At 75.0% G+C, this 56,696-nt stretch carries 58 protein-coding genes and 4 tRNA genes (1 of these 62 only partly in view); 51 read left to right on the plus strand and 11 right to left on the minus strand.

Features of this window, described 5'->3' with window-relative positions:
• Positions 1–221 precede the first annotated feature (221 nt).
• Complete coding sequence (locus ACI78V_RS11810) at positions 222–380, minus strand: hypothetical protein (protein ID WP_456851095.1); 159 nt, start codon at positions 378–380, stop codon at positions 222–224.
• A gap of 267 nt (positions 381–647) precedes the next feature.
• Between ACI78V_RS11810 and coaE the strand changes: the two genes are divergently transcribed.
• Positions 648–1,235, plus strand: coding sequence for a dephospho-CoA kinase (gene coaE / locus ACI78V_RS11815; protein WP_456851158.1), 588 nt, complete (start codon positions 648–650; stop codon positions 1,233–1,235).
• A 170-nt stretch (positions 1,236–1,405) separates the two neighbouring features.
• On the opposite strand, the gene ACI78V_RS11820 is transcribed toward coaE, so the two are convergent.
• From ACI78V_RS11820 to ACI78V_RS11835, 4 genes are all read right to left on the minus strand, one after another.
• A tRNA-Val gene (locus tag ACI78V_RS11820) sits at positions 1,406–1,477 on the minus strand.
• A gap of 48 nt (positions 1,478–1,525) precedes the next feature.
• Positions 1,526–1,596: transfer RNA gene (locus tag ACI78V_RS11825), tRNA-Cys, on the minus strand.
• 41 nt (positions 1,597–1,637) lie between these two features.
• Positions 1,638–1,710 (minus strand) — tRNA-Gly (locus tag ACI78V_RS11830).
• Between the two features lie 66 nt (positions 1,711–1,776).
• Complete coding sequence (locus ACI78V_RS11835; protein WP_456851096.1) at positions 1,777–2,223, minus strand: SsgA family sporulation/cell division regulator; 447 nt, start codon at positions 2,221–2,223, stop codon at positions 1,777–1,779.
• 138 nt (positions 2,224–2,361) lie between these two features.
• On the opposite strand from ACI78V_RS11835, the gene ACI78V_RS11840 reads away from it, so the two are divergent.
• The 25 genes from ACI78V_RS11840 (at position 2,362) to ACI78V_RS11960 (ending at position 25,744) form a co-directional block, all read left to right on the plus strand.
• A complete protein-coding gene (locus ACI78V_RS11840; protein ID WP_456851097.1) occupies positions 2,362–2,976 on the plus strand; it encodes a sigma factor-like helix-turn-helix DNA-binding protein in 615 nt (204 codons plus the stop codon).
• Positions 2,973–3,860: an anti-sigma factor gene (locus tag ACI78V_RS11845; protein WP_456851098.1), complete on the plus strand. Its 888-nt coding sequence runs from the start codon at positions 2,973–2,975 to the stop codon at positions 3,858–3,860. Before ACI78V_RS11840 ends, ACI78V_RS11845 begins: the two co-directional genes overlap by 4 nt.
• A gap of 110 nt (positions 3,861–3,970) precedes the next feature.
• Entirely contained in the window at positions 3,971–4,348 is a 378-nt protein-coding gene (locus ACI78V_RS11850; RefSeq protein WP_456851099.1) for a TIGR02611 family protein, read from the plus strand.
• Positions 4,349–4,371: 23 nt separating this feature from the next.
• Positions 4,372–4,443: transfer RNA gene (locus ACI78V_RS11855), tRNA-Val, on the plus strand.
• 78 nt (positions 4,444–4,521) lie between these two features.
• Entirely contained in the window at positions 4,522–4,983 is a 462-nt protein-coding gene (locus ACI78V_RS11860) for an HNH endonuclease (protein ID WP_456851100.1), read from the plus strand.
• Entirely contained in the window at positions 4,980–5,546 is a 567-nt protein-coding gene (locus ACI78V_RS11865) for an MOSC N-terminal beta barrel domain-containing protein (RefSeq protein WP_456851101.1), read from the plus strand. Before ACI78V_RS11860 ends, ACI78V_RS11865 begins: the two co-directional genes overlap by 4 nt.
• Positions 5,543–6,673 (plus strand): CapA family protein, encoded by a 1,131-nt coding sequence (locus tag ACI78V_RS11870; RefSeq protein ID WP_456851102.1) that lies wholly within the window; start codon positions 5,543–5,545, stop codon positions 6,671–6,673. The genes ACI78V_RS11865 and ACI78V_RS11870 overlap by 4 nt, the downstream gene beginning before the upstream one ends.
• Before the next feature lie 102 nt (positions 6,674–6,775).
• Positions 6,776–8,800 (plus strand): threonine--tRNA ligase, encoded by a 2,025-nt coding sequence (thrS, locus tag ACI78V_RS11875; RefSeq protein WP_456851103.1) that lies wholly within the window; start codon positions 6,776–6,778, stop codon positions 8,798–8,800.
• Positions 8,797–9,399 (plus strand): HIT family protein, encoded by a 603-nt coding sequence (locus ACI78V_RS11880; RefSeq protein ID WP_456851104.1) that lies wholly within the window; start codon positions 8,797–8,799, stop codon positions 9,397–9,399. Before thrS ends, ACI78V_RS11880 begins: the two co-directional genes overlap by 4 nt.
• The gene (pgsA, locus tag ACI78V_RS11885) at positions 9,400–10,044 is read left to right on the plus strand and encodes a phosphatidylinositol phosphate synthase (protein WP_456851105.1); all 645 of its coding nucleotides are present in this window, start codon (positions 9,400–9,402) and stop codon (positions 10,042–10,044) included.
• Positions 10,041–11,090 carry a phosphatidylinositol mannoside acyltransferase gene (locus ACI78V_RS11890; protein ID WP_456851106.1) on the plus strand — a complete coding sequence of 350 codons (1,050 nt, stop codon included), beginning with the start codon at positions 10,041–10,043 and terminating at the stop codon, positions 11,088–11,090. Before pgsA ends, ACI78V_RS11890 begins: the two co-directional genes overlap by 4 nt.
• Positions 11,090–12,328, plus strand: coding sequence for a glycosyltransferase family 4 protein (locus ACI78V_RS11895; protein ID WP_456851107.1), 1,239 nt, complete (start codon positions 11,090–11,092; stop codon positions 12,326–12,328). The genes ACI78V_RS11890 and ACI78V_RS11895 overlap by 1 nt, the downstream gene beginning before the upstream one ends.
• An 11-nt stretch (positions 12,329–12,339) precedes the next feature.
• The gene (locus tag ACI78V_RS11900) at positions 12,340–12,891 is read left to right on the plus strand and encodes a hypothetical protein (RefSeq protein WP_456851108.1); all 552 of its coding nucleotides are present in this window, start codon (positions 12,340–12,342) and stop codon (positions 12,889–12,891) included.
• Between the two features lie 51 nt (positions 12,892–12,942).
• A complete protein-coding gene (pdxS, locus tag ACI78V_RS11905; protein ID WP_456851109.1) occupies positions 12,943–13,875 on the plus strand; it encodes a pyridoxal 5'-phosphate synthase lyase subunit PdxS in 933 nt (310 codons plus the stop codon).
• Positions 13,876–13,909: 34 nt separating this feature from the next.
• On the plus strand, positions 13,910–15,016 hold the full coding sequence (locus tag ACI78V_RS11910; protein WP_456851110.1) for a heparan-alpha-glucosaminide N-acetyltransferase domain-containing protein: 1,107 nt from the start codon (positions 13,910–13,912) through the stop codon (positions 15,014–15,016).
• An 11-nt stretch (positions 15,017–15,027) separates the two neighbouring features.
• Positions 15,028–15,687, plus strand: coding sequence for a pyridoxal 5'-phosphate synthase glutaminase subunit PdxT (pdxT, locus tag ACI78V_RS11915; protein WP_456851111.1), 660 nt, complete (start codon positions 15,028–15,030; stop codon positions 15,685–15,687).
• Positions 15,684–16,436 (plus strand): YebC/PmpR family DNA-binding transcriptional regulator, encoded by a 753-nt coding sequence (locus ACI78V_RS11920; RefSeq protein ID WP_456851112.1) that lies wholly within the window; start codon positions 15,684–15,686, stop codon positions 16,434–16,436. The genes pdxT and ACI78V_RS11920 overlap by 4 nt, the downstream gene beginning before the upstream one ends.
• Before the next feature lie 206 nt (positions 16,437–16,642).
• Complete coding sequence (ruvC, locus tag ACI78V_RS11925; protein WP_456851113.1) at positions 16,643–17,209, plus strand: crossover junction endodeoxyribonuclease RuvC; 567 nt, start codon at positions 16,643–16,645, stop codon at positions 17,207–17,209.
• Between the two features lie 58 nt (positions 17,210–17,267).
• A complete protein-coding gene (gene ruvA, locus ACI78V_RS11930; protein ID WP_456851114.1) occupies positions 17,268–17,906 on the plus strand; it encodes a Holliday junction branch migration protein RuvA in 639 nt (212 codons plus the stop codon).
• A complete protein-coding gene (ruvB, locus tag ACI78V_RS11935; RefSeq protein WP_456851115.1) occupies positions 17,903–19,024 on the plus strand; it encodes a Holliday junction branch migration DNA helicase RuvB in 1,122 nt (373 codons plus the stop codon). Before ruvA ends, ruvB begins: the two co-directional genes overlap by 4 nt.
• Positions 19,025–19,187: 163 nt before the next feature.
• Positions 19,188–19,541: a preprotein translocase subunit YajC gene (yajC, locus tag ACI78V_RS11940; RefSeq protein ID WP_456851116.1), complete on the plus strand. Its 354-nt coding sequence runs from the start codon at positions 19,188–19,190 to the stop codon at positions 19,539–19,541.
• 13 nt (positions 19,542–19,554) lie between these two features.
• Positions 19,555–21,216, plus strand: coding sequence for a protein translocase subunit SecD (gene secD / locus ACI78V_RS11945; RefSeq protein WP_456851117.1), 1,662 nt, complete (start codon positions 19,555–19,557; stop codon positions 21,214–21,216).
• Complete coding sequence (gene secF / locus ACI78V_RS11950) at positions 21,213–22,604, plus strand: protein translocase subunit SecF (RefSeq protein ID WP_456851118.1); 1,392 nt, start codon at positions 21,213–21,215, stop codon at positions 22,602–22,604. Before secD ends, secF begins: the two co-directional genes overlap by 4 nt.
• Entirely contained in the window at positions 22,601–23,197 is a 597-nt protein-coding gene (locus tag ACI78V_RS11955) for an adenine phosphoribosyltransferase (RefSeq protein WP_456851119.1), read from the plus strand. The genes secF and ACI78V_RS11955 overlap by 4 nt, the downstream gene beginning before the upstream one ends.
• Before the next feature lie 90 nt (positions 23,198–23,287).
• Positions 23,288–25,744 (plus strand): RelA/SpoT family protein, encoded by a 2,457-nt coding sequence (locus ACI78V_RS11960; RefSeq protein ID WP_456851120.1) that lies wholly within the window; start codon positions 23,288–23,290, stop codon positions 25,742–25,744.
• A 66-nt stretch (positions 25,745–25,810) separates the two neighbouring features.
• Here ACI78V_RS11960 and ACI78V_RS11965 read toward each other — a convergent pair whose 3' ends face one another.
• Genes ACI78V_RS11965 through ACI78V_RS11975 form a run of 3 tightly spaced genes read right to left on the minus strand, consistent with a single transcriptional unit; the run spans position 25,811 to position 27,932 of the window.
• The gene (locus tag ACI78V_RS11965; RefSeq protein WP_456851121.1) at positions 25,811–26,377 is read right to left on the minus strand and encodes a DUF3105 domain-containing protein; all 567 of its coding nucleotides are present in this window, start codon (positions 26,375–26,377) and stop codon (positions 25,811–25,813) included.
• Positions 26,374–27,093, minus strand: a complete 720-nt coding sequence (locus tag ACI78V_RS11970) for a peptidylprolyl isomerase (RefSeq protein ID WP_456851122.1) — start codon at positions 27,091–27,093, stop codon at positions 26,374–26,376. Before ACI78V_RS11970 ends, ACI78V_RS11965 begins: the two co-directional genes overlap by 4 nt.
• Positions 27,090–27,932, minus strand: coding sequence for a peptidylprolyl isomerase (locus ACI78V_RS11975; RefSeq protein WP_456851123.1), 843 nt, complete (start codon positions 27,930–27,932; stop codon positions 27,090–27,092). Before ACI78V_RS11975 ends, ACI78V_RS11970 begins: the two co-directional genes overlap by 4 nt.
• A 165-nt stretch (positions 27,933–28,097) precedes the next feature.
• On the opposite strand from ACI78V_RS11975, the gene ACI78V_RS11980 reads away from it, so the two are divergent.
• From ACI78V_RS11980 to ACI78V_RS12000, 5 genes are read left to right on the plus strand one after another with little or no spacing between them, the layout of a single operon-like run.
• A complete protein-coding gene (locus ACI78V_RS11980) occupies positions 28,098–28,793 on the plus strand; it encodes an MBL fold metallo-hydrolase (protein WP_456851124.1) in 696 nt (231 codons plus the stop codon).
• Positions 28,790–30,055 carry a histidine--tRNA ligase gene (gene hisS, locus ACI78V_RS11985; protein ID WP_456851125.1) on the plus strand — a complete coding sequence of 422 codons (1,266 nt, stop codon included), beginning with the start codon at positions 28,790–28,792 and terminating at the stop codon, positions 30,053–30,055. Before ACI78V_RS11980 ends, hisS begins: the two co-directional genes overlap by 4 nt.
• Positions 30,056–30,057: 2 nt before the next feature.
• On the plus strand, positions 30,058–31,038 hold the full coding sequence (locus ACI78V_RS11990) for an aldo/keto reductase (RefSeq protein ID WP_456851159.1): 981 nt from the start codon (positions 30,058–30,060) through the stop codon (positions 31,036–31,038).
• A 50-nt stretch (positions 31,039–31,088) separates the two neighbouring features.
• Complete coding sequence (aspS, locus tag ACI78V_RS11995) at positions 31,089–32,876, plus strand: aspartate--tRNA ligase (RefSeq protein ID WP_456851126.1); 1,788 nt, start codon at positions 31,089–31,091, stop codon at positions 32,874–32,876.
• A gap of 32 nt (positions 32,877–32,908) precedes the next feature.
• Positions 32,909–34,000 (plus strand): pyridoxal-phosphate-dependent aminotransferase family protein, encoded by a 1,092-nt coding sequence (locus tag ACI78V_RS12000; protein ID WP_456851127.1) that lies wholly within the window; start codon positions 32,909–32,911, stop codon positions 33,998–34,000.
• Between the two features lie 85 nt (positions 34,001–34,085).
• Here the strand turns inward: ACI78V_RS12000 and ACI78V_RS12005 are convergent, their stop codons facing one another.
• Entirely contained in the window at positions 34,086–34,943 is an 858-nt protein-coding gene (locus ACI78V_RS12005; protein ID WP_456851128.1) for an aldo/keto reductase, read from the minus strand.
• Between the two features lie 118 nt (positions 34,944–35,061).
• Between ACI78V_RS12005 and ACI78V_RS12010 the strand changes: the two genes are divergently transcribed.
• From ACI78V_RS12010 to nusB, 15 genes are all read left to right on the plus strand, one after another.
• Positions 35,062–36,393: a replication-associated recombination protein A gene (locus tag ACI78V_RS12010; RefSeq protein WP_456851129.1), complete on the plus strand. Its 1,332-nt coding sequence runs from the start codon at positions 35,062–35,064 to the stop codon at positions 36,391–36,393.
• A gap of 136 nt (positions 36,394–36,529) precedes the next feature.
• Positions 36,530–36,955: a DUF948 domain-containing protein gene (locus ACI78V_RS12015; RefSeq protein ID WP_456851130.1), complete on the plus strand. Its 426-nt coding sequence runs from the start codon at positions 36,530–36,532 to the stop codon at positions 36,953–36,955.
• Entirely contained in the window at positions 36,955–37,254 is a 300-nt protein-coding gene (locus ACI78V_RS12020) for a hypothetical protein (RefSeq protein WP_456851131.1), read from the plus strand. The genes ACI78V_RS12015 and ACI78V_RS12020 overlap by 1 nt, the downstream gene beginning before the upstream one ends.
• Positions 37,255–37,314: 60 nt before the next feature.
• Positions 37,315–40,002, plus strand: a complete 2,688-nt coding sequence (gene alaS / locus ACI78V_RS12025) for an alanine--tRNA ligase (RefSeq protein WP_456851132.1) — start codon at positions 37,315–37,317, stop codon at positions 40,000–40,002.
• A 5-nt stretch (positions 40,003–40,007) separates the two neighbouring features.
• Positions 40,008–40,667 carry a Holliday junction resolvase RuvX gene (ruvX, locus tag ACI78V_RS12030; protein WP_456851133.1) on the plus strand — a complete coding sequence of 220 codons (660 nt, stop codon included), beginning with the start codon at positions 40,008–40,010 and terminating at the stop codon, positions 40,665–40,667.
• 73 nt (positions 40,668–40,740) lie between these two features.
• A complete protein-coding gene (mltG, locus tag ACI78V_RS12035) occupies positions 40,741–42,393 on the plus strand; it encodes an endolytic transglycosylase MltG (protein ID WP_456851134.1) in 1,653 nt (550 codons plus the stop codon).
• Entirely contained in the window at positions 42,386–43,213 is an 828-nt protein-coding gene (locus ACI78V_RS12040; protein WP_456851135.1) for a shikimate dehydrogenase, read from the plus strand. The genes mltG and ACI78V_RS12040 overlap by 8 nt, the downstream gene beginning before the upstream one ends.
• 5 nt (positions 43,214–43,218) lie before the next feature.
• Positions 43,219–43,881: a prepilin peptidase gene (locus ACI78V_RS12045; RefSeq protein ID WP_456851136.1), complete on the plus strand. Its 663-nt coding sequence runs from the start codon at positions 43,219–43,221 to the stop codon at positions 43,879–43,881.
• A gap of 82 nt (positions 43,882–43,963) precedes the next feature.
• Positions 43,964–45,142 (plus strand): chorismate synthase, encoded by a 1,179-nt coding sequence (gene aroC / locus ACI78V_RS12050; protein ID WP_456851137.1) that lies wholly within the window; start codon positions 43,964–43,966, stop codon positions 45,140–45,142.
• Complete coding sequence (locus ACI78V_RS12055; RefSeq protein ID WP_456851138.1) at positions 45,139–45,690, plus strand: shikimate kinase; 552 nt, start codon at positions 45,139–45,141, stop codon at positions 45,688–45,690. Before aroC ends, ACI78V_RS12055 begins: the two co-directional genes overlap by 4 nt.
• A 5-nt stretch (positions 45,691–45,695) precedes the next feature.
• A complete protein-coding gene (gene aroB, locus ACI78V_RS12060) occupies positions 45,696–46,742 on the plus strand; it encodes a 3-dehydroquinate synthase (RefSeq protein ID WP_456851139.1) in 1,047 nt (348 codons plus the stop codon).
• Positions 46,739–47,173 carry a type II 3-dehydroquinate dehydratase gene (gene aroQ, locus ACI78V_RS12065; RefSeq protein WP_456851140.1) on the plus strand — a complete coding sequence of 145 codons (435 nt, stop codon included), beginning with the start codon at positions 46,739–46,741 and terminating at the stop codon, positions 47,171–47,173. Before aroB ends, aroQ begins: the two co-directional genes overlap by 4 nt.
• The gene (locus tag ACI78V_RS12070; RefSeq protein ID WP_456851141.1) at positions 47,170–48,303 is read left to right on the plus strand and encodes a M24 family metallopeptidase; all 1,134 of its coding nucleotides are present in this window, start codon (positions 47,170–47,172) and stop codon (positions 48,301–48,303) included. The genes aroQ and ACI78V_RS12070 overlap by 4 nt, the downstream gene beginning before the upstream one ends.
• On the plus strand, positions 48,304–48,864 hold the full coding sequence (gene efp / locus ACI78V_RS12075) for an elongation factor P (RefSeq protein ID WP_456851142.1): 561 nt from the start codon (positions 48,304–48,306) through the stop codon (positions 48,862–48,864).
• 14 nt (positions 48,865–48,878) lie between these two features.
• Positions 48,879–49,286, plus strand: a complete 408-nt coding sequence (nusB, locus tag ACI78V_RS12080) for a transcription antitermination factor NusB (RefSeq protein ID WP_456851143.1) — start codon at positions 48,879–48,881, stop codon at positions 49,284–49,286.
• A 79-nt stretch (positions 49,287–49,365) separates the two neighbouring features.
• On the opposite strand, the gene ACI78V_RS12085 is transcribed toward nusB, so the two are convergent.
• Positions 49,366–49,524: a hypothetical protein gene (locus ACI78V_RS12085; RefSeq protein ID WP_456851144.1), complete on the minus strand. Its 159-nt coding sequence runs from the start codon at positions 49,522–49,524 to the stop codon at positions 49,366–49,368.
• Positions 49,525–49,751: 227 nt separating this feature from the next.
• Positions 49,752–50,303 carry a transcriptional regulator BldD gene (gene bldD, locus ACI78V_RS12090; protein ID WP_091217936.1) on the minus strand — a complete coding sequence of 184 codons (552 nt, stop codon included), beginning with the start codon at positions 50,301–50,303 and terminating at the stop codon, positions 49,752–49,754.
• A 220-nt stretch (positions 50,304–50,523) separates the two neighbouring features.
• Between bldD and pyrR the strand changes: the two genes are divergently transcribed.
• The 5 genes in view from pyrR to carB are tightly spaced (each overlapping or abutting the next) and all read left to right on the plus strand, a layout consistent with a single transcriptional unit that may run on beyond the window.
• On the plus strand, positions 50,524–51,129 hold the full coding sequence (gene pyrR / locus ACI78V_RS12095) for a bifunctional pyr operon transcriptional regulator/uracil phosphoribosyltransferase PyrR (protein WP_456851145.1): 606 nt from the start codon (positions 50,524–50,526) through the stop codon (positions 51,127–51,129).
• On the plus strand, positions 51,126–52,049 hold the full coding sequence (locus ACI78V_RS12100) for an aspartate carbamoyltransferase catalytic subunit (protein ID WP_456851146.1): 924 nt from the start codon (positions 51,126–51,128) through the stop codon (positions 52,047–52,049). Before pyrR ends, ACI78V_RS12100 begins: the two co-directional genes overlap by 4 nt.
• Positions 52,046–53,335 carry a dihydroorotase gene (locus ACI78V_RS12105; protein ID WP_456851147.1) on the plus strand — a complete coding sequence of 430 codons (1,290 nt, stop codon included), beginning with the start codon at positions 52,046–52,048 and terminating at the stop codon, positions 53,333–53,335. Before ACI78V_RS12100 ends, ACI78V_RS12105 begins: the two co-directional genes overlap by 4 nt.
• Positions 53,332–54,501, plus strand: a complete 1,170-nt coding sequence (gene carA, locus ACI78V_RS12110; protein WP_456851148.1) for a glutamine-hydrolyzing carbamoyl-phosphate synthase small subunit — start codon at positions 53,332–53,334, stop codon at positions 54,499–54,501. The genes ACI78V_RS12105 and carA overlap by 4 nt, the downstream gene beginning before the upstream one ends.
• Positions 54,501–56,696, plus strand: partial view of a carbamoyl-phosphate synthase large subunit gene (gene carB, locus ACI78V_RS12115; RefSeq protein WP_456851149.1) — the 5' portion only. It continues 1,134 nt past the right edge of the window; only the first 2,196 of its 3,330 coding nucleotides appear in the window; its start codon is at positions 54,501–54,503; its stop codon lies beyond the right edge, outside the window. The genes carA and carB overlap by 1 nt, the downstream gene beginning before the upstream one ends.

A 56,696-nucleotide genomic window follows, 5' to 3' on the forward strand; every position in this document is an offset into this window, starting at 1 on the left:
GAGCTGAACCGCTGAACGGCTGAGGCCCGGGACCCGTGGGGGTCCCGGGCCTCGGTCGTCCCTCCCATCCCCGTGGAGGGACGAGACCAGCCCGTGGACGACGTCCCCGGGCCTGATCGGTCCGGACGGCCACCCTCCGGGGGCCCTGCCCGGGCGTGCGAGAGGGAGGATCCGCTCCTCCCCGACCCTCGTACGCCCGGGCAGGGGCCCGGGGGCGGGCCTCAGAGGCTGAGGATGATCGCGAACGCCGTCCGCGGGCGGCCGCCGGCGGCGGCGAGGAACTGCCAGGTGTGCCGACCGGTCGGTGCCGTCGCCGAGAGCCAGCGCATGAACGCGTTCCGGGGGCGGAGCTCGGCGGAACGCTCGAGCCGCTCGCGCACGGCCGGCAGGTCGGTGCACCGCACCCCGGTGGGGCGGTCCAGCCGGTGACGACCGGCGCCCCGACGGGGGGCTGCAGGGGTCGACGCGGGAGCGGCGTGGGCGGGACGGGACATGATCGGTCTGCCTTCCTCGGCGGGGGGAGATCGCCGAGGTCACTGTTGTCCACGGGGCGCGTGTGACTGGAGCGACGCGCCGGGCTGGACGGAGGGGTGTTACCCGTCCGTGACCGTGGCCGGAGTGCTGGCTACTGTCCGCACGTGCTGCGCATGGGGCTGACGGGCGGGATCGGGTCGGGGAAGAGCACCGTGGCCGGCCTGCTGGCGGCCCGGGGAGCCCGCATCGTCGACGCCGACCGGATCGCCCGCGAGGTCGTCGAACCCGGGACGCCGGGGCTGGCCGCCGTCGTCGAGGCGTTCGGTCCGCAGGTGCTCACCGCCGACGGCGCCCTGGACCGGCCGGCCCTCGCCTCGATCGTCTTCGCCGACCCGGCCGCACGCGCCACCCTCGACGGCATCGTGCACCCGCTGGTGCGCGCGCGGGCTGCCGAACTGGTCGCCGCGGCCCCGCCGGACGCCGTCGTGGTGCAGGACGTCCCGCTGCTGGTCGAGACCGGCCAGGCGGCGTCCTACGACCTCGTGGTCGTCGTGGAGGCCCACCCGGAGACCCGGGTCCGGCGGCTGGTCCAGCGGGGTCTGGCCCCCGAGGACGCCCGCGCCCGGATCGCCGCGCAGGCCACCGACGAGCAGCGCCGCGCGGTGGCCGACGTCGTCCTCGACAACAGCGGCACCGTCGAGGACCTGGAGGCGCAGGTCGAGCGCTTCTGGGCCGAGCGCGTGGTGCCCGCCCTCCGCTGACGGCGCACCCCCGCCGTGCCCGCCGCGCGCTTCGGCCGTCGAGCCCCGGAGCTCGCCACGACCCGGCCGGCCGGGGCCGACCCGTGGCGAGGACCACGGCCACCTCGCGGTCGAGGCCCCGGCAACGCAGCAGGCCCCCCGATCGCTCGATCGGGGGGCCTGTCCTGCTGTGGGCGATACTGGGTTCGAACCAGTGACCTCTACCGTGTCAAGGTAGCGCTCTACCACTGAGCCAATCGCCCGTTCCGACCTGTCGGCCGGCCCGCTCCACCGCTCCCGGCGAGGAGCAGAGGTGGAGACGGGATTTGAACCCGTGTAGACGGCTTTGCAGGCCGTTGCCTCGCCTCTCGGCCACTCCACCGCACACGGGCGCCGGTCTCGCGACCAGCGCCCGAGGTTCCGAGCGGACGACGGGATTCGAACCCGCGACCCTCACCTTGGCAAGGTGATGCTCTACCAGCTGAGCCACGTCCGCGTTGCCTTACGAGAGAGAACTGTAGCCGACGCCGGAACGGGGTCGACAAGGGGGGTCCCCCGGGGGTCAGCGCCCCGAGGGATCGGTGCCGCCGTTGGACAGCAGCGCCGCCAGTTCGTCGTCCACCTCCAGGACGGAGGACTCCTCGCCGAAGGGCACCACGCCCTCTGTCAGCCGCAGGAAGCCGGCCAGCGTGCCGCGGGAGGCCTCGAAGAGCGCCTCGCCGGAGGGGGCGCGCAGGTGCAGGTACAGGACGTCGCCGGAGGTGCGGGACGGCCACAGGCGCACGTCCCCCTCGCCGGCGGGACGGTCCAGTCCCGTCCGCAGCAGCTCGCGGCCCACCAGCCAGGAGATGCCCTCCTCGCCGGCGCCGCTGTCGCCGAAGGTGATCCGGACGGCGAACGGGTCACTGACCTCGTAGCTGAGCTGCGCGGGCACCTCAGTCCAGGACTGCGGCCCCACGAGGTGCAGGGTGGTGGGGCAGGTGTACCCGGGTGTCGAGCGACTGGTCATGTCCCCAATAACGACCTTCCCTGAGCGCGGTCACGCCGGAGTCCTCCCGAGCGCGTCGTCCCCTCCCTGTGCCCGTTCCCGCCCGAGCTGAACCCCGGGGCTCTCCCCGAGGCGCCCGGTGCGTGTGACCATGGGCGCGTGAGCCGTCCGGCACGGCGGGCCGGGGGCGGTCCCGGCGACGCCGACCTGCTGTTCCGCGTGCGCGCGGGGGACCGGGATGCCTTCGGCGAGCTCTACGACCGCTTCAGCCGCCCGGCCCTCGCGCTGGCCCGCCGGGTCCTGACCGAGGACGCCGCGGCCGAGGACGTGCTCCGGCAGGTCTTCCTCGGCGTCTGGAGGGACCCCGGCGCGTACGACCGTGGCTCCGGCAGCGTCGCCTCCTGGCTGATGGAGCTGGTGCACCTCCGGGTGGTCGAGGCGGTCCGGCACGGGCAGGCGCACCGGCGCCGGCCCGACGGGGAGCCGTCGCCCGCGCGGCGACCGGGGACCGGGAGCGGTGACGGGGGAGGCGGCGAGCCCGATCCGGTGCGCGACGCGCTGGCGGCCCTGCCCGACGCCGAGCGCGAGGCGCTGACCCTGGCCTACTACGGCGGGTACACCCAGCGGGAGGTCGCCGCGCTCACCGGCATGCCCCTGGCCGAGGTCAAGGCCGCGGTGCTCGCGGCGGTGCGGCAGCTGGGAGGAGTGCTCGGCGCGGCTCCCCGGGGCGGTGCGCTGGGCAGCCCGGCGGTGGCTCCGAGGCCGGGCCGGTGAGCGGTCCGGCCTCGCCGTCGGGTGCGGACCACCGGGTCTTCGACGAGCTGGCCGTCGGGTGGGCACTGCACGCGCTCGAACCCGAGGAGGAGGCGGCCCTCGCCGCGCACCTGCCCGGGTGCCGGCGCTGCGGGGGCACGGTCGCCGAGACCGGCGAGGTCCTGGCCGTCCTGGCCGGCGGCCTGCCCGCCGCCGACCCGCCCGGCCGCCTGGGGGAGGAGCTCCGGGCCGCGGTGCGGGAGTCGGTGCAGGTCGGTCGGCAGCCGGGAGCCGGACCGCCCGCACCGGCCGGTGGGCCGCCGGTCGTGGACGCCACCCGGGGCGGCGCCGACCGGGTCGTGACGGGTCCCGCCGACGAGCCGGCGCCCGACCCCTCCGGCGCCGCGCCGGCCCCGACCGCCTGGCGCCGGGTGCTGCCCAGCGCGCTGGTCGCCGCCGCGGTCGCGACCGTCCTCGCGCTCGGCACCTGGAACGTGGTCCTGAGCGACGCCCGCGACCAGGCCCGGGAGACCGTCGCGCGGCAGGCCGACGTGGTCAACGCACTGCTCGTCCCCGGCCGGGCGACCGTGGTCCCGCTGTCCGGGGACGACGGCGCGCCGGTGGCCACCGTGGTCGCCCGCAACGGGGTGGTCCAGGTGGTCAACCACGGGCTGCCCGTCAACGACGCGCAGGAGCAGACCTACGTCCTCTGGGGCACCCGGGACGGCGGGGCCGTGGCGCTGGGCACCTTCGACGTGACCTCCCCGCAGACCGACCTGTGGGCCGTAGGCTCCGGCTCGACCGGACTCGACGCCCCCGACGGCTACGACATCAGTCTCGAGCCCGGCCGCCAGGCTCCGTCGGCCCCGACGGACATCGTCGCGCGTGGTGAGGTGACCAACTGACCGGCCCGGAGACGGCGGCGCTCCCCAAGCGGGGGCGGCGGCACCACCAGACGACCGAGCAACTGCGCACGCGCTTCGACGAGGACGGCGTCCGCAGCCTGCGGGAGCGGGTGGCCGAGACGCGCTGGCGCCGGCGGCTGGCCGCCCGCCGGAGCGTCGACTCCACCTACCGGGCGGGCGTGGGCGTGGTCGGCAGCCTCATCGTCGCCCTCGGGCTGGCCACCATCCCGCTGCCCGGGCCCGGTTGGCTGACGGTCATCGCCGGCCTGTTCGTTCTGGCCACCGAGTTCTTCTGGGCCGAGCGGCTGCTGGAGTTCACCAAGAGGCACGTCAAGCGCTGGACCGACTGGCTCGGCCGGCAGCCGCTGTGGGTGCGCACGGCGGTCGCGCTCGCGACCGCGGCGTTCGTCTACGGCGTCCTGGTCGTCACCCTGCACGTCATGGGCGTTCCGGACTGGGTGCCGGGGTGGGTGCCACTGTGGCGGTGAGCGTCTGGCAGAATAAGGCGCACGGGCGATTGGCTCAGTGGTAGAGCGCTTCGTTCACACCGAAGAGGTCACTGGTTCGAACCCAGTATCGCCCACACCCGGCAGAGGCCCGGTCCGCGCACAGCGGGCCGGGCCTCCGGCGTTCCGCCCCCGGACGCCCGCGGAGGGGGACCATGGGCGAGATGTCCCCGCGCCGGCCCCCGCCCGATCCCGAACCGGCCCCGTCGCGGGCGCCCGGGCGCAGCGAGCGGCTGGAGGCGGTCCTCGAGCGGGACGGCGGCACCTGCACCTGGTGCGGCCGTCGCTTCGGCGGTCTGGTCACGCCCACCACCGACCACGTCGTCCCCCGGGTCAAGGGCGGGCCGTCGTGGCTGGAGAACGAGGTGGCCGCCTGCCGCCGGTGCAACGCCGAGCGCGGCCACCGCACGCCGGTCGACTGGCTGGAGGAGTGCCGACGCCGCGGCTGGCCGGCCGACGCCCCGCGGCTGGCACGCGTCCTCGCCGCGTTGCAGGCCGCCATCGCCCGCGAGGGCGGCCAGCGGCGGGCGCGGCCCTACCTCGACGCCCAGCTGCGCCGGCTGCGCCGCCGCGACCCCGACGGCGCCGTTCCCGGAGGCCGTACGGTCGCGTCGTGACCGAGACGGGCAGGGTCCGGCAGCTCACGGTGTACCCGGTCAAGAGCCTGGGCGGGCGGGACGTCGCAGCGGCGGAGGTCGGTCCGGGCGGGCTGGCCGGCGACCGCGCGTGGGTGGTCGTCGACACGGCCACGGGGGAGCGGGTGACGGTCAAGGGCACCCCCGCCATGGCCGGCGTCGTCGCCACCGGGGACGCCGAGGCCGACACGACCACGCTGACCGAGGTGCTCGGGCGGCCGGTGCGGCTGGAGCGGGCCGGGGTGGCGCAGGTCGACGCGGCGGCGGTGCACCTGGTCAGCCGGGCGGCGATCGCCCGGGCCGCGGACGGCGAGGTCCCCGAGGGCTGCTCGGCCGACGACCCCCGCGCCAACGTCCTGCTCGACCTGCCCGAGGGTGAGGACGAGCGCCGCTGGGTCGGCCGCACGCTCCGGATCGGCGGGGTGCAGCTCGTCGTCACCCGCACGCCGAAGCACTGCCTGGGCGTCTACGCCGACGTGCGCACCCCCGGACGGGTGCGCGTCGGGGACGCGGTCGAGGTGTGCGCTCCCCAGCCGGGCGCGTGACCGCCGGCCGCGGCGCGCCGGCCGCGCTGGGCCTGGCGCTCCTGCTGGCCGGCTGCGGCGCGGAGGACCGGGCGCACGACGTGGCGGGGGACCACCCCCCGGCGGCCTCCTCGTCGACGGCCCCCACGCCGGTGGCGGCCGACAGCGTCACCCTCCTCGCGACCGGCGACGTGCTGGTCCACCAGGACGGCGCGCTGGTCGCCGGCGCGGCCACCGGGGACGGCGGCCACGACTTCACCGACGTGTTCGCGCCGGTGGCCCCGCTGATCGGCGCGGCGGACCTCGCGATCTGCCACCTGGAGACGCCGGTCGCCCCGGAGGGTGGGCCCTACCGCGGGTACCCGGGCTTCGCCGTCCAGCCGCAGGTCGTCGAGGCGCTCGCCGGCGCCGGGTACGACCTGTGCACGACGGCGTCGAACCACTCGCTCGACGACGGCATGGACGGCCTGGTCCGCACCTCGGACGTGCTCGACGCGGCCGGGATCGCCTCCGCCGGCACGCACCGCACCGAGGCCGAGAGCACCGCGCCGGTGGTCGTCGACGCCGGCGGGGTGCAGGTGGCGTCGGTCGCGGCGACCTCGGGCCTCAACGGGGTGCCGCTGCCGCCCGGGCGGCCGTGGGCGGTGGACGTCGCCGACGTGCCCGACGTCTCGGGTGTCCTGGCCGCCGCCGCCCGGGCCCGCGCCGCCGGCGCCGAGATCGTCGTGGCCAGCCTGCACTGCTGCCGCGAGTACCAGCACGACCCCACCGCGGCCCAGGAACAGGCGGTGCGCACCCTGCTCGCCTCCCCGGACGTCGACCTGGTGCTGGGCCACCACGCCCACGTCGTCCAGCCGTTCGAGCGGATCGACGGCGAGTGGGTCGCCTACGGTCTGGGCAACCACCTGGCCGAGCACGCCACCCGCGGGTTCCCGACCGAGGACTCGGTCGCGGCGCGGTTCACCTTCACCCGCGGCGCCGACGGCCGGTTCGCCGTCAGCCGGGCCGAGGCGGTGCCGCTGCGGATCGACCGCCGTCGTGACGCGGTGCAGGTCGTGCCGGCCGACCCGGCCACCGCGGCCCGCGTCGCCGAGGTCCTCGACCGCCGCGGCGCGGTCGCCGCCGGCCTGGCAATCGTCTCGGGGTGACCTGCGCCGCGCACTAGGCTCGGAGTGGCCGGCGCATACGTTGTGTCGAGCAGCGCCCGGGCCGCCGGGCGTGACCGCCGTCGAAGACCCTGGAGCGCACTCGTGTCGACCCCGCCCTCGCCCACCGCCGTCGGTCCCGTCCGGGTGCCGGCAGGGACGACGGCCCAGGACGCGCTCAAGCAGGCCGGGGTGCCGCTGAAGGGCCCCGGCGGGGCGGTCGTCGTCCGCGACGTGGCCACCGGTGACCTCAAGGACCTGGCCTGGGTGCCCGACGCCGACGCGGAGGTCGAGCCGGTGCCCGCGGCCAGTCCCGAGGGCCGCGCGGTGATCCGGCACTCGACCGCGCACGTGCTCGCCCAGGCGGTGCAGGACCTGTTCCCGGGCACCCGGCTGGGCATCGGCCCCCCGGTGGAGAACGGCTTCTACTACGACTTCGACCCGGAGCGGCCCTTCACCCCCGAGGACCTCGAGGCCCTCGAGAAGCGGATGCAGGAGATCGTCCGGGCCGGGCAGCGGTTCGCCCGCCGCGAGATCAGCGACGCCGACGCGGAGGCCGAGCTGGCGCACGAGCCGTACAAGCTCGAGCTGATCGGGCTCAAGGGCGGAGCGGGGGAGTCGGCCGAGGGCGCCGACGTCGAGGTCGGCGGCGCCCAGCTGACCATGTACGACAACCTCGACGCCCGCACCGGCGAGCGGGTCTGGACCGACCTGTGCCGCGGCCCCCACGTGCCGCGCACCAGCGCCATCCCGGCGTTCTCCCTGACCCGCTCGGCCGCCGCCTACTGGCGGGGCAGCGAGAAGAACCCGCAGCTGCAGCGGGTCTACGGCACCGCCTGGGAGAGCAAGGAGGCGCACAAGGCGTACCTGGAGCACCTGGCCGAGGCCGAGCGCCGCGACCACCGGCGCCTCGGCGTCGAGCTGGACCTGTTCAGCTTCCCCGACGAGATCGGCTCGGGCCTGCCCGTCTTCCACCCGAGGGGCGGGGTGGTCAAGCGGGAGATGGAGGACTACGTCCGCCGCAGGCACATCGAGGAGGGCTTCGAGTACGTCGGCACCCCGCACATCTCCAAGGGCGGGTTGTTCGAGACCTCCGGGCACCTGCCGTACTACGAGGACACCATGTTCCCGGCCCTGGAGCTGGACAACTCGAAGTACTACCTCAAGGCCATGAACTGCCCGATGCACAACCTGATCTACCAGTCGCGCGGGCGGTCCTACCGCGAGCTGCCGCTGCGCCTGTTCGAGTTCGGGTCGGTGTACCGGTACGAGAAGTCCGGCGTGGTGCACGGCCTGACCCGGGTGCGCGGCTTCGCCCAGGACGACTCGCACAGCTACGTCACCCCGGAGCAGGCGCCGGGCGAGATCCGGCACCTGCTGGCGTTCGTGCTCGGGCTGCTGCGCGACTTCGGCCTCGACGACTACTACCTGGAGCTGTCCACCCGCGACGACTCGCCCAAGTTCATCGGCTCGGACGAGGAGTGGGCGGTCGCCACCCAGGTGCTCGAGGACGCCGCGAGGGAGACCGGGCTGGAGCTCGTCCCCGACCCGGGCGGCGCTGCGTACTACGGCCCCAAGATCTCGGTGCAGGCCCGCGACGCCATCGGTCGCACCTGGCAGATGTCGACCATCCAGTACGACTTCAACCAGCCGGCCCGGTTCGGCCTGGAGTTCAGCGCCGCCGACGGGACCCGGCAGCAGCCGGTGATGATCCACTCGGCGAAGTTCGGCTCGATCGAGCGGTTCTTCGGCGTCCTCACCGAGCACTACGCCGGTGCGTTCCCCGCCTGGCTCGCGCCGGTGCAGGTGGTCGGCATCCCGGTGACCGACGAGCAGGTGCCCTACCTGACCGACGTCGCGCTGCAGCTGCGCGCGCGGGGCATCCGGGTGGAGGTGGACGACTCCGACGACCGCATGCAGAAGAAGATCCGCACCGCGAGCAAGCAGAAGGTGCCCTTCGTGCTCATCGCCGGGGCCACCGACGCCGAGGCCGGCGCGGTCTCCTTCCGCTTCCGCGACGGCAGCCAGCACAACGGCGTCCCCGTCGACCAGGCGGTCGCCGCGATCACGCAGTGGGTGGCGGGCCGGGCCAACACCGACCCGACCGCCGAGGCGCTGGTGGCCGGATGAGCACCACGGCGGGTGGGGCCGGGAACACCGAGGCCTTCCGGGTCGCCGTCCCCAGTGACGACGGCGGCCCGGCCACGGTCTTCGAGCACCTGTGGACGCCGTACCGGATGGCCTACATCCGCGGCGAGGGCAAGCCCACGGGCGCGCACGACTGCCCGTTCTGCCTGATCCCGCAGATGGACGACGAGGAGGGGCTGGTCGTCGCCCGCGGCGAGCTGGTCTTCGCGGTGCTCAACCTGTACCCGTACAACGCCGGCCACCTGATGCTGGTCCCGTACCGGCACGTGCCCGACTACACCGACCTGACGCCCGCGGAGGTCGCCGAGCTGGGCCGGTTCACCCAGACGGCGATGCGGGTGGTGCGCGCGGTGTCCGGGGCGCACGGGTTCAACATCGGCATGAACCAGGGGTCGGTCGCCGGCGCCGGCATCGCCGACCACCTGCACCAGCACGCCGTGCCGCGCTGGGGTGGCGACACCAACTTCATGCCGGTCATCGGCCTCACCCGGGTGCTGCCGCAGGTGCTGCGGGAGACCCGCGCGCTGCTGGCGCAGCACTGGCCCGCCGAGGGCGGGCCCGCTGCACCCCGGGAGGACTGAGTGCTCGGCGTCAACGCGCGGGCCGCGGTCGGCCGGTTCTGGGCTCCGGTGGTCACCCGGCTGCTGCGCCTCGGCGTCACCGCGGACGTCGTGACCCTCGTCGGCACGCTCGGGGCCATCGCCGGCGCGGTCGGGCTGATCGCCACCGGGCACCTGTTCTGGGGCGCGTTCACCGTCACGGTGTTCGTGCTGCTGGACATGCTCGACGGCGCCCTGGCCCGCGCCCGGGGCGGCGGCTCGCTGTTCGGGGCGGTGCTGGACTCCACCGGCGACCGCGCCGCCGACGCCGCCGTCTTCGGTGCGCTGGTGTGGTGGTACTCGGGCGAGGGCGACAACCGGCTGCTGGTGCTGCTGGCCCTGGTCTGCCTCGTGCTCGGGGTGCTCACCTCCTACGTCAAGGCGCGCGCCGAGGGCGTCGGCCTGGCCTGCGACGTCGGGATCGTCGAGCGCACCGAGCGGCTGATCCTGGTGCTCGTCGGCACCGGCTTCACCGGCCTGGGCATCCCGTACGCCCTGCACGTGACGCTGTGGGTGCTCCTGGTGGGCAGCGCCGTCACCGTCGGCCAGCGCTTCGCCGCCGTCCACCGGGCGGGGCGCGGGCGGCCGCTGCCGTCGACGCCGCCGTCCGGGCAGCCGGCGCCGTGAGCGACGCGTCCCCGGCGGGGACCGGCCGGGGGACCCCGTCGGGGCTGTCGGTGGTGCCCGACCGCCCCGGCCTGCGGGCCCGGGCCGGCGCCCGGGTCACCGACCTGGGCTTCGCGGCCGGGTGGGGTGCGGTGAAGCTGCTGCCCGAGCCGGTGGCCCGCGGGGCCTTCGACGCCGCCGGGCGGTGGGCCGCGAGCCGGCAGGGCCGGGGCGTCCGGCAGCTGCGCGCCAACCTCGGGGTCGCCACCGGTGGGCGACTCACCGACGGCGAGCTCGATGAGCTCACCACCCGGGCGGTGCGCTCCTACGCCCGCTACTGGCAGGAGGCCTTCCGGCTGCCGCGGCTGTCCACCGGGCGCATCGTCGCCGGGACGGAGGTCGTCGGCGGCGAGCACCTGGAGCGGGCCCGCGCGCGCGGCGCCGGCCTGGTGATGGTGCTGCCGCACAGCGGCAACTGGGACGCCGCCGGGGTCTGGTTCGTCGACCACCTGGGCGGGCCGTTCATGACCGTCGCCGAGCGGCTGCGCCCGGAGTCCCTCTACCGCCGCTTCCTCGACTACCGCGAGTCGCTGGGGATGCGCGTGGTGCCGCTGACCGGCGGGCCCCGGCCGAGCACCGAGGTGCTGCGCGAGTGGCTGACCGACGGCGGCGTGACCTGCCTGCTGGTCGACCGGAACCTCGGTCCGGGCGGCGTGCCGGTGTCGTTCTTCGGCCGGCCGGCGACCATGCCCGGGGGAGCGGCGGTGCTGGCCGCGCGGACCGGTGCCCCGCTCGTGCCCACCGTCTGCCAGTTCACCCCGCGCGGCTGGCGGCTGGTCTTCTCCCCGGAGGTGCCGGTCGACGGCCCCGGCCGGCTGCGCGACCGGGTCGCCACGGCGATGCAGGGGGTGGCCGACGCGTTCGCCGAGGGCATCGCCACGCAGCCGGAGGACTGGCACGTGCTCGGGCGCATCTGGCCCGACGTGACCCCGGACGCCGTCCCGACCGGTCCGGCGGACGACATCCCGACGGGTGCGCCGGACGGGGTCGCCCGGGAGCCGCGCTGATGCGGATCGGGCTGGTCTGCCCCTACCAGTGGGACGTCCCTGGCGGCGTCCAGTACCACGTGCGCGACCTGGCCGAGACGCTGCGCGGGATGGGACACCACGTCGAGGTGCTCACCCCCGCCGAGCGCGAGGAGTCGCTGCCGGCCGAGCACGTCACCTGGGCCGGGCGCGCCGTCCCCGTCCCGTACAACGGCTCGATGGCCAGCGTGCAGTTCGGGCCCGTGTCGGCCGCGCGGGTACGCCGGTGGCTGCGGGAGGGGCACTTCGACGTCGTCCACGTGCACGACCCGGCGCCGCCGTCGACCGGCCTGCTCGTGTGCATGATCGCCAAGGGGCCGATCGTGGCGACCTTCCACGCGGCCACCATCCGGTCCAAGTGGCTGGCCGCGTGGGGGCCGGTCATCCGCCCGTGGCTGGAGCGGATCAGCGGGCGGATCGCCGTCTCCGACTTCGCCCGGCGGGTGCAGGTCGAGCACCTGGGCGGGGACGCGGTGATCATCCCCAACGGGGTCCACGTCGGCGCCTTCGCCACCGGCCCGTGCCTGCCGGGGCACACCCGCGGCGTCGACGGGCCGACGATCGGCTTCCTCGGCCGGTACGACGAGCCCCGCAAGGGCCTCCCGGTGCTGCTGGAGGCGATGCGCACCGTCGTCCGGCGGCACCCGGGGGCGCAGCTGCTGATCGCCGGCCGGGGTGATCCCGACGACGTCCGCGAGCTGCTCGGCGACGACCTGCGCCCGCACGTCTCGCTGCTGGGCGTCCTCAGCGAGGAGGAGAAGGGCGCCTTCCTGCGGTCGGTCGACGTGTACTGCGCGCCGAACCTGCTGGGGGAGTCCTTCGGGATCATCCTCATCGAGGCCATGGCCGCCGGGGCGCCGATCGTCGCCAGCGACCTGGACGCCTTCGCCGCGGTGCTCGAGGACGGCGCGGCCGGGGTGCTGGTGCGCCGCGGTGACGCCCGCGAGCTGGCCACGGCCCTGTCCGACCTGCTGGCCGACCCGGCGCGGCGGTCCCGGCTGTCGGCCACCGCATCGCGGGCGGCCGCGGGCTACGACTGGTCGGTGGTGGCCCGCCGGATCCTCGCCGTCTACGAGACCGTCGTCCTCCCGGGCGCGGGCGAGGTGACCGCGTCGGACGACGACGACGAGCTGGCCGCGCTGCCCGCGGTGGCGGATGAGGGCGACGACACCGCCGGCGCCCCGCTGCGGACCGCCCTGCGCCGGTGGGTCCAGCGATAACCTTCCCCGCCGTGACCCCCGACGTCTGGCTGCTGTGCGCGCTGGCAGCGGTGGTCGTGCTCCTGGCGGCCTGGGCGGGCTGGACGCTGACGCGGCTGCGCCGCCTGGAGGCGCGCGCCGACCGCGCCTGGACCGCCCTGGACACCCAGCTGCGGCGGCGGGCCGGGCTCGCCGCGGAGCTGGCCCGCGACCACGCCGCCGCGGTGGGGGAGGACCGTGCCGCCCGGCTCGCCGCGGCGGCCGCCGAGGCGCGGTCGGTCCCCGCCGGTGACCGGGAGCTGGCCGAGAACGCCCTGGGCCGCGAGCTGCGCGACCTGCCGGCCGACCTGCCCGGCGTGCCCGCCGCCCTGCGCGCGGACCTGGAGGGCACCGCCACCCGGATCGGCCTGGCCCGGCGGTTCTACAACGACGCGGTGCGCGACACCCACCTGCTGCGCACCCGCCGGCTCACCGGGTTGCTGCGGCTGCACGCCTCCCGCCCGCTGCCGCGCTTCTTCGACATCGAGGACGGTCTGCGCGAGGTCACCAGCAGCGCCTCCGGGGCCGGGCGACCACGGCCCTGAGGGCCGTAGCATCCCTGCCGCACACCCCCGTCGAGTTCCGAGGCAGCAACCGTGGCAGAGCACAGCGCAACCCATCCCCGTACCCCGGGCCCCGAGGCCGGCACCGGCACCGGCACCGAGGCCGTCAAGCGCGGCATGGCCGAGCAGCTCAAGGGCGGCGTGATCATGGACGTCGTCACCCCCGAGCAGGCGAGGATCGCCGAGGACGCCGGAGCGGTCGCCGTCATGGCGCTGGAGCGGGTGCCCGCCGACATCCGCGCCCAGGGCGGCATCGCCCGCATGAGCGACCCGGACATGATCGCCGGGATCATCGACGCGGTCTCCATCCCGGTGATGGCCAAGGCGCGCATCGGTCACTTCGTCGAGGCGCAGGTCCTGCAGAGCCTCGGGGTGGACTACATCGACGAGTCCGAGGTGCTCACCCCGGCCGACGAGGCCCACCACATCGCCAAGAGCGAGTTCACCGTGCCCTTCGTCTGCGGCGCCACGGAACTCGGCGAGGCGCTGCGGCGGATCGCCGAGGGCGCGGCCATGGTCCGTTCCAAGGGCGAGGCCGGCACCGGCAACGTCGTCGAGGCGGTGCGGCACATGCGGGCCATCCGGGCCGGCATCCGCCGGCTGGGCACCCTCGACGAGACCGAGCTGTTCGTCGCCGCCAAGGAGCTGCGCGCGCCGTACGACCTCGTCACCGAGGTGGCCCGGCTCGGCAAGCTGCCGGTCGTGCTGTTCACCGCAGGCGGCATCGCCACCCCGGCGGACGCCGCGATGATGATGCAGCTGGGCGCCGAGGGCGTGTTCGTCGGCTCGGGCATCTTCAAGTCCGGCGACCCGGCGCAGCGGGCCGCGGCCATCGTGCAGGCCACCACCTTCTTCGACGACCCCGCCGTGATCGCCAAGGTCTCCCGCGGCCTGGGCGAGGCCATGGTCGGGATCAACGTCGCCACGCTGCCCGAGGGCGAGCGGTACGCCACCCGCGGCTGGTGAGCGCCGGGGCGACCAGCGCCGGCGAGGGGCCCGCGTGACCCTGCAGTCCACGCGCGTCGCCGACCGGCCCACCGGGGAACGCCCGGTGCCGGGTCGCATCGCCGGCCTGGACGTCGCACGCGGGCTCGCCGTCCTCGGGATGTTCGGGGCCCACCTGGGTCCCCGGGGCGACCTGGGCTGGACGCCGGACTCGTGGGCCCCCGTCGTGGAGGGCCGGTCGTCGATCCTCTTCGCCACCCTGGCCGGGGTGTCGATCGCGCTGCTCTCCGGCGGCGCCACCCCGGCCTCGGGCCGGGAGCTCGCCCGGGCGCGGTCCCGCATCCTCGTGCGGGCGGCCTGGGTGTTCGCCATCGGCGGTGTCCTCGAGGTGCTCGGCACGTTCGTGGCGATCATCCTCGGCGTCTACGCGGTGCTCTTCGTGCTGGCGCTGCCGTTCCTGCGGTGGTCCCGCCGGTGGCTGCTGCTGCTGGCCGGGGTCGTCGCGGTGGCCGGGCCGTTCCTCGTGCTCGAGATCGGCCAGTGGGTGACGGCCCAGGACCGGTCGCGGTCGGCGTTCGCCTCCCTGACCGTCACCGGCACCTACCCGGCGCTGATCTGGTGGTCCTTCGTGCTCGTGGGCCTCGCGGTCGGCCGCAGCGACCTCCGCTCCCCGCGGGTGCGGGCCTCGCTGGTGGCCGGCGGTGCCGTCGCGGCCGCGGTGGGGTACCTCGGCGGGTGGCTGAGCACCGCCCGGGTCGGACCGGGCCGCCCCCTCACCGGGATGGCGCAGGGGTTCGGCCGGGACGGCACGTGGGACGCCGCGTGGTTCGCCGGGGCCGAGCCGCACAGCGGGACGCCGTTCGAGCTGATCGGCTCGGCCGGGGTGGCGGTCGCGGCCATCGGCCTGTGCCTGGTCCTGGCCGACGTCCTCCCGTGGCCCACCTGGCCGGTCGCCGCTGTCGGGTCGATGGCGCTGTCGGTCTACACGGCGCAGATCGTGGCCATCTGGCTGCTCGACCTCCCGACCCAGCCGGGCTGGGACGTGTGGGTCCGCTTCACCCTCACCGCCCTGGTGGTGACCTCGGTCTGGCGCCTGCGGCTGGGACAGGGGCCCCTGGAGCGGCTGCTCACCTGGAGCTCGACCCGGGTGGCCGGGCCGTAGCCTGGTGCGTCGTGCCCGACACCCGCGCTCCCGTCATCGGCGTGCTGGCCCTGCAGGGCGACGTCCGTGAGCACCTGGCCGCCGCGCGCGCTCTGGGCGCGACCGCGGTCACGGTGCGGCGTCCGGAGGAGCTCGCCGGGGTCGACGGCATCGTGCTCCCCGGCGGCGAGTCGACGACGATCGGCAAGCTGGCCGACCGGTTCGGCCTGCTGCAGCCGCTGCGCGCCGCGATCGCCGGCGGGCTGCCCGCCTACGGCTCCTGCGCCGGGATGATCCTGCTCGCCGACCGGCTGCGGGCCGCTCCGCCCGACCAGGTGACCGTCGGCGGGCTCGACGTCACCGTCCGCCGCAACGCGTTCGGCCGGCAGGTGGACTCCTTCGAGTCCGAGGTCGCCCTCGAGGGCCTGGCCGGGGGGCCGGTGCACGCGGTGTTCATCCGGGCGCCGTGGGTCGAGGAGGCCGGGCCGGGGGTGCAGGTGCTCGGGCGGGTCGTGGGCGGCGAGGCCGACGGTAGGATCGTCGCCGTCCGCCAGGGCGACCTGGTGGCCACCAGCTTCCACCCCGAACTGACCGGGGACCGCCGGGTGCACGCGCTGTTCGTCGACATCGTCCGCCGTCACCTGGCCCAGAGGGCCGGCGCGTCAGCCGGGGACGAGAGGGGACACCCGTGAGCGGCCACTCCAAGTGGGCGACGACGAAGCACAAGAAGGCCGGCATCGACGCCAAGCGCGGCAAGCTCTTCGCCAAGCTGATCAAGAACATCGAGGTGGCCGCGCGCACCGGCGGCGGTGACCCCGCGGGCAACCCGACCCTCTACGACGCCATCCAGAAGGCGAAGAAGAGCTCGGTGCCCAACGACAACATCGACCGCGCGGTCAAGCGCGGGGCGGGCCTGGAGGCCGGCGGCGTCGACTACCAGGGCATCACCTACGAGGGCTACGCCGCCGGTGGTGTCGCCGTCCTGGTCGAGTGCCTCACCGACAACAAGAACCGGTCGGCCATGGAGGTGCGCACCGCCATGACCCGCAACGGGGGCTCGATGGCGGACCCCGGCTCGGTCGCCTACCTCTTCTCCCGCAAGGGCGTGGTCGTGGTGCCCAGGACCGACACCGTCGACGAGGACACCGTGCTCATGGCCGTGCTCGACGCGGGCGCCGAGGAGGTCCGGGACCAGGGCGACTCCTTCGAGGTCGTCTGCGAGCCCGCCGACCTCGTCGCCGTGCGCAGCGCGCTGCAGGACGCCGGTATCGACTACGACTCCGCCGAGGCCGGCTTCGTGCCCAGCGTGACCGTGGAGCTCGACGAGGAGGCGGCCGGGAAGGTCTTCCGCCTCATCGACGCCCTCGAGGACTGCGACGACGTGCAGAACGTGTACGCGAACTACGACGTGTCCGACGAGGTCCTCGAGAAGGTCGGCTGAGGACTCGCGGACCCGCCCGTCGGTACCCGCCCCGCTCCGGGCGGGGCGGGCCCGGGCAGCGGCTGCCGCCCGGGCCGTCGACGGGCGAGACCTCCCCACCGGGCGGGCGCACCGGCGTCGACCGACCGCGTGTTGCCTGGCCTCCCGTCGGTGGGGGCGGTTAGCGTGGGTCGAACACCAGTTCGGCTGACGGCGGGAGGGCCTCCATGCGGGTGCTCGGGATCGACCCGGGCCTCACCCGGTGCGGGTGGGGCGTGGTCGACGGGCGGCCCGGCGCGCGGCCGGTGGCGGTCGGCGTGGGCGTGGTCCGCACCGCGGCCGAGCTGGACCTGGAGCTGCGGCTGCTCGAGCTGCACACCGCGGTGACCGGGCTGCTGCGCGAGCACCGGCCCGACGTCGTGGCCATCGAGCGGGTCTTCACGCAGAACAACAAGGGCACCGCCACGGGCACCGCGCAGGCGGCCGGGGTCGCCGCGCTGGCCGCGGCGCAGGCCGACCGGCCGGTCGCCTGGCACACCCCCAGCGAGGTCAAGGCGGCCATCTCCGGCAGCGGCCGCGCCGACAAGGAGCAGGTCACCCTCATGGTCACCCGCGTGCTCGGGCTGGCGTCCGCGCCGAAGCCCGCCGACGCCGCCGACGCGCTGGCGCTGGCGGTGTGCCACGTCTGGCGTGGGCCGGCGCAGCAGCGGCTGCGGGTGGCGGCGCTGGCCGGGGGCATCGGTGCCCCGGTGCGCTCCACCACGCTGCCGCGGTGGACGGGCGTGTCGCGGTGACGTGCCGGGGGAGCGTCCGGCGACGGACGGCGCAGCAGGGCACGACGGGAGGGACACGGTGATCGCGAGTGTGAGCGGCCGGGTCGCGGCGGTCTCGCCCGACGGCGCCGTGGTGGAGGTCGGCGGCGTCGGGCTGGCGGTGCAGTGCACGCCCGGCACGATCGCGCGCCTGCAGGTGGGGGAGAGCGCCCGGCTGTCGACCAGCCTGGTCGTCCGGGAGGACTCCCTGACCCTGTACGGCTTCGCCGACGACGACGAGCGCCAGCTGTTCGAGCTGCTGCAGACCGCCAACGGCGTGGGTCCGCGGCTGGCGCAGGCGGTGCTGGCGATCCACCCGCCGCGCGAGGTGCGCCGGGCGGTCTCCATGGCCGACGTCAAGGCGCTCATGCAGGTGCCCGGCATCGGCAAGAAGGGCGCCGAGCGGCTGATCCTCGAGCTCCGCGACCGGCTGGGGGCCACCACGACCGACACCCAGCTGGACGGGCCGGCGACCGCGGGGCTGCCCCCGGTCACCCCCGTCGCGCCGTGGCGGGACCAGCTCGCCTCCGCCCTCGTCGGCCTGGGCTGGACGAGCAGGGAGGCCGACGGCGCCGTCGCCGCGCTCGCGCCGATCGCCGATGAGCAGGTCGTCGCGACCGGGTCGGTGGAGGTCGCCGTCCTGCTGCGCCAGGCGCTGCGGATGCTGGGCCGGTCATGAGCTCACCGTTCGACCGGCAGCTGTCCGCGGCCGAGGCCGGCGCCGCGCGGTACGACCCGGTGACGGCCGAGGCCGGTGACGACGAGCGGGTCGTCGAGTCCGCGCTGCGGCCGCACTCCCTGGCCGACTTCATCGGCCAGCCGAAGGTGGCCCGCCAGCTCGACCTCGTCCTGGAGGGCGCGAAGCGGCGCGGCCGGCCGCCGGACCACGTGCTGCTGTCCGGCCCGCCCGGGCTGGGGAAGACCAGCCTCGCGCTGATCATCGGCTCGGAGCTCGGCACGTCGGTGAAGATCACCAGCGGTCCGGCGATCGAGCGCTCCGGGGACCTCGCCGCCATGCTGTCCAACCTGGCGCCCGGCGACGTGCTGTTCATCGACGAGATCCACCGCATCGCCCGCCCGGCCGAGGAGCTGCTGTACATGGCGATGGAGGACTTCCGGGTCGACGTCGTCGTGGGCAAGGGGCCGGGCGCGACCGCCATCCCGCTGGAGATCAACCCGTTCACCCTGGTCGGGGCCACCACGCGCGCGGGGCTGCTCACCGGCCCGCTGCGCGACCGGTTCGGTTTCGTCGGGCAGATGGAGTTCTACGAGCCGGCCGAGCTGCAGCAGGTGCTGGCCCGCAGTGCCGCGCTGCTCGGCGTGGAGCTCACGCCGGAGGGGTCGGCCGAGATCGCCGGCCGATCCCGCGGGACGCCCCGGATCGCCAACCGCCTGCTGCGCCGGGTGCGCGACTACGCGGAGGTCCGTGCCGACGGCCGGGTGACCCGCGAGGTCGCCCAGGCCGCCCTCGCCCTCTACGACGTCGACCACCTGGGTCTGGACCGCCTCGACCGCGCCGTCCTCGAGGCGCTGGTCATGCGTTTCGGCGGCGGTCCGGTCGGCGTCGCCACCCTCGCGGTCGCCGTGGGGGAGGAGCCGCACACCGTCGAGGAGGTGTGCGAGCCGTTCCTCGTCCGCGCCGGGCTGCTGGCCCGCACGCCGCGTGGCCGGGTGGCCACCGAGGCCGCCTGGCAGCACCTGGGCCAGCCGGTTCCGCGCGGCGGCATCCCCCTCGGGCGGGTCACAGCAGACCCACCGGCCCCGGGATCGTCGTCAGAGACCCTCTTCGACGCCTAGACTGCGGGACGCTGGCGCGCAACCCGTCCGGCCGCGGCCGCGCGCGTCCCGCCCGGTCGCCGTGCCCGGCCGTCTGCGTGCCCCGCAGCCGACGCACCCGAGCGGTCCCGTCCCGGACCGCACCCACCGCGCGAGCACCGCGCGGTAGAGAGGCACATCAGTCGTGGAGCAGTACTTCCCGCTCGTCCTCCTGGCCCTGGCCTTCGTCCTGCTCATCGTCCTGCCGGCCCGGCAGCGCAAGCGGATGCAGGCCCAGGCCCAGGCGATGCAGGAGTCGCTGACCCCGGGCACGCCGGTGATGACCACCGCCGGTCTGCACGGCACGGTCGTCGCCCTCGGGAACACCACCGTGGACCTGGAGATCGCGCCGGGGGTCGTGGTCACCTTCGCCCGGCAGGCCGTCCTCGAGGTGCGCAAGCCGGCCGTCGCGGGCCCGGTCGCCACCGACGACCCCGCCCTGCCCGGGGACGACACGACCGGCCCGGCCGACGGCGGCCCGACCGGCCGCGTCCAGTAGGCCGGAGCGCCCCGTGGCCCAACGCCAGCTCCCCGCGCGGAACTACTTCGGCGCCTTCCTGCTGATCGTGGCCGTCCTCTACGGCCTCGTCTTCTTCACCGGCGACACCCGCACCCCCCAGCTCGGGCTGGACCTGCGCGGCGGGACGACGGTCACGCTGACCGCGCGGACCCCCGACGGCCAGGCGCCCGACCCCGAGGACCTCGAGCTGGCCCGCCAGATCATCGAGCAGCGGGTCAACGGCCTCGGTGTCGCCGAGGCCGAGGTCGTCACCGAGGGCGACGCGAACATCGTCATCTCCGTCCCCGGCGACGACGGCGACCAGGCCCGCGAACTCGGCCAGACCGCCCAGCTGCGGTTCCGCCCCGTCCTGGCCGGCCCGGAGCCCGTCGTCGTGCCCGAGGAGGGTGCGCAGCCCACCGACGCCGCGCAGCCCACCGACGCCGCCCAGCCCACCGACGCCGCCCAGCCCACCGACGCGGCGACCCCCACGGACGCCGCCACGCCGACCGACGCCGCCCCGGGCGACGCCGTGGACGACCCCGCGCTGGACCCGGACGCGCCCCCGGTGACCCTGGAGCAGGCGCAGGCGGCGTACGCCACCCTGACCTGCGAGGGCGAGCCGACCGGCTCGGTCGACCGGTCCGAGGACCATGTCGCCGCCTGCTCGGAGGACGGCACCACCAAGTACGTCCTGGGCCCGGCCATCCTCGAGGGCACCGACATCGTCGACGCCAGCGCGGGCACCCAGGCGACCACCGGCGAGTGGGTCGTGCTGCTGGACTTCAACGCGACCGGCCAGGAGACCTGGGCGACGTACACCGCGGCCAACGTCGGCAAGAACGTCGCCTTCACCCTCGACGGCCGGGTCGTCTCCGCTCCCACCATCCAGGGCGCGATCAACGGCCAGACCACGATCACCGGCCAGTTCGACCAGGCCGGCGCCGAGCAGCTGGCCAACCAGCTGCGCTACGGCGCGCTGCCGCTGACCTTCGACCAGGCGACCGCGCAGTCGATCTCCACCGAGCTGGGTGCCGAGCAGCTGCGGGCCGGCCTCATCGCCGGCGCCATCGGCATCGCGCTGGTCTTCGTCTACGCGCTGGCCTACTACCGCCTGCTGGGCCTGGTCATGATCGCCAGCCTCGTGCTGTCGGCGGTGGTCGTGTACGGCGTGCTGGTCCTGCTGGGCCGGCAGATCGGGTTCACGCTGAGCCTCGCCGGCATCGCCGGGTTCATCGTGTCGATCGGCATCACGGCGGACTCGTTCGTCGTCTACTTCGAACGCCTCAAGGACGAGATCCGGGACGGCCGCACCCTGCGCTCGGCGGTGCCCCGTGCCTGGGTGCGGGCCCGCCGGACGATCCTGTCGGCCGACGCGGTCAGCTTCCTGGCCGCGGCGATCCTCTACGTGCTGGCGATCGGCGACGTGAAGGGCTTCGCGTTCACCCTGGGCATGTCCACGGTGCTCGACCTCGTCGTCGTCTTCCTCTTCACCCACCCGTTGATGGCGGTGCTCGCCCGCTTCAAGGGCTTCGGCACCAGCCGCTTCTCGGGCCTGGGCAGCAACCTCGACCGACCCGGGCGACCGGCCGGGCGCCGGCCCGTCGCCGACCGGCAGCTGGTCGGCGCCACCAGCGGGGCGCGCGCCACCGCGCAGGACAGGAGCGACTCATGACCGGCCGCGACGGCCGTCCCGTGGACGACGAGCTGCCGGTGGGCACCGACGCCGACGAGGCGCAGGACACCTCCCGGGTGGCGGACGACGCCGCAGCGGCCGCGGACGACGCCGCCCTCGACGAGGCCGGCCTGCCGCGCGAGGGCGAGCACGGCACCCGCCGTCCCGCCCGGCGCGCGTCGCTGGCCCACCGCCTCTACAACGGGGAGGCGGGGCTCGACGTCGTGGGCCGCAGCCGGCTGATCTACCGGATCACCGCCGTGGTCGTGCTGCTGTGCCTGCTCGCGATCGTCTTCCGCGGCTTCAACTTCGGCATCGACTTCGCCGGGGGCAACAGCTTCCGGCTGCCGGGCACCGAGCAGCAGCTCGCGGAGGTCCGCGAGGCAGCGGAGGACGCCGGCGCCGACGTCGCCAGTGCCCAGGTGGTCGGCGGCAACACGGTGCTGCTGCGCACCGGCGCGCTGGACAACGACGGCGAGCGGGCCGTCGTCGCGGCGGTGGCCGACGCGGCCGGCATCGAGCCGGGGCAGGTGAGCCCGGAGTCGGTCAGCGCCGAGTGGGGCAGGGACATCACCGACCAGGCCGTCTTCGCCCTGGTCGTGTTCCTCGTCGCCGTCACGCTGTTCCTCGCGGTCCGCTTCCAGCCCAAGATGGCGATCGGCGCCATGGCCGCCCTGGTGCACGACATCGTCCTGACCGCGGGCGTCTACGCGCTCATCGGCTTCGAGGTGACGCCGTCGACGGTCATCGGCTTCCTCACCATCCTCGGGTTCTCCCTCTACGACACCGTCGTCGTCTTCGACAAGGTCGACGAGAACACCAAGGACGTCGCCCGCAGCGCGCGGATGACGTGGGGCGAGGCGGCCAACCTGGCGGTCAACCAGACCCTCATGCGGTCGATCAACACCTCGGTGATCGCGCTGCTGCCGGTGGCCGGCCTGCTGTTCGTCGGCGCCGGGCTGCTCGGCGTCGGCACGCTCAAGGACCTGGCGCTGGTGCTCTTCGTCGGCCTGGCCGCCGGCACCTACTCCTCGATCTTCCTGGCGACGCCGATCGTGGCCGACCTCAAGGCCCGGGAGCCGGAGATCCAGGCGCTGCGCAAGCGGGTGCAGGCCCGGCGGTCGTCGCAGTCGCGCGATGCGGGTCCCCGCCCGGTGCCGGGTGCAGCGCCGGTGGCCAGCGCCCGCCGCGCCGGCACGGCCCGCCGGTCCGGCGGGGTGGCCCTCGCCGAGCGCGAGGACGACCTCGGGCCGGCGCAGGCCGACGTCGTGGTCGAGTCGCCCGCGTCCGTGCGCCCCGAGCCGCGCTCCGGTGCGACGGCCGCGCCCCGGCCTGGTGCCCGGCCGCAGCGCCCGGGCCGTCCGGCCGGGGGGAAGAAGCGCCGGTGAGCGCCGGACCGGTCGACGAGGCCGCCGCGGTGCCGCTCGACGAGCTGATCGCCGGGCTCACCGTGGACGTCCCGGACCACCCCGAGCCGGGGGTGGTCTTCCGCGATCTCACGCCGGTGTTCGCCGACGGTCCCGCCTTCCGCCGGATGGTGGACGCGCTCGCCACGCCGCAGCTGGCCGACCCCCGCGCCGCCGCGCTCGGGGACCCGGCGGACGGGCCCGCCTTCGACGTCGTCGTCGGCGTGGAGGCCCGCGGCTTCCTGCTGGCCGCCGCCGTCGCCCTGGACGCCGGCGTCGGCGTGGTCCCGGTCCGCAAGGCCGGCAAGCTGCCGCGCGAGCGCATCGCGGCCGACTACACGCTGGAGTACGGCACGGCGACGCTGGAGCTGCACGCCGACTCCATCCGTCCCGGCCAGCGGGTGCTGATCGTCGACGACGTGCTCGCCACCGGCGGCACCCTCGGCGCGGCCGTCGCCCTGGTCGAGCAGCTCGGCGGTGTGGTGACGGCCATCTCGGTGGTCGTGGAGCTGGCCGCGCTGGGCGGACGCCAGCGGCTGGCACCGCACGCCGTGCACGCGCTCTGGACCACCTGAGCGGGAGAGCGCCGACCGTCGGGGGCCCGGCGACACGCCGTCCGACTAGCATGGTGAGGGTCGTCCCTCCTACGGCCTGCAGGAGTCGCCATGGGCCCCGACGCCGCCACCAACGTGGCTGGTCCGCGGGCTGACGCCCCGGCGCTCCCGGCGGGCACGGGCACCGAGTCCCCACCGGGCCCCGGTCAGCGGCCGCCGCTGCCCAGCCGCCCGGCCGTGCGCCGTCCCGACGACGTGGGGTCCGAGCCCCCGGGCGACGGCGAGTCACCCGGCGTACCCAAGCGGCGGGTCCGGGACCGGCTGGCCCGCCGGATCGTGGCCGGTCAGCGCAGCGGCGTGGTCCGGCCCGTCCTGGAGCCCCTGGCCGCGCTCCACCGGCAGAGCCACCCGAAGGCCGACCTCGCGCTGCTGCAGCGCGCCTACGACGTGGCCGAGTCCGCGCACGCGACGCAGAAGCGCAAGAGCGGCGACCCGTACATCACCCACCCGCTCGCCGTCGCCACGGTGCTGGCGGGGCTGGGCATGGACACCACCACGCTCGTGGCGGCGCTGCTGCACGACACGGTCGAGGACACCGGCCAGACGGTGGAGTCCATCACCGAGGCGTTCGGCCCGGAGGTCGCCCACCTGGTCGACGGCGTCACCAAGATCGACCGCGTGAAGCTGGGCGACGCCGCCCAGGCCGAGACGATCCGCAAGATGATCGTCGCGATGGCCCGCGACCCGCGGGTGCTGGTGATCAAGCTGGCCGACCGGCTGCACAACATGCGCACGCTGCGCTTCCTCCCGCCGGAGAAGCAGGAGAAGAAGGCGCGCGAGACGCTGGAGATCCTCGCCCCGCTGGCCCACCGGCTGGGCATGAACACCATCAAGTGGGAGCTCGAGGACCTCGCGTTCGCCACGCTGTACCCCAAGCGCTACGACGAGATCGTGCGCCTGGTGGCCGAGCGCGCGCCGTCGCGGGACACCTACCTCGCCGAGGTCACCTCAGCGGTCACCGAGCAGCTCAAGGCCGCGAAGATCGAGGCGGTGGTCACCGGCCGGCCCAAGCACTACTACTCGATCTACCAGAAGATGATCGTGCGCGGCCGCGACTTCGCCGACATCTGGGACCTCGTGGGCATCCGCATCCTGGTCGACTCGGTCCGCGACTGCTACGCCGCGCTGGGCATCATGCACGCGCACTGGCAGCCGGTGCCGGGCCGGTTCAAGGACTTCATCGCGATGCCGAAGTTCAACATGTACCAGTCGCTGCACACGACGGTGATCGGACCGCAGGGCAAGCCGGTCGAGCTGCAGATCCGCACGCACGACATGCACCGCACCGCCGAGTACGGCATCGCCGCGCACTGGAAGTACAAGGAGAAGGCGCGGGCCGGTGGCCGGCCGGTGCCCGGCGAGCTCGGTGCCGGCAAGGCCGGGTCGCCCGACGACATGCTGTGGCTGCGCCAGCTGCTGGACTGGCAGCGGGAGGCGCAGGAGCCCGGCGAGTTCCTGGAGACGCTGCGCTACGACCTCGGTCCGCAGGAGGTCTTCGTCTTCACGCCCAAGGGTGACGTGGTCAGCCTGCCCGGCGACTCCACCCCGGTGGACTTCGCCTACGCGGTGCACACCGAGGTCGGCCACCGCTGCATCGGCGCCCGGGTCAACGGCGCGCTGGTGTCGCTGGACAGCAAGCTGACCAACGGCGACGTCGTCGAGATCTTCACCTCCAAGTCACCGACGGCCGGCCCGTCGAAGGACTGGCTGTCCTTCGTGGGCTCCTCCCGCGCGCGCACCAAGATCCGGCAGTGGTTCACCAAGGAGCGCCGCGAGGACGCCGTCGAGGCCGGCAAGGAGGCGCTGACCCGGGCGATGCGCAAGGCGGGGCTCCCGCTGCAGCGGCTGCTCGGCGGCGAGGCGCTGTCCACGCTCGCCAAGGACCTCCGCTACGCCGACGTCACCGCGCTGTACGCCGCGGTGGGGGAGAACCAGATCTCGGCCGCCTCGGTGGTCGAGAAGCTGATCACCGCTCTGGGCGGCACCGAGGGCGCGGTCGAGGACATCGCCGAGACCGCCATCCCGACCCGGCGGCCGGTGCACCGGCGCCCGGCCGGCGGCGACCCGGGCATCGTCGTCCACGGGATGACCGACGTCTGGGCCAAGCTCGCCAAGTGCTGCACCCCGGTCCCGGGGGACGACGTCCTGGGCTTCGTCACCCGCGGCGGCGGCGTCAGCGTGCACCGCACCGACTGCACCAACGCCGAGGACCTCAAGCGCAAGCCTGAACGTCTGGTCGAGGTCGAGTGGACCAGCCAGCCGGGCTCGGTCTTCCTCGTCGCCATCCAGGTCGAGGCCCTCGACCGGCACCGGCTGCTGTCGGACGTGACCAAGGCGCTGGCCGACGAGCGGGTCAACATCCTCTCGGCGTCGGTGCAGACCAGCCGTGACCGGGTGGCGGTCAGCCGCTTCACCTTCGAGCTGGCCGACCCCGCGCACCTGGGCGCGGTGCTCCAGACGGTGCGCAACGTCGACGGCGTCTTCGACGTCGAGCGGGTCACCGCCTAGAGGACCCCGTCCTCCCACCGTTCGCACGCTGAGGCAGGGACCCGGGTGGGCGGTGCCACCCTGCCCTCAGGCGGTGCCGGACTCGGCGAGGAAGGCGGGGTTCTCGCACGGCGCGCCGGGCTCCGGCGTCGTCTCCGGGTTGCCCGCGAGCAGCGCGGCGAACTGCGCGAGGCGCGGGTCGGCGACGCTGTCCAGGCGCAGGGCGTGGTTCCAGGCCTGCAGCGACACCGTCGTCCCGAGGTCGGGGTACGGCGACAGCATCAACCCGTGGGTGCCCCGGACCAGCGCGGTGAGGGTGGAGACGTCGTCGTCGCCGGCCAGCGACGGGTCGTAGGTGATCCAGACCGCGCCGTGCTCCAGGGCGTGCACGGCGTGCTCCGCCGGGATGGCCGCGGCGTAGACGCTGCCCGTGCAGTCGGCCCACGCCGGGGCGTGCGGGCCGCCGACCGGCGGGGTCTGCGCGTAGTCGAACTGCCCGGTCACGTGCGGCTGGCCGGCCGCGTAGTCGGCGACCCGGGTGCCGTCCAGGGTGACCGGCTCGGGGGCGGGGGAGGCCGAGCCCGCGACGGTGCCGGTGCAGCCGGACAGCAGGGCCGTGGCGAGCACGGCGAGCGGCGCGCGGCGGCCGCTCACGCCACGGTCATGGACTCGATGGTGACCGGCACGTTGGGGGCGCCGCCGCCGGGGCTGGGCTCCAGCGAGCCGTCGTTGCCGTTGGCCGCGACGACGTCGAGGACCGCGAGGCCGGCGTCGTCCACGGTGCCCACGACGGTGTAGTCCGGCGGGAGCTGGCTGTCGCCCCACACGAGGAAGAACTGGCTGCCGTCGACGCCCTGCCCGCTGTTGGCCATCGCGACCGTGCCCCGCGGGTAGGTCTCCTCGCCGGTGACCTCGGTGGGGGAGGTGTACGTGGGGCCGCCAGCACCGGTGCCGGTGGGGTCACCGCACTGCAGCACCTGCAGGCCGGGGCTGTCGACCTGCCGGTGGCAGGAGGAGTCGTCGAAGTACCCGGCCTCGGCCAGGTGCGCCAGGCTGGCCGCCGCGCAGGGCGTGGCCTCCCGGTCGAGGGTGAGGGTCAGCCGGCCGAGGTCGGTGGTCATGACCAGGTCGGTGGTGCCCTCGGCCGGGACCTCCTCGGGCGGGGTGTCGACCTCGATCAGGTACGGGTTGGCCGTCGAGCCGGCGCCCCACTCGCAGGTCGTCGTCCCCGACCCGCTCGAGGCCCCGCCGGAGCCGCTCCCGGAGGCCGACCCGTCCGGCGACGCGGCGCCGGAGTCGTCGCCCGAGCACGCGGCCAGGGCGAGCAGCGCCGCGGCGAGCCCGCCCACGGCGCGCAGCCGAGCGGTCACGCGACCACGGTCATCGACTCGATGGTCACCGGGACGTTCGGCGCGCCGCCGCCGGGGCTGGGCTCCATCGAGCCGTCGTTGCCGGCGGCCGCGATCTGGTCGAGGACCGCCAGGCCGGCCTCGTCGACGGTGCCCACGACGGTGTAGTCCGGGGAGAGCTGGGAGTCGGTGAAGACGAGGAAGAACTGGCTGCCGGTCGACCCCGGCGCCCCGCTGTTGGCCATGGCGATCGTGCCGCGCGGGTAGGTCGTCTCCGGCGTGACCTCCTCGGCGTACTTGTAGGTCGGGCCGCCCTGGCCGGTGCCGCTCGGGTCGCCGCACTGCAGGACGCCGAAGGCCTCGCCGTTGACCATGCGGTGGCACGGGCTGCCGTCGAAGAACTGCTGCTGGGCGAGGTGGGTGAAGCTCGCGGCGGCGCAGGGTGCCTTCGCCCGGTCGAGGGTGAGCGTGATGTCGCCCTGCGAGGTGCTCATCAGGAGCGTGCCCGTGCCCTGGGTCGGGGTCGCCTCGGGGTCGGGCGGGGTGCCCACGTCGACGAGGTTCGTGTTGCCCGAGTCGTCGGGGGAGTAGGTGCAGCTCACGGTGCCGTCGGCGTTGGTGGTGGCGGCCGCGGAGCTGCTGGTGGGGGCCGCCGACGTCGGGCCGGCGGCGGCGTCGTCGGTGTCGTCCCCACCGGTGCCGGTGATCAGCCAGACGGCGCCGAGCACCAGCAGCACGGCGACCGTGGTCACCCCGACCAGCAGATTGCGGCGGCGCCTGCGGGCCAGCTCGGCGCGACGCTCGAGTTGACGCTGCAGACGCCGCTGGGCGGCCTGCCGCCGCTGCTTGTTGCTCGGCACGGGTGGTACTCCTCGGACGGACGGGGGCTGCGGCGGGGCGCGGGGGCACGGCCGGCGCGCGCCCACGCACCGCTGGTCGACCCGCGAGTCTAGGCGGCGGTCCCGACCGATCCCCGGCAGCGGGAAGCCCCGGAGCGGCGCGCGGGCCCCGCGTAACCTGCACGGGTGCTCATCCGCTCGTTCCCGGCCGGCGCGTTCGGCACCAACTGCTACGCGGTCGCCTCCGGGCCCCGGCAGGAGTGCGTCGTCGTCGACCCCGGCATGGACGCCGTCGAGCCCCTGGCCCGCATGCTGGCCGACGACGGCCTCAGGCCGGTCGCCGTCGTCCTCACCCACGGCCACCTCGACCACACGTTCTCCGTGCTGCCGGTCTGCGACGGCTACGACATCCCGGCCTACCTGCACCCGCAGGACTCCGGCATGCTCGCCGACCCGGCGGCCTGGCACGGGCCGCAGCTGGCCCCGCTGGTCAGCGGCGTCCGGCTGCCCGACCCCGCCGACGTGCTGCCCCTGGACGACGGCGCCGTGCTGTCCCTGGCCGGGGTGGAGCTGACCGTCCGGCACGCACCCGGGCACACCCGCGGGTCGGTGGTGTTCTCCCTCGACCTGGGGGAGGCCCCGGGGCTGCTGGCCGGTGACGTGCTGTTCGCCGGTTCGGTGGGCCGGGTCGACCTGCCCGGCGGGTCGTGGGAGGCGATGCTGGGCTCCCTGCGTGACGTCGTCCTGCCGCTGGACGACGAGACGGTGGTGCTGCCCGGCCACGGCCCGGCGACGACGATCGGCCGGGAGCGGGCGACCAACCCGTACCTGGCGGAGGCCGCCGCGGGTGTGGGCCCGGCGCCGAAGGGGCGGGGCCTGTGAGCGGGTTGACCGCGCCCAAGGGGACCTTCGACACCCTGCCGCCGGAGTCGGCGCGCTTCCTCGCCGTGCGCGACACCCTCACCGCACCGCTGCGCCGGGCCGGGTACGGCTACGTGGAGACGCCGGTGTTCGAGGAGACCGCCGTCTTCTCCCGCGGGGTGGGCGAGTCCACCGACGTCGTGACGAAGGAGATGTACACCTTCGAGGACCGCGGCGGCCGCTCCCTCACGCTGCGCCCGGAGCTCACCGCCGGGCTGATGCGGGCGTTCATCGAGCACCGGCTGCACACCGGCGCGCTGCCGGTGAAGCTGTGGACCGTCGGCTCCGCGTTCCGCTACGAGCGCCCGCAGGCCGGCCGCTACCGGCACTTCACCCAGGTGGACATGGAGGCCCTCGGCATCGACGACCCGGCGCTGGACGCCGAGGTGGTGGCGCTGGGCGTGCAGGGCTTCCACGACCTGGGCCTCACCGACTTCGAGCTGCTGCTCACCTCGCTGGGCGACGCCACCTGCCGGCCGCAGTACCGCGAGCTGCTGGTCGCCCACCTGGCCAAGCTGGACCTGGACGAGGAGACCCGGCGGCGGGCGGAGATCAACCCGCTGCGGGTGCTCGACGACAAGCGGCCCGAGGTGCAGGCGCAGCTCGACGACGCCCCGCTGATGGTCGACCACCTGTCGGACTCCACCCGGGCCCACTACGACGCCGTCCGCCAGCACCTCACCGACCTCGGCGTCACCTGGACCGAGGCGCCGAGGCTGGTGCGCGGGCTGGACTACTACACGAAGACGACCTTCGAGTTCGTGCACAACGGCCTCGGCGCGCAGTCGGCGATCGGGGGCGGCGGCCGCTACGACGGGCTGTCGGCGGCGCTGGGCGGACCGGACGTCTCGGGCATCGGCTACGCGGTCGGCGTGGACCGGACCCTGCTGGCGGTCCAGGCCGAGGGGCTCGACGTCGGCGCGGTCGCGGGGGTGCAGGCCTTCGTCGTCCCCCTCGGCGCGGAGGCCAAGCGGCTGGCGGTCCGGCTCGTCGGGCAGCTGCGGGGCGCGGGCGTCTCCGCGGACACCGTCTACGGCGACCGCGGGCTCAAGGGGGCGATGAAGGCCGCCGACCGGTCGGGCGCCTCCCACGCGGTCGTCATCGGGGAGCGGGACCTCGCCGAGGGCGTCGGCCAGCTCAAGGACCTGCGCACCGGGGAGCAGACCGCCGTGCCGGTGGCCGACCTGTTCGATGCGCTCAGGCGTGCGACGGTGGGGGAGTGAGCATGGAGCAGCGGCCGCTGGGCCGGACGGGGGCCGACGTCAGCGTCGTCGGACTGGGCACATGGCAGCTCGGCGGGGACTGGGGGGACGTCGACGACGACACCGCCGCCGACGTCCTCGACGCCGCGCTCGACGCCGGCGTCACGCTGCTGGACACCGCCGACGTCTACGGCGACGGCCGCTCCGAGCAGCGGATCCGCAGGGCGCTGGTGGCCCGCCCGGACCGGCCGTTCGTCGCCACCAAGGCCGGCCGCCGCGCCGACCCGTTCGAGGCCGCCCAGTACACGCCCGAGCACCTGCGCGCCTGGGTCGACCGGTCCCGCCGCAACCTCGGCGTGGAGACCCTCGACCTGGTGCAGCTGCACTGCCCGCCGCCGGCGGTCTACACCGACCAGCGGGTCTACGACACCCTCGACGGGTTCGTGGCCGACGGCTCCATCGCCGCCTACGGCGTCTCGGTCGAGACCGTCGCCGAGGCGCTGACCGCCCTGGAGCACCCCGGCGTGCAGACCGTCCAGGTGATCCTCAACGTCTTCCGGCGCAAGCCGCTGGAGGAGCTGTTGCCGGCCGCGGCCGAGGCCGGCGTCGGCGTCCTCGCGCGGGTGCCCCTGGCCAGCGGGCTGCTGACCGGCCGGTTCACCGAGTCGACGACGTTCGCACCCGACGACCACCGGAACTTCAACCGGCACGGTGAGGCGTTCGACGTGGGGGAGACCTTCGCCGGGGTGCCCTACGAGGTCGGCGTCGCCGCCGCCCGCGAGTTCGTCGAGATCGCCGGGGACGCCGCGCCGAGCGCCGTCGCCCTGCGCTGGGTCATCCAGCAGCCCGGCGTCACCACCGTCATCCCCGGTGCCCGCACCGTCGCGCAGGCCCGCGGCAACGCCGCGGCCGCCGCCCTGCCGCCGCTGACCGACACGCAGCTGTCCGACCTCGAGCGGCTCTACGACGAGCGCATCCGCGCCCACGTCCACGACCGCTGGTGACTCCTCTGCTCCGTCCCCTCCCACCCACCACCCCGAGAGGCAACCCACTCGTGCTCCGCACCCACGACGCCGGCACGCTGCGCGCGTCCGACGCCGGATCCACCGTCACCCTCGCCGGCTGGGTCGCCCGCCGCCGCGACCACGGCGGGGTCGTCTTCGTCGACCTGCGGGACGCCTCCGGCTACGTGCAGGTCGTCGTCCGCGAGGAGGAGGCGCACGCCCTCCGCAACGAGTTCTGCGTGCTGGTCACCGGGGAGGTGCGCCGGCGGCCGGAGGGCAACGAGAACCCCGAGCTGCCCACCGGCGAGATCGAGGTGGCCGCCGCGGAGCTGCGGGTGCTGTCGGCCGCGGCGCCGCTGCCCTTCCCGATCGAGACCGACCAGGCGGCGTCGGACGACGTCCGCTACCGCTACCGCTACCTGGACCTGCGGCGGCAGGGCCCGGCGCGGACGATCCGGCTGCGCAGCGAGATCAACCGGATCGCCCGCGGCGTCATGGCCGGGCACGGCTTCGTCGAGGTCGAGACGCCGACCCTCACCCGCTCCACCCCGGAGGGGGCCCGCGACTTCGTCGTCCCCGTCCGCCTGCAGCCGGGCAAGTGGTACGCGCTGCCGCAGTCGCCGCAGCTGTTCAAGCAGCTGCTGATGATCGGTGGCCTCGAGCGCTACTACCAGATCGCCCGCTGCTTCCGGGACGAGGACTTCCGCGCCGACCGGCAGCCGGAGTTCACCCAGCTGGACTTCGAGATGAGCTTCGTCGAGCGCGACGACGTCCTGGCCGTGGCCGAGGACGTCGTCCGGGAGCTGTGGCGGGAGCTGGCCTCCTACGAGGTGCCGGAGATCCCGCGGATGAGCTACCGCGAGGCGATGGACCGGTTCGGCTCCGACAAGCCCGACCTGCGGTTCGGCGTCGAGCTGACCGAGCTGACGTCCTACTTCGCCGCCACGCCCTTCCGGGTCTTCCAGGCCCCCTACGTCGGCGCGGTCGTCATGCCCGGCGGCGGGTCCCAGCCGCGGCGGGCCTTCGACGCGTGGCAGGACTGGGCCAGGTCCCGCGGCGCCCGCGGCCTAGCCTACGTGACCATCGCCGAGGACGGCACCCTCGGCGGCCCGGTGGCCAAGAACATCTCCGAGGCCGAGCGTGAGGGCCTGGTGGCCGCCGTCGGGGCGCAGCCCGGGGACTGCGTCTTCTTCGCCGCCGGTGCCCGCCGGTCCTCCCAGGAGCTGCTGGGCGCGGCCCGCAACGAGATCGCCCGCCGGCTGGAGCTGGTCGAGCCGGGCACCTGGTCGTTCCTGTTCGTCGTCGACTTCCCGATGTTCGAGGAGACCGAGGACGGCGAGTGGACGTTCATGCACCACCCGTTCACCTCACCCACGCCGGAGTGGCGGGAGCGGTTCGCCGAGGACAAGGCCAACGCCCTGTCCGACGCCTACGACCTGGTGGTCAACGGCAACGAGCTGGCCAGCGGATCGGTGCGTATCCACGACGCCGAGCTGCAGGAGCGGGTGTTCGAGACCCTCGGCATGTCCCGGGAGGAGGCCCGCGAGCGGTTCGGGTTCTTCCTCGAGGCCTTCGCCTACGGCCCGCCGCCGCACGCCGGCGCCGCCCTCGGCTGGGACCGGCTGACCGCCCTGCTGGCCGGCGTCGACTCCATCCGCGAGGTCATCGCCTTCCCCAAGACCGGAGCCGGTTTCGACCCGCTCACCGGGGCGCCGACGCCCATCACCGACGCGCAGCGCAAGGAGGCCGGCATCGACGCGGAGCCGGAGGAGCCGGCGCTGCCCGGCGAGCCGGGCGCCCCGGGGCCGACCTCGACCGGCGTCACGATCCGGCCGTAACGCAGGTCACCCTGCGCCGGTAGGTTGCGGGCATGCCGTTGCGTGCCCGCACCCTGCTCGGTCCCGGTCCCTCCAACCCCTACCCGGAGGCGACGGTCGCCCTCGGCCGGCCGCTGCTGGGCCACCTCGACCCGGTCTTCCTCGGCATCCTCGACGAGACCTCCGACCGGCTCCGGCAGGTCTTCGGGACGGCGAACCGACGGACCCTGCCGCTGTCGGCCACCGGTTCCGCGGGCATGGAGGCGGCGTTCGTCAACACCGTGGGCCCGGGCGACGTCGTCGTCGTGGCGGTCAACGGCCTGTTCGGCGAGCGCATGGTCGACGTCGCCTCGCGGTGCGGCGCCGAGGTCGTGCGGGTCGACCACGAGTGGGGGCAGCCGGTCGACGTCGACCGGGTGCTGGCCGCGCACCCGGCGCCGAAGCTGATCGCCGCCGTCCACGCGGAGACCTCCACCGGCGTGCGTTCCGACCTGGCCCCGCTGGCCGCCGACAAGGGCGACGCGCTGCTGCTGGCCGACTGCGTCACCTCGCTGGGCGGCATCCCGGTGCAGCTGGACGAGTGGGGCGTCGACCTCGCCTACTCGGGCTCGCAGAAGTGCCTCGGCGTGGCGCCGGGGCTGGCCCCGTTCACCATCAACGACCGGGCCTGGGAGCGGCGCATCGAGAAGCCGCGCAGCTGGTACCTCGACCTCGGCATGCTGGGCGGCTACGCGGGGGAGGCCGCCGGCTCCGGTGGCCGTACCTACCACCACACGGCGCCCACCGGCATGGTCGTGTCGCTGCACGCCGGGCTCGGTCGTCTCCTGGAGGAGGGGCTGGACGCCGTCCACGCCCGGCACGCCGAGGCCGGCCGGCTGCTGCACGCGGGCCTGCAGGAGCTGGGCCTGGAGCTGTTCGCCGCCGAGGGGTACCGGCTCCCGGAGCTCACCACGGTGCGGGTGCCCGAGGGGGTGGACTCCGCCGCGGTGCGCAAGGAGCTGCTCGAGCGCTACGACCTCGAGATCGGGGGCGGCGTCGGGGCGTACGCGGCGACGGTCTGGCGGATCGGCCTCATGGGCCACAACGCCCGCCCGGACACCGTCGCCCTCGTCCTGGCGGCCCTGCGGGAGGTCCTCGGCCGCTGACCCGGATCCGGGCGTCCGGTGGCGTCCGGTCGCGAGGTGAGCAGTGTGGGGCGAGCGGGCGCAGCGGTGGTCGGTCGGGCCGGCGTCAGGCGTCCAGGCGGGCGAGCTGCTCGGGGGTCAGCCGGAGGTCGGCGGCGGCCGCGGAGTCGACGATGGACGCCGCCCGTGACGCGCCGGGGATCGGGATCACCGCGTCCGACCGGGCCAGGTGCCAGGCGAGGGCCACCCGGTACACCGAGACGCCCAGCTCCGCGGCGAGCTCGGCGAACGCCGGTGCGGTCGCGTCGAGGGAGCCGGCCGCCGACACCCCGCCGAAGGGGCTCCACGGCAGGAAGGCCAGCCCGTGGGCCGCGCAGTGCGCGAGCTCGTCGGCGGAGTGCCGCCAGCCGGGGGAGAACTGGTTCTGCACGCTGACCAGGGCCGGCCCGACGACGGAGCGGGCGACGTCGATCTGCGCGATGTCGGCGTTGGAGACGCCCACCATCCGCACCAGCCCGTCGTCGGCCAGCTGGCGCAGCGCCCCCATCGTCTCCTCCCAGGGCGTGTCGGGGTCGGGGCGGTGGTACTGGTACAGCCCGATCGCCTCGACCCCGAGGCGGCGCAGGGACGCCTCGCAGGCCGTGCGCAGGTACGCCGGGGTCCCGTCGAGCTCCCAGTCCGACCCGCGCCGGGTGTGGCCGCCCTTGGTCGCCACCAGGACCGACGACGTGTCCGCCCCGTAGGACGCCAGCGCGTCGGCGACCAGCGACTCGTTGTGGCCGAACTCCGCCTCGTCGCGCGCGTAGGCGTCCGCGGTGTCGATCAGGGTCACGCCGGCGTCCAGCGCGGCGTGGATCGTGGCGACGGCGTCGTCGTGCGACGGCCGTCGCTCCTTGGTGGACAGGGGCATGGCACCCAGCCCGATGGCGCTGACGGTCACGTTCCCGATGCGTCGCTGCTGCACGGGGGTGTCGTGCCCCGCGGGTAGCGTTCGCAAGCGTGAGCGGACAGGGGCGTGAGCATCGCAGGGAGCGCCGGCGACCGAGGAGCGGAGCGGCCCGCGGGAGCGAACCGAGGACGCCGTGAGTTCGCTGTTCGACGAGCCGGCGGACGGCGCCCCCGTCGTCGACCCCGGCGCCCCGCTGGCCGTCCGGATGCGGCCGCGCTCGCTGGACGAGGTCGTCGGCCAGCAGCACCTGCTCGGCCCGCGGGCCCCGCTGCGCCGGCTGGTCGAGGGCGACGAGCCGATGTCCCTGGTGCTCTACGGGCCGCCCGGCACGGGCAAGACCACCCTGGCGCACGTCATCTCCCTGGCCACCAAGCGCCAGTTCGTCCAGCTGTCGGCCCTGGACGCCGGGGTCAAGGAGGTCCGCGCGGTCATCGCGGGCGCCAAGCGCGAGCTCACCTACGCCGGCCGGCGCACGGTGCTGTTCATCGACGAGGTGCACCGCTTCTCCAAGACCCAGCAGGACAGCCTGCTGTCCGCGGTCGAGGACCGGATCGTCAGCCTCGTCGCCGCGACCACCGAGAACCCGTTCTTCTCCGTCGTCAGCCCCCTGCTGTCCCGCTCGCTGGTCCTCGCCCTGCAGCCGCTGTCCGACGACGACGTCCGCACGGTGCTGCGCCGCGCGCTCACCAGCGACCGCGGGCTCGACGGCGCGGTCACCCTGACCGAGGAGGCCGAGGAGCACCTGCTCCGCGTCGCCGGTGGCGACGCCCGCAAGGCGCTGACCGCGCTGGAGTCCGGCGCCGGCGCCGCCGCGGCCGCCGGCAGCGACGTGCTCGACCTCGCGACGCTGGAGACGGCTGTCGCGCAGGCCGCGGTCCGCTACGACCGGCAGGGCGACCAGCACTACGACGTCGCCAGCGCGCTGATCAAGTCCATCCGCGGCAGCGACGTCGACGCCGCCATGCACTACCTGGCCCGGATGGTCGAGGCCGGGGAGGACCCCCGCTTCATCGCCCGCCGGCTGGTCATCTCCGCCAGCGAGGACATCGGCATGGCCGACCCCACGGCGCTGCTCACCGCGGTCGCCGCCGCCGAGGCGGTCTCCTTCATCGGCATGCCCGAGGGCCACTTCGCCCTCGCGCAGGCCGTCGCCCACCTGGCCACCGCGCCGAAGTCGAACGCGCTCACCGTCGCCATCAGCGAGTCCACGGCCGACGTCCGCGCCGGGCTGGCCGGTCCGGTACCGCCGGGGCTGCGCGACGCCCACTACGCGGGCGCCAAGAAGCTCGGCCACGGCGCGAGCTACCGCTACCCCCACGACGCGCCCGACGGGATCGTCCCGCAGCAGTACCCGCCCGACGCGCTGGTGGGCCGGGACTACTACCGCCCGACCAACCGCGGCGCCGAGGGCCCCGTCGCGGCGCGGCTGGCGAAGCTGCGGGCCATCGTCCGGCGCGGCCGCTGAGCCCCGGGCGGGGCACGGACGGGCGCCGCCGCCCGCGACTACTGTGACCACGCCGGGCCGACGCCCGCCGGGCCGTTCCGGCAGGCGAGGGCAGAAGACGACGAGGAACGCTCGCCGACGAACAGGAGAACCCCGCGTGTCCGCAGGAGAGTGGGCCGGATTGATCGCCGCGCTGGCCCTGGTGCTGCTGGTGGTGCTGCTCGCCGTCCCGATCCTGAAGCTGGGTCGCACGCTGGACGAGGCGACGCTGACCATCCGCCAGGCACGGGAACAGAGCGCCCCCATCCTCAGCCAGGCCTCGACCACGGTCGCGCACGTCAACAGCAACCTGGAGCGGGTCGACGACATCACCGGCAACGCGGCGAACGTCTCCAGCAACGTCGCGGCCCTGAGCAGCGTCGTCGCCGCGACCCTCGGCAGCCCGCTGATCAAGGTCGCCGCGTTCAGCTACGGCGTCCGCAGCGCTGCGCGGAAGAAGCGCGAGGGGCAGGCGCTCGCCGACGCCGCCGCTCGTGACAAGGCCGAGCGCCGCGCGCGCCGTGCCGCCCGGCGGGCCGCCTGATGCGCCGGCTGTTCTGGCTGGCCATGGGCATCACCATCGGCGCGCTCGTCGTGCGCAAGCTGTCCCGGGCGGCCGAGAAGATGACCCCGCAGGGCATCGCGGGCGCGCTGGTGGAGGGGCTGCGCGACCTGGCCGACGCCATCGGCGAGTTCGGTGCCGACGTCCGGGCCGCCGCCGCCGAGCGGGAGCAGGAACTGCGCACCGGCACCGGCCTGGACGCACCGCTCCCCACCGGGGAGCAGGTGCAGCTGCCCGGTCGGCACGCCGCCGGCCCGGCATCGCCCACGGCCGACCGCTGACCACCTCACCACCCGCGGGGGGACGCCGCTCCGCCCGCCTCCAGACCCCCGAGTAGGACCATGCAGACCGCCGAGATCCGCCGCCGCTTCCTGGAGCACTTCTCCTCCCGCGGCCACACCGTCGTGCCCAGCGCCTCGCTGGTCTCGCCCGACCCGTCGCTGCTGTTCACCGTGGCCGGCATGGTGCCGTTCATCCCCTACCTCACCGGCCGCGAGCCCGCCCCCTACCCGCGGGCCACCAGCGTGCAGAAGTGCGTGCGCACCCTCGACATCGAGGAGGTGGGCAAGACCACCCGCCACGGCACGTTCTTCCAGATGAACGGCAACTTCTCCTTCGGCGACTACTTCAAGGAAGGCGCGATCACCCACGCCTGGGACCTCGTCACCGGCGCGGTGGACGGCGGCGGGCTGGGCTTCGACCCGGAGCGGATCTGGGTCACCGTCTTCCACGACGACGACGAGGCCGCCGACGCGTGGCGGCGGATCGCCGGGCTGCCCGAGGAGCGCATCCAGCGGCGCGGCTACAAGGACAACTACTGGCACACCGGCCAGCCCGGTCCGGGGGGACCCTGCAGCGAGATCTACTACGACCGCGGGCCCGAGCACGGCCGCGACGGCGGTCCGGTGGTCGACGAGGACCGGTTCCTCGAGATCTGGAACCTGGTGTTCATGCAGTACGAGCTCGCCGACGTCCGCAGCAAGGAGGAGTTCCGGATCGTCGGCGACCTGCCGCGGAAGAACATCGACACCGGCATGGGCCTGGAGCGGGTGGCGTACCTGCTGCAGGGCGTGAACAACCTGTACGAGATCGACGAGGTCGCCCCGGTGCTGCGCCGCGCCGCCGACCTCGCCGGGGTGGACTACGGCCGGGAGCACGAGGACGACGTCCGGCTGCGCGTGGTCGCCGACCACGTCCGCAGCGGCCTGATGCTCATCGGGGACGGCGTCACGCCCGGCAACGAGGGCCGCGGGTACATCCTGCGCCGCCTGCTGCGCCGCGCCGTCCGCTCGATGAGGCTCCTCGGCGTCGACGAGGCCACCCTGCCCGAGCTGCTGCCGGTGTCGCGCGACGCGATGAAGGCCAGCTACCCGGAGCTGGAGACCGACTTCGCCCGCATCTCCGGCGTCGCCTACGCCGAGGAGGAGGCGTTCCGGCGCACCCTCACCGCGGGCACGACGCTGTTCGACACCGCCGTCGCCACGGCCAAGCAGACCGGTGTCCCCCGGCTGTCGGGGGAGCAGGCGTTCTCCCTGCACGACACCTACGGCTTCCCCATCGACGTCACCCTCGAGATGGCCGCCGAGCAGGGCGTCACCGTCGACGAGGAGGGCTTCCGTGCCCTCATGCAGCAGCAGCGGGACCGCGCCCGCGCCGACGCCCGCGCCAAGAAGACCGGCTCGGTCGACGTCCTGGCCTACCGCCGGCTGCTCGCCGACCACGGCCCCACCGACTGGCGGGCCTACGACACCCTGCGCACCGACTCCCGGGTGCTCGGCGTGGTCTCCGAGCTCGCCGACGACGAGGCGCAGGAGAGCGCCCCGGCCGGGCCGGGGGAGATCACCCGCGTCGTCCTCGACCGCACGCCGTTCTACGCCGAGTCCGGCGGCCAGGTGGCCGACGCCGGACTCCTGACCTGGGACGGCGGCCGGGCCGAGGTCCTCGACGTGCAGCGCCCGGTCAAGGGCCTGGTCGCCCACCAGGTGCGCGTGCTCCAGGGGGAGCTGCGCGAGGGCGCCGAGATCGTGGCCGAGGTCGACCGCGAGTGGCGGCTGTCGGCCTGCCAGGCGCACTCGGGCACCCACGTGGTCCACGCCGCGCTGCGCCAGGTGCTGGGCCCCCAGGCGCTGCAGTCGGGCTCCTACAACCGGCCCGGGTACCTGCGGCTGGACTTCGCCTGGCAGGGCGCGCTCACCGCGCAGCAGCGGCACGACATCGAGGACGTCGCCAACGCCGCCGTCCGCGCCGACCACAGGGTCAGCGCCTCCTACATGACGCTGCCCGAGGCCCGCGCCATCGGCGCCCTCGCGCTGTTCGGGGAGACCTACGGCGAGCAGGTGCGGGTCGTGGAGATCGGCGGCCCGTGGTCGCGGGAGCTCTGCGGCGGGACGCACGTGCAGGGCAGCGCCCAGATCGGCACGCTGGCGCTGACCGGTGAGTCGTCGGTCGGCTCGGGCTCGCGGCGCGTGGAGGCGGTCGTGGGGCTGGAGGGCTTCCGCTACCTCGCCCGCGAGCGCGACCTCGTCCGCCAGCTCGCCGACCTGCTGAAGACCCCCACCGACGGGCTGACCGAGCGCGTGAGCGGCATGCTCGCCCGGCTGCGGGACGTCGACAAGGAGCTCGCCGAGTTGCGCGCCCAGCAGACCCTCGCCGCGGCCGGTGAGCTGGCCGCCGGGGCCCGGGACGTCGGCGGCGTCGCCGTGGTCACCGGCTCGCCCGCAGGCCTCGGCGGTGGAGACCTGCGCACGCTGGCCCTCGACGTCCGGGGCCGGCTGTCGGGCGACCGCCCGGCGGTGGTGTTGCTCGCGTCGGAGTCGGCGGGCAAGGTGGCTCTCGTGGCGGCCCTGAACCCGGCCGCACAGGAGCGCGGGCTCTCGGCGAACGACGTGCTGCGCGCGGCGGCGGCTCCGGTCGGTGGCCGGGGCGGCGGCAAGACGGACGTGGCCCAGGGCGGCGGGACCGACCCCGCCGGCATCCCCGCGGCCCTGCAGGCCGGCGAACAGGCGGTCGCGACCGCCGCAGGGAGGTGACCGAGGTGCCCGATCAGCGCCCCGACGAGACCGGTCCGGTGGGCGAGCGCCGGGTACGCCGCCCGGCGGTACCGCCGCCCACCCGGCAGCGCCCCGCCGCGCCGCCTCCACCGGCCCAGCACCGGACCGAGCAGATCGACCTGTCCGCCGGCTTCCCGCCGGTGCGGCACGAGACCAGCCAGATCGACCTGTCCGGCGGTCTGCCCGGTGGGCTGCCCATCCCGCCGCGCCGGCCGAGGCAGGGCCGGCGGCTGGGCATCGACGTCGGCTCGGTGCGGGTCGGTGTCGCGATGTCGGACCCGAGCGGCACCCTGGCCAGCCCGCTGGAGACCGTCCGCCGGGCTCGGGACGAGTCCGACCTCGACCGCATCGCGGCCCTCGTGGTGGAACACGAGGTGACAGAGGTGATCGTGGGGGAGCCGAGACACCTCTCGGGTGCGTCGGGCGCCTCGGCGAAGGAGGCGCGTGCCTACTCTCGGGCCCTCGCCGGGCGCATCGGGCCCGTGCCCGTGCACCTCGTCGACGAAAGGCTCTCCACCGTGACGGCAGCCAGCTCCCTGCGGGCGAACGGCCTCGACAGCCGGCAGCAGCGCTCGGTGATCGACCAGGCCGCCGCCGTGGTCATCCTCCAGGCCTACCTGGACGCTCAGCGGGAGCGCCGGTGACCGCGCTCGCGGGGGCACCGAGGCGCGCGGCAGTGGCACTCGCGAGGCCGACCGGCGCCAGCGGGGAGGACTCGTGAGTGATCCGACCCCGTCCTCGCGGCGGGGTCGGCACTCCTCCGACTTCCCCAGCGGGGTACCGGCCGGCGCGTGGCTGGCCTCGATGCCGCGCCAGGGCACCGGCCAGCGCCCGGCCGGCCACGCCGCGCCCGACCCGTACCGGGTCGACGCCGGGCTCCGCTCCACCACCGCCGGCCCGTACGCGGGCGTGCACGGAGGCCCGGCCGACGACGGCCGCAGCACCGGACCGCTCCTGCCCCGGGCAGAGGCCGGCGGCCTCCCCACCCCGCCGTCCGGCGGCCCCGACGGCAGCACCCACCCGTCGGCCCCGCTGCCCGGCCTCCCGCCGCGGCCGGCCGGCACCTGGTCCCGCCTGCAGCGGCGCACCGACGCCCACCCCGACGACGCCCCGACCGTGGCCCAGCCCGTGGGCAGCCAGCCCGGCGTGCCCGGTGAGCGCGCCGACGACACCGACGCCACCCCGGCCGACGCCTCCGCCTGGGACGACGACACCGACGAGACCGGCGGCCTCGAGGTGCTCGGCGCCTCCCCGGAGGAGCCCCGCCGCTCCCGGCGCCGCACCGGCGACGACGACGAGCCGCCCGCCGGCCGGTCCCGGCGCCGGCGCAGCCCGGTGGCCGTCGTCCTGTCCCTCGTCGTCCTCGCCGGCCTGGTGGCCGGGATCGTCCTCGGCGGCAAGGCGCTGATCAACCTGGTCAACCCGCCCAGCGAGGACTTCGTCGGCCAGGGCACTGGCGAGGTGCAGATCCGGATCGCCGTCGGCGACACCCTCAGCGACATCGGCCGCACGCTGGTCGCCGAGGGGGTCATCGCCTCCGTGGGCCCCTTCGTCGACGCCGCGGAACTGCAGCCGGCGGCCACGGGCATCCAGCCCGGCGTCTACGCCATGCGCCAGCAGATGAGCGGCCAGGCGGCCCTCGACCTGCTGCTCGACCCGGCCACCCGGCTGTTCGCGCGGGTCACCATCCCCGAGGGCTTCACGGTGCAGCAGATCCTGCAGCGGCTCTCCGAGGGCACCCAGCGGCCGGCCGAGGAGCTGCAGGCCGCCGCGGCCGACCCCACCGCCCTGGGCCTGCCGGCCTACGCCAACGGTCAGCTGGAGGGGTACCTCTTCCCGGCGACCTACGACTTCCAGCCCGACGACACCCCGGTCGACATGCTCCGGGCCATGGTCTCCCGCTTCACCGAGACCGCGACGGCCATCCAGCTCGAGCAGCGGGCGGCCGCGGCGGGGCGGTCGGTGCACGACGTCGTCACCGTGGCCTCGATGGTGCAGTCCGAGACCCGCCTGGACGACGAGCGGGCCGACGTGGCACAGGTCGTCTACAACCGCCTGGGCCAGGGCATCCCGCTGGGCATCGACGCCACGCTGGCCTACGGCCTCGGCAAGAACGGCAACGACCTCACCGTCACCGACCTGCAGACCGACAGCCCGTACAACACCCGCACCCGGGCCGGGCTGCCGCCCACCCCGATCAGCTCGCCGGGCGAGGCCAGCCTCGAGGCGGCGCTGGCGCCGACCACCGGCGAGCTCCTGTACTACGTGCTCGAGTCAGAGGACGGGCGGCACTTCTTCACCGCCGACTACACGGAGTTCATGGCGGCCCGTGAGCGGTGCGCCGCGGCCGGTCTCGGCTGCGGTGGCTGACGGGTCCACCGCCGGGACGGGGGTCGGGAAGCGCGCGGCCGTCCTCGGCCGCCCGGTGGGGCACTCGTTGTCCCCGCTGCTGCACCGGGCGGCCTACGCCGCGCTGGGCCTGGACGACTGGTCCTACGACGCCCTCGACGTCGGCGCCGAGGACCTCCCGGTGCTGCTGGCCGGGCTCGGCGAGGAGTGGCGCGGCTTCTCGGTGACCATGCCGTGCAAGCAGGCCGCGGTGGAGGTCGCCGACGTCGTCGAGCCGCTGCCGCAGCTGCTGCACGCGGCCAACACCCTCGTGCGCACCGACGCGGGCTGGCGCGCGGAGAACACCGACGTCACCGGCGTCGGGATGGCGCTGCAGCTGGCCGGGGTCGAGGAGGTGGACCGGGCGGCGATCCTGGGCGCGGGCGGCACGGCGGCCGCCGCGGCGGTGGCGCTGGCCTCGCTCGGCGCCCGGCACGTCGACGTCGTCGTCCGGGACCCCACCCGCGCGGGCGACCTGCTGCGGGTGCTGGAGACCCTCGGGGTGCCGACCACGGTGGTCTCGCTGCGCGAGGCCGTGGTCGACGCGACCGTCGTGGTCAGCACCGTCCCCGTGGGCGGTCAGCCCGACGTCGCCGCGCTGCCGTGGCAGCCGGACCAGACCGTGCTGGACGTGCTCTACGACCCGTGGCCCACGCCGCTGGCCACCGCGGTCGCGGCTGCCGGGGGCAGCGTGGCCGGCGGGCTGGACGTGCTGTTCTGGCAGGCCACCGTGCAGGTCGAGCTCATGACCGGCCGGCCCGCGCCCATCGAGGCGATGCGCGCGGCGCTGCACGCCCGCTGACGCCGGTGCCCGCAGCGCTGCCGGCGGCCACCGTCGCCGGCGTCGCGGTCGTGGCCGCCGTCCTGCTCGGGCCGTGGCTGGCCCGGGTCACGGTCCGGCTGGCCGCCCGGGACGACACCGCCGTCGCGTCCCGGGCGCGGGTCGCCGGGACGACCGCCGTGCTCGCGGCCGCGCTCGGCGGCGCGCTCGCCCTCGGTGGGCTGCGCCCGGCCACCGTGGCGTTCGCGTGGACGGCCGCGGCCGGGGTGGTCCTCGCCGCCGTCGACCTCGCCGCCCACCGGCTGCCCGACCGGGTGACCGCCCCGGCCGCCGTCGTCGTCGTCACGGCGCTGCTCGGGGACGCCGCCGTCCTGGGCACCTGGACGGCGCTGGTGCGGGCCCTGCTCGCCGCGGCCGCCGCGTTCGGGCTGGCCGCCCTGGGTGCGCTGGCCTCCCCGCAGGGCCTGGGGTACGGCGACGTGAAGCTGATGGGCCTGCTCGGGCTGGTCCTCGGCTGGGTGGGCTGGGGCGCACTGCTGGCCGGGGTGTTCCTGGGGCTGCTGACCGGGGCCGCGGTCTCCCTGGTGCTGCTGGCCACCGGCCGGGCCGGGTGGCGCACCGCCGTGCCGTTCGGGCCGCCGCTGCTGGTCGGGGCCGCGTGGGCACTGGCGCTCGCCGGCACGGGGTGAGGGAGCGCAACGGCCACCCTCCGGGGACCCGCCCGGGGCTGCGAGGGAAGGGCGGACGGGCCCTCCTCCTACAATCCGGGGCATGTTGCGCTGGCTGACCGCCGGTGAGTCGCACGGCCAGCAGCTCACCGCCATCCTCGAGGGCCTGCCCGCCGGCGTGCGGGTCCAGACCTCCGACCTCGACCTGGACCTCGCCCGCCGCCGGCTGGGGCACGGCCGCGGCGCCCGGATGTCCTTCGAGCAGGACGTCGTCACCCTCACCGGCGGCGTCCGGCACGGGGTCACCCAGGGCGGGCCGATCGCCGTCCAGGTGGGCAACACCGAGTGGCCGAAGTGGACGACGGTCATGTCCGCCGACCCGGTGGACCCCGAGGTCCTCGCCGGGCAGGCGCGCAACGCGCCGCTCACCCGGCCGCGGCCCGGGCACGCCGACCTCGCCGGCATGCAGAAGTACGGCTTCGACGACGCCCGCCCGGTCCTGGAGCGCGCCAGCGCCCGGGAGACCGCGGCCCGGGTCGCGCTCGGCGCCGTCGCCCGCGCCTTCCTGCGCCAGGCCCTCGACGTCGAGGTCGTCAGCCACGTGGTGGGCATCGGGCCGGTCGTCGTCCCCGACGGGATCGTCCCCGGCCCGCAGGACAACCCGCGCATCGACGAGGACCCGGTGCGCTGCGCCGACCCGGCCACCAGTGCCCTCATGGTCGCCGAGGTCGACGACGCCCGGAAGAACGGCGACACCCTGGGCGGGGTCATCGAGGTCGTCGTCCACGGGCTGCCGCCGGGCCTGGGCAGCCACGTGCACTGGGACCGCCGGCTGGACTCCCGCCTGGCCGCCGCGCTCATGGGCGTGCAGTCGGTCAAGGCCGTCGAGGTCGGGGACGGGCTGGAGACCGCCCGCCGCCGCGGGTCGGTCGCCCACGACGAGATCGTGCTGGCCGACGGCCGGGTGCAGCGGCTCTCCGACCGGGCCGGCGGCATCGAGGGCGGCATGACCAACGGCGAGGTGCTGCGGGTCCGCGCGGCCATGAAGCCGATCTCGACCGTGCCCCGCGCGCTGGCCACCGTCGACGTCGCCACCGGGGAGCCCGCGGTCGCCATCAACCAGCGCAGCGACGCGTGTGCGGTGCCCCGCGGCGCCGTCGTCATGGAGGCGATGGTCGCCCTCGTGCTCGCCGACGCCGCACTGGAGAAGTTCGGCGGCGACTCGGTGCCCGAGACCCGCCGCAACGCGCAGGCCTACCTCGACAACCTGGCGATCCGATGAGCCCCGCCGAGCCGCCGAGCCGGCCGCTCCTGGTCCTGGTCGGGCCGCCGTCGTCGGGCAAGACGACGGTCGGCACCGCCGTCGCGGAGCTGCTGGGTGTCCCCTTCCGTGACACCGACGCCGACATCGAGGACGTCACCGGCCAGACCGTCGCTGACCTGTTTGTCGAGCGCGGCGAGCCCTTCTTCCGCTCCCTGGAGGAGCAGGCCGTGGCCCGCGCGCTCGGCGCGCACGACGGCGTCCTGGCCCTCGGCGGCGGCGCGGTGCTCAGCGCCGCGACCCGCGCGCTGCTGGTCGGGTACGGGGGCGCGGGCGGCACCGTCGTCTGGCTCGACGTCGACCTCGCCTCCGCCGCGCAGCGGGTCGGGCTGGGCCGGGAGCGGCCGGTGCTCGGGATGAACCCGCGGGCGACGCTGCGCAACCTGCTGCTGGCCCGTGCGCCGCTCTACGCCGAGGTCGCCACCCTCACCGTGCCCACCGGGGGGCGCGAGCCCGGCGACGTGGTCGCCGACGTGACCGCCGCCCTGCGTTCGCGGGCCAGCTCGTGAGGCGGGTGACCGTCTCCGGTGAGAAGCCCTACGACGTCGTGATCGGTCCGGGGGCGCAGGTCGAGCTCGGCCTGGTGCTCGCCGGCACCGCGCGGGCCGCCGTCGTCCACGCCCCCCCGCTGGCCGCCCTGGCCGGCGCCGCGGTGGAGACGCTGCAGACCGCCGGCGTGGCGGCGGAGGCCGTCGTCGTCCCCGACGGGGAGGCCGCCAAGACCGCGCAGGTCGCCGCCGGGGCCTGGGAGCAGTTCGGCCGCCTGGGCCTGACGCGCTCGGACGCGGTGGTCGGCGTCGGCGGCGGGGCGGTGACCGACCTGGCCGGCTTCCTCGCCGCCACCTGGGTCCGCGGCGTGCGGGTGGTGCACCTGCCGACCAGCCTGCTCGGCATGGTCGACGCCGCGGTGGGCGGCAAGACGGGGATCAACACCGGGGCCGGCAAGAACCTCGTCGGCGCCTTCCACCCGCCGGCCGCGGTGCTGGCCGACACCGACGTCCTCGCCGGCCTGCCCGCTGCGGAGTTCCGCTCGGGCCTCGCCGAGGTGGTCAAGTGCGGCTTCATCGCCGACGGCGCGATCCTCGACCTGCTCGAGGCCGACCCGACGGGACGGCGCGACACCGCCGAGCTCATCGAGCGTGCGGTGCAGGTCAAGGCCGACGCGGTGGGGGAGGACCTGTTCGACACCGGCCGGCGCGAGTTCCTCAACTACGGGCACACCCTGGCGCACGCCATCGAGCGGGTGGAGGACTTCGGCTGGCGGCACGGGGAGGCGGTCGCGGTCGGCCTGGTCTTCGCCGCCGAGCTCGCCGGTCAGGCCGGGCTGCTCTCCCGGGCCGAGGTCGACCGGCACCGTGACCTGGTCGCGGCCATGGGCCTGCCCACGCGCTACGACGGCGACTGGGCGCAGCTGCAGTCGGTCATGCGGGTGGACAAGAAGGCCCGCGGTGCCTCGCTGCGGTTCGTCGTCCTCGACGGGCTGGGCAACCCGCAGATCCTGGCCGACCCGGACCAGGCCTGGCTCGACGCCGCGTGGGCGGCCGTATCGGAGGGTGCATGACCATCCAGGTGCTCAACGGCGCCAACCTCGGCCGGCTCGGGCTGCGCGAGCCGGAGAAGTACGGGACGACGACGTACGGCGAGCTGGTCGAGCTGCTGGAGGTCACCGGACGGGAGCTAGGGGTCCAGGTGCAGGTGCGCCAGACCGACTCCGAGGGCGAGCTGCTCGGCTGGGTGCACGCCGCCTCGGACGCCGGTGACGCGGTGGTCATCAACCCCGGTGGCTGGTCGCACACCTCGGTCGTGCTGCACGATGCGCTGGCCGCGCTCAACGGGCCGCTGGTCGAGGTGCACATCACCAACATCCACCGGCGGGAGGAGTTCCGGCACTTCTCCTACGTCTCGCGCGTGGCCGACGGGGTGATCGCCGGCCTCGGTGTGCAGGGCTACGTGCTGGCGCTGCAGTGGCTCGTCGCCCGGGGGATCCGATGAACCACGCCGCCCGGCGGGAAGCGCTGCGGGCGACGGCGGCCGAGCGCGGTCTGGACGCCGTCCTGGTCACCGACCTGCTCAACGTGCGGTACCTGACCGGCTTCACCGGCTCCAACGGTGCCCTGCTGCTGCGCACCGACTCGTCCTCCGCCGACCTGTTCGGCACCGACGGCCGCTACACCACCCAGGCCGGCACCCAGGTCCCCGACGTCGAGCTGCTGGTCGACCGCGCGACCGTGTCGGCCCTGGCGCGGGAGGCGGTGCGGCCCCGGTCGGGCAACCCGCCCGCCCGGCGGATCGGCTACGAGAGCCACCACCTGACCGTCGACGGGCTGCACGCCCTCGAGGCGGTGCTGGCCGACGCGGCCGCGGGGGCGACGGTGCCCGAGCTGGCTAGCGTGCAGCGTGCCGTGGAGGCGCAGCGGGCGGTCAAGGACGACGACGAGATCGACGCGCTGCGCCGGGCCTGCGCGGTGGCCGACGCCGCGCTGGCCGAACTGGCCTCGGAGGGTGCGCTGCGGCCCGGGCGCACCGAGCTGCAGGTCGGCCGGGAACTGGACGCCCGGATGCTCGCGATGGGTGCCGAGGCCCCGTCGTTCGAGACGATCGTGGCCACCGGCGCCAACTCCGCCATCCCGCACCACCGCCCCGACGGCACCGTGCTGGCCGAGGGCGACTTCCTCAAGCTGGACTTCGGCGCGACCGTCGACGGCTACCACTCGGACATGACCCGCACGCTGGTCCTCGGCGGGTCGCGCGGGGTCGTGGCCGACTGGCAGCGCGAGGTCTACGAGCTGGTCGCCGCGGCCCAGGCCGCCGGGCGGGCGGCGCTGGCCGTCGGCGCCGACGTGGTCGCCGTCGACGCGGCGGCCCGCGAGGTCATCGCCGCCGCCGGCCACGGCGAGCACTTCACCCACGGCCTCGGCCACGGTGTCGGGCTGGAGATCCACGAGGCGCCGGGCATCGGGCAGCTGGGCGCGGGTACGCTGGCCGCCGGCATGGCCGTCACCGTGGAGCCGGGCGTCTACCTGCCCGGGCACGGCGGGGTCCGGATCGAGGACACGCTGGTCGTCACCGGTGACACGCCCGAGTTGTTGACCCTCACGAGCAAGGAACTGCTGGTCCTCTAGATGGCTACCACCAACGACCTCAAGAACGGCATGGTCCTCAACCTCGACGGCCAGCTCTGGACCGTCACCGAGTTCCAGCACGTCAAGCCGGGCAAGGGCGGCGCGTTCGTCCGCACCACGCTGAAGAACGTGCTCTCGGGCAAGGTCGTCGACAAGACCTTCAACGCCGGCACCAAGGTCGAGACCGCCAACGTCGACAAGCGCTCGATGACGTACCTGTACAAGGACGGCACCGACTTCGTCTTCATGGACGGCGACACCTACGACCAGATCCACGTCCCGGCCCAGACCGTGGGCAGCGGCGCGGACTACCTGCTGGAGAACACCGAGGTCGTCGTGGCGGTGCACGACGGCAACCCGCTCTACGTGGAGCTCCCGGTGACCCTGGAGCTGGTGGTCCAGCACACCGACCCGGGCCTGCAGGGCGACCGCTCCACCGGCGGCACGAAGCCGGCCACGCTGGAGACCGGCGCGCAGATCCAGGTCCCGCTGTTCGTCAACACCGGCGACAAGCTCAAGGTCGACACCCGCGACGGCCGGTACCTCGGCCGCGCCAACTGACGACCCGTCCGGCGATGGCTGCCCGCACCAAGGCGCGCAAGCGTGCCGTCGACGTCCTCTACGAGGCCGACCTGCGCGGTTCGGATCCGATCGCGCTGCTGCGCGAGCGGGTGGCCGACGGGCACCCGCCGGTGCCCGACCACGCCGTCCGGCTGGTGGAGGGGGCGGTGGAGCACTCCGCCCGGATCGACGAGCTGATCGACCGGCACGCCCGGGGCTGGTCCATCGACCGGTTGCCCGACGTCGACCGCGCCATCATGCGGATGGCGGTCTTCGAGCTGCTGTGGGTCGAGGACGTGCCCGACGCGGTGGTCATCGACGAGGCGGTGGAGCTGGCGAGGGCGCTGTCCACCGACGACTCGCCGGCCTACGTCAACGGCGTCCTGGGCGCGATCCTCGACACCGAGGTGCCCACCAGCTGATCCCCCGTCCCGCCGAGGCCCTGTCCGCACCCCGCGGCAGGGCCTCGCGCGCGTCCGGGGGCCGAACCCGCCCGGGGTCTCAGTCGCGCGGGCCGGTGGCCGGCCCCGCGGCGACGAGCATCGCGGCCATCCGGGCGGCGGAGCGCTGGCGCTGGGCGCGGCGCAGGGCCGTGCGCCGGCGGACGGCGAGCACGAGCTCCCGGTCCGGGACGACGGGGACCGGGTCGGGCAGGGTCATGGCGGGCTCCTCGGGGGTCGGTGCGGTACCGCGGACGCTAGGGGCCCCTGCCGACAGTTCCCGTCCCCTGCGGCGGGTGGACCCGCCGCGTGCGGCCGCCCGGACGCGCGCGAGGCCCCTGACCGGCTGCGGTCAGGGGCCTCGCGTCCGCGGCCCCGTCCGGGGCTCCACGGCCCGTCCAGGCCACCGCCGCCGGCTCGCGGGCGGTGCGGAGGACGGGGTCTGCCTCAGCGCGGGGTGCGGCGGCGCTCCCAGTTGGGGTTGACCTCGTCCTCGTCCTCGTCGCCCCCGAAACCGACGACGCTCTCCATGCCCGGGGAGAGCACGCCCCACTCGATGAGCCGGCTGGTCAGCTCGTCGGGGCTCATGTCGTAGATGATCGCCAGCGACTTGAGGTCCTCGGCGCGGATGGAGAGGACCTTGCCGTTGTAGTCGTGCCGCTGGGCCTGGATCGTCGACGCGTAGCGGGCCAGCGGGCCGGCCTCGTCGGCGGGCAGCGAGCCCAGCGACTCGAGGTTGAGCACGATCTTCGTCGTCGAGGTGACCGCCGAGCTGGGGCGCGGGTCCGGCAGGAGCTCGGAGACCGGCACGCCGTAGAAGACGGCGAGCTCGGAGAGCCGCTGCACGGTCACCGCCCGGTCGCCACGCTCGTAGGAGCCGACGACGACGGCCTTCCACCTGCCGTGCGACTTGTCCTCCACTCCCTGGAGGCTGAGACCCTGCTGGTTGCGGATGGCGCGGAGCCGGGCACCGAGGGCCCGTGAGTAGTCGGTGCTCATCGCTTCCTGCTCACTGTCCGTCGTCGTGGGCGTTCTGTCGTCACGGAGCGTACTGGTCTCGCGGGGTCGGCGACACCAGGACGCTCACCAAGGGTGACTCGGCCCCACATCGTGGACCCTCCGGGCGCGGTGCGGGTCACATCGGGGCGTGCAGTACCGTCGCTCCCGGTCCGACCACTCCTTTAACGACCCGTCCCGTGAGGCGGGGAAGGAGGCCATCTTGGCCCGTTCGTCCGAACCTGCCCTGGGCGCGCCCGGGGCCACCACCCTCCTCACCGCCGCGGACGTCACCCGCGTGGTCGACCGGATGGCCCACCAGCTGATCGAGCGGGCGGAGAGCACCCGCGACGGGGACCAGACCGGCGGTCTGGCCGACCTCGTGCTGATCGGCATCCCGACCCGCGGTGCCCCGCTGGCCCGCCGGCTGGCCGCCCGCATCGAGGCGTTCTCCGGCACGCCGGTCGACGTCGGCACCGTCGACATCACGCTCCACCGCGACGACCTGCGCCGCCGCGGCGTCCGCGCCCTGGAGCCGACGACGCTGCCGGCGGGGGGCATCGACGACCGGGTGGTCGTGCTCGTCGACGACGTCCTCTACTCCGGCCGGTCGGTGCGCGCCGCCCTCGACGCGCTGCGCGACCTCGGCCGGCCCCGGGCGGTGCGGCTGGCCGTGCTGGTCGACCGCGGGCACCGGGAGCTGCCGATCCGGGCCGACTACGTGGGCAAGAACGTGCCCACCTCCCGCACCCAGCAGGTGCGCGTCCAGCTCGCCGAGGTGGACGGCGCCGACGGGGTGTTCCTGATCGACGGGCAGGAGGACCGGTGAAGCGACACCTGCTGGAGGCGGCCGACCTCGACCGGGCCGACGCGACGCTCGTGCTCGACACCGCCGCGCAGATCGACCGGGCGCTGGCCGGCCGCGAGGTGAAGAAGCTGCCCACCCTGCGCGGCCGCACGGTGGTCAACCTCTTCTACGAGGACTCCACCCGCACCCGGATCTCCTTCGAGCTGGCGGCCAAGCGCCTGTCCGCCGACGTCATCAACTTCTCCGCCAAGGGCAGCAGCGTCTCCAAGGGCGAGAGCCTCAAGGACACCGCGCTGACGCTCGAGGCGATGGGCAGCGACGCCGTCGTCGTCCGGCACTCGGCGTCGGGCGCGCCGCACCGGCTGGCGCACTGGGTCCGGGGCAGCGTGGTCAACGCCGGCGACGGCACCCACGAGCACCCCACCCAGGCGCTGCTGGACGCCTACACGATCCGGCACCGGCTCGGCCGGGTCGAGGGCGTCCGGGTGGCCATCGTCGGTGACGTCCTGCACAGCCGGGTGGCCCGCTCCAACGTGCGGCTGCTGCACACCCTCGGCGCGGAGGTCACCCTCGTGGCGCCGCCGACGCTGCTGCCGGTCGGCGTGGGCAGCTGGCCGGCCGAGGTGTCCTACGACCTCGACGCCGTCCTGCCGAAGGCGGACGTGGTGATGATGCTGCGGGTCCAGGCGGAGCGGATGCACGCCTCGTTCTTCCCCAGCGCCCGCGAGTACAGCCGCCGCTACGGCCTCGACGGCCGCCGCATGGGGGCCCTGGGCGACGACGCGATCGTCATGCACCCGGGCCCGATGAACCGCGGGATGGAGATCGCCGCCGAGGTGGCCGACTCCCCCCGCTCCACGATCGTCGAGCAGGTCGGCAACGGCGTCTCCGTGCGCATGGCCGTCCTGTACCTGCTGCTCGGAGGGAACGAGCCCGCGTGAGCACGTACCTGATCAAGGGCGCCCGTCCCTACGGCGAGGACGCCGCCGACATCCTGCTCGGGGACGGCCGCATCGCCGCCGTCGGTGGGTCGCTGTCCGCGACCGGCGCCGAGGTGCTCGACGCCGCCGGGCTCGTCGCCCTGCCCGGGCTGGTGGACCTGCACACCCACCTGCGGGAGCCGGGCCGCGAGGACGCCGAGACCGTCGAGACCGGCAGCCGCGCCGCCGCGCTGGGCGGCTACACCGCGGTGCACGCCATGGCCAACACCGACCCGGTCGCCGACACCGCGGGCGTGGTGGAGCAGGTGTGGCGGCTGGGCCGGGCGGCCGCGCTGGTCGACGTCGTCCCGGTGGGGGCGGTGACCGTCGGGCTGGCGGGCGAGCGGCTGGCCGAGCTCGGTGCGATGGCGGACTCCGCCGCCCGCGTGCGGGTCTTCTCCGACGACGGGCACTGCGTGTCCGACCCCGCACTCATGCGCCGCGCGCTCGAGTACGTCAAGGCACTCGACGGCGTCGTCGCCCAGCACGCCGAGGAGCCGCGGCTGACCACCGGCGCCCAGATGCACGAGGGCGACCTCTCCGCGCGGCTGGGCCTGACCGGCTGGCCGGCCGCGGCGGAGGAGGCGATCATCGCCCGCGACGTGCTGCTGGCCGGCCACGTCGGCGCGCGGCTGCACGTGTGCCACGTCTCGACGGCCGGCTCGGTGGAGATCATCCGCTGGGCGAGGACACGTGGGGTGCGGGTCACCGCCGAGGTGACGCCGCACCACCTGCTGCTCACCGACGAGTGCGCCGGCAGCTACGACCCGGTGTTCAAGGTCAACCCGCCGCTGCGCACCGACGCCGACGTCGAGGCGCTGCGGGCGGGGCTGGCCGACGGCACGATCGACGCCGTCGCCACCGACCACGCGCCGCACGCGGTGGAGGACAAGGAGACCGAGTGGGCCAGTGCCCGGCCCGGCATGCTCGGGCTGGAGCAGGCGCTGTCGGTCGTCGTCCAGACCATGGTCGAGACCGGCCGGCTCGACTGGCGCGGCGTCGCCGACCGGATGTCGGCGCGCCCGGCGGCGATCGGCCGGCTGGACGGCCACGGCCGCCCGCTGGCCCCCGGCGAGCCGGCCAACCTGCTGCTGCTGGACCCCGGCGCCCGGTCGGTCGTCGACCCCGCCGCGCTGGCCAGCCGCAGCCGCAACAGCCCCTATGCCGGCCGGGAGCTGCCCGGCCGGGTGGTCGCGACGTTCCTGCGGGGCGTCCCGACCGTGCTCGACGGAAAGGCGCAGAGGTGAGTGAGGCTCTGCTCGTCCTGGAGGACGGGCGCACGTTCCGGGGCGAGGCCTACGGCGCGGTGGGGACGACGCTGGGCGAGGCGGTGTTCGCCACCGGGATGACCGGCTACCAGGAGACGCTGACCGACCCCAGCTACGCCCGCCAGATCGTGGTCATGACCGCCCCCCACATCGGGAACACCGGGGTCAACGACGAGGACGACGAGAGCCGCCGCATGTGGGTGGCCGGGTTCGTCGTCCGCGACCCCGCCCGCCGGCCGGCCAACTGGCGGGCCACCGGCAGCCTGGACGACGAGCTGGTCGCGCAGGGCGTCGTCGGGATCAGCGACATCGACACCCGGGCGCTGACCCGCCACCTGCGCGAGCGCGGCGCGATGCGCGCCGGCATCAGCAGTGAGGGCCTGTCCGCCGACGAGCTGCTCCTGCGGGTGCGCTCCTCGGAGAGCATGACCGGCGCGGACCTCGCGCCCTCGGTCACCGCCAACGACCCCTACGTCGTGCCGGCGGTGGGGGAGAAGCGGTTCACCATCGCCGCCCTCGACCTGGGCATCAAGACCGCCACCCCGCGCCACCTGGCCGCGCTCGGCGTCGAGACCCACGTCCTCCCGGCCACGGCCACGGCCGAGGACCTGCTGGCCGCCGGACCCGACGGCGTCTTCCTGTCCAACGGCCCGGGCGACCCCGCCGCGGCCGACTACGCGGTGACGGCGGTGCGGGGCGTGCTCGACGCCGGCCGGCCGCTGTTCGGCATCTGCTTCGGCAACCAGATCCTGGGCCGGGCCCTGGGGCTGGGCACCTACAAGCTGCGCTTCGGCCACCGCGGCATCAACCAGCCGGTGCTCGACCGGGTCAGCGGCACGGTGCGGGTGACCAGCCACAACCACGGCTTCGCCGTCGACGCCCCGCTCGACCGGCCGACCGACACCCCCTACGGGCGGGTGGAGGTCAGCCACGTGGGCCTCAACGACGACGTCGTCGAGGGCCTGCGGCTGCTCGACGCGCCGGCGTTCAGCGTCCAGTTCCACCCGGAGGCGGCCGCCGGGCCGCACGACGCCGCGCCGCTGTTCCAGCGGTTCGTCGACCTGATGGAGACCGCCCGCGAGACCGGGGACGCCGTCAGTCCGCCCCCGGTCGTCACGGCCACGACCGGGGAGGGGAACGCCTGATGCCCAGGCGGACCGATCTGCAGCACGTCATGGTGATCGGCTCGGGGCCGATCATCATCGGCCAGGCGTCGGAGTTCGACTACTCCGGCACCCAGGCCTGCCGGGTGCTCAAGGCCGAGGGGCTGCGGGTCAGCCTGGTCAACAGCAACCCGGCGACGATCATGACCGACCCCGAGGTCGCCGACGCCACCTACGTCGAGCCGCTGACCCCGGAGTTCGTCGAGAAGGTGATCGCCAAGGAGCGTCCCGACGCGCTGCTGGCCACCCTCGGCGGGCAGACCGCGCTGAACATCGCGATCGGGCTGTACGAGAACGGCGTCCTGGAGAAGTACGGGGTCCAGCTCATCGGCGCCGACGTCGACGCGATCAACCGCGGCGAGGACCGGCAGATGTTCAAGGACATCGTCCGGTCGATCGGCGCCGACGCCCCGCGCTCCACGGTCTGCGCGTCGGTGGAGGAGGCGATCGCCACCGCCGAGGAGGTCGGCTACCCGGTCGTCATCCGGCCGAGCTTCACCATGGGCGGCCTCGGCTCGGGCATCGCCACCGACGAGCCGATGCTGCGCCGCATGGCGGGCCACGGCCTGGCCGACTCCCCGGTGCACACCGTCCTCATCGAGGAGTCGGTGCTCGGCTGGAAGGAGTACGAGCTCGAGCTGATGCGCGACCGCAGCGACAACGTGGTCGTCATCTGCTCGATCGAGAACATCGACGCGATGGGCGTGCACACCGGCGACTCGGTGACCGTCGCGCCGGCGATGACCCTCACCGACCGCGAGTACCAGCGCATGCGCGACGTCGGCATCGCGGTGCTGCGTGCGGTCGGCGTGGACACCGGCGGCTGCAACATCCAGTTCGCCGTCCACCCCGAGACCGGGCGGCTGGTCGTCATCGAGATGAACCCCCGGGTGTCCCGGTCGTCGGCCCTGGCGTCCAAGGCCACCGGCTTCCCGATCGCCAAGATCGCCGCGAAGCTGGCCATCGGCTACACCCTCGACGAGATCACCAACGACATCACCGGCGTCACCCCGGCGTCCTTCGAGCCGGCCCTGGACTACGTCGTGGTGAAGATCCCCCGGTTCGCCTTCGAGAAGTTCCCCGGGGCCGACCCGCGGCTGACCACGACGATGAAGAGCGTCGGCGAGGTCATGGCGCTGGGCCGCAACTTCCCGGAGGCGCTCGGCAAGGCGATGCGCTCCACCGAGACGTCGGTGGCCGGGTTCTGGACCGCGGTCGGGGCGGGGGGTGCCGGCGGCCGCGCAGCCGACGGCTCGACCGCCGAGGAGCTGCTCGAGGCCCTGCGCACCCCGGTCGACGGCCGCCTCTACCTCGCCGAGCGCGCCCTGGCCGCGGGCGCCACCGTCGAGCAGGTCGCCGGGGCCAGCGGGTTCGACCCCTGGTTCGTCGACCAGATCGCGCTGGTGCACGAGGTCGGCACCGAGGTGCGCGAGGCGCCCTCGCTCACCCCGGACCTGCTGCGCCGGGCCAAGCGGTACGGGCTGTCCGACCGGCAGGTCGCGGCCCTGCGGCCGGAGCTGGCCGGGGAGGACGGCGTCCGGCTGCTGCGGTGGCGGCTGGGCATCCGGCCGGTCTACAAGACCGTGGACACCTGCGCCGCGGAGTTCGCCGCGCGCACCCCGTACCACTACTCCTCCTACGACGAGGAGACCGAGGTCGAGCCGCGGGAGAAGCCGGCGGTGCTGATCCTGGGCTCGGGGCCCAACCGGATCGGCCAGGGCATCGAGTTCGACTACTCCTGCGTGCACGCGGTGATGGCGCTGCAGGACGCCGGCTACGAGGCGGTGATGGTCAACTGCAACCCCGAGACCGTCTCCACCGACTACGACACCGCCGACCGGCTGTACTTCGAGCCGCTGACCTTCGAGGACGTCCTCGAGGTCGTCGAGGCCGAGCGCGCGGCCGGGCCGGTGGCCGGGGTCGTCTGCACCCTCGGCGGGCAGACACCGCTCGGCCTGGCCCAGCGGCTCAAGGACGCCGGCGTCCCGGTGCTGGGCACCTCGCCGGAGTCGATCGACGCCGCCGAGGACCGCGGCGCCTTCTCCCGGGTGCTGCACGACACCGGACTGCTCGCGCCCAAGCACGGCACGGCCACCACCTTCGCCGAGGCGCGGGAGATCGCCGCCGGCATCGGCTACCCGGTGCTGGTCCGGCCGTCCTACGTGCTGGGCGGCCGC

The organism is Geodermatophilus sp. SYSU D00742 (assembly GCF_054049935.1).

Excerpts from the sequence above, each read along its gene's own strand:
- ACI78V_RS12085 (WP_456851144.1), bottom strand. The coding sequence starts at position 49,524 with ATGACCCTGCCCGACCCGGTCCCCGTCGTCCCGGACCGGGAGCTCGTG.
- ACI78V_RS11960 (WP_456851120.1), top strand. The coding sequence starts at position 23,288 with ATGGGCCCCGACGCCGCCACCAACGTGGCTGGTCCGCGGGCTGACGCC.
- coaE (WP_456851158.1), top strand. The coding sequence starts at position 648 with ATGGGGCTGACGGGCGGGATCGGGTCGGGGAAGAGCACCGTGGCCGGC.
- aroC (WP_456851137.1), top strand. The coding sequence starts at position 43,964 with ATGTTGCGCTGGCTGACCGCCGGTGAGTCGCACGGCCAGCAGCTCACC.
- ruvB (WP_456851115.1), top strand. The coding sequence starts at position 17,903 with ATGAGCTCACCGTTCGACCGGCAGCTGTCCGCGGCCGAGGCCGGCGCC.
- aroQ (WP_456851140.1), top strand. The coding sequence starts at position 46,739 with ATGACCATCCAGGTGCTCAACGGCGCCAACCTCGGCCGGCTCGGGCTG.
- ACI78V_RS11880 (WP_456851104.1), top strand. The coding sequence starts at position 8,797 with ATGAGCACCACGGCGGGTGGGGCCGGGAACACCGAGGCCTTCCGGGTC.
- ACI78V_RS11860 (WP_456851100.1), top strand. The coding sequence starts at position 4,522 with ATGGGCGAGATGTCCCCGCGCCGGCCCCCGCCCGATCCCGAACCGGCC.
- ACI78V_RS11835 (WP_456851096.1), bottom strand. The coding sequence starts at position 2,223 with ATGACCAGTCGCTCGACACCCGGGTACACCTGCCCCACCACCCTGCAC.
- ACI78V_RS11895 (WP_456851107.1), top strand. The coding sequence starts at position 11,090 with ATGCGGATCGGGCTGGTCTGCCCCTACCAGTGGGACGTCCCTGGCGGC.
- ACI78V_RS12000 (WP_456851127.1), top strand. The coding sequence starts at position 32,909 with ATGCCGTTGCGTGCCCGCACCCTGCTCGGTCCCGGTCCCTCCAACCCC.
- ACI78V_RS12055 (WP_456851138.1), top strand. The coding sequence starts at position 45,139 with ATGAGCCCCGCCGAGCCGCCGAGCCGGCCGCTCCTGGTCCTGGTCGGG.
- secF (WP_456851118.1), top strand. The coding sequence starts at position 21,213 with ATGACCGGCCGCGACGGCCGTCCCGTGGACGACGAGCTGCCGGTGGGC.
- nusB (WP_456851143.1), top strand. The coding sequence starts at position 48,879 with ATGGCTGCCCGCACCAAGGCGCGCAAGCGTGCCGTCGACGTCCTCTAC.
- ACI78V_RS12020 (WP_456851131.1), top strand. The coding sequence starts at position 36,955 with ATGCGCCGGCTGTTCTGGCTGGCCATGGGCATCACCATCGGCGCGCTC.
- alaS (WP_456851132.1), top strand. The coding sequence starts at position 37,315 with ATGCAGACCGCCGAGATCCGCCGCCGCTTCCTGGAGCACTTCTCCTCC.
- ACI78V_RS12070 (WP_456851141.1), top strand. The coding sequence starts at position 47,170 with ATGAACCACGCCGCCCGGCGGGAAGCGCTGCGGGCGACGGCGGCCGAG.
- ruvC (WP_456851113.1), top strand. The coding sequence starts at position 16,643 with ATGCGGGTGCTCGGGATCGACCCGGGCCTCACCCGGTGCGGGTGGGGC.
- ACI78V_RS11990 (WP_456851159.1), top strand. The coding sequence starts at position 30,058 with ATGGAGCAGCGGCCGCTGGGCCGGACGGGGGCCGACGTCAGCGTCGTC.
- efp (WP_456851142.1), top strand. The coding sequence starts at position 48,304 with ATGGCTACCACCAACGACCTCAAGAACGGCATGGTCCTCAACCTCGAC.
- bldD (WP_091217936.1), bottom strand. The coding sequence starts at position 50,303 with ATGAGCACCGACTACTCACGGGCCCTCGGTGCCCGGCTCCGCGCCATC.